Here is a 57,671-nt window from a genome sequence, read left to right as displayed (position 1 = left end):
TTGGCGCGCTTCTCCGTCACGCCGCGGTAGGGGTCTTGAAATAGGCCGAGCTTGTATTTGGCCTCCAACACGCGGCGGCAGGCCAGATCAATCTGCTCCTGCTTCACGGTGCCGTCTTTCAGGTTCTGCGCCAGATTTTTCAGGAAAATCTCGCCTACCATATCCTGATCAGTGCCCGCATTCAGCGCCAGCGCCGACACTTGCGCGTCGTTGCCCATGCCGTGCGCTGTCATCTCATTTATGGCGGTGTAGTCGGTGGCCACGAAGCCATTAAAGCCCCACTGCGTGCGCAGCAAGTCGGTCATAAGCCATTTGTTGCCAGTAGCAGGCACACCATTTATGTCGTTGAACGAGGTCATCACGGAGCCCACGCCGGCTTCGATGGCGGCCTTGTAGGGGGGCAAATATTCGTTGTACATGCGCACCAGGCTCATGTCGGTGGTATTGTAGTCGCGGCCAGCTTCGGCGGCGCCGTAGAGGGCGAAGTGCTTGAGGCAAGCCATCACGTTGGTGGGCTTGCTCATGTCATTGTCGGGGCCCTGGTAGCCGCGCACCATGGCGCGCGCAATCTGGGAGCCCAGGTATGGGTCTTCGCCGGCACCTTCGGCAATGCGGCCCCAGCGCGGGTCGCGGGCAATATCCACCATGGGCGAGTACACCCAGTTGATGCCATCAGCAGCCGCTTCCTCGGACGCAATGCGGGCGCTGCGTTCCATGGCCGTAAGGTCCCAACTGGCGGCCATGCCTAGCGGAATCGGGAAGATAGTGCGGTGACCGTGAATAACGTCGTAACCCAGAATCAGCGGAATCTTGAGGCGCGATTCCTTCACGGCCAACTCTTGCAGCTTGCGTGCCGCCACGGGCGTGTACGTATTGAGCACGGCACCCACATTGCCTTTCCGGATGTTGGCATCCACGTCTTTGCTGACCACGGGCCCAGTCACGTCGAAGCCCACCGACACGAGATTAAGCTGACCGATTTTTTCGTCCAGGGTCATCTTCTTCATCAGTGCTTCCACAAACTGATTCATCTTCTGCGTATTGACACTGGAAGGCGGAGCAGGAGCTTGCTGAGCTTGCAGCGTCGGGCTCAGCAAAAGCCCCAGAGACAGAAGCAAGGTAGTGCGGAACGTTCTTTTCATGTGGGAAAGGATAGGTTGGGATTGGAGCGCGAAAGGGAGGTGAAAAAGCCCCCCAGCAGTAATACGAGTGCTGAGCTTAGGCAGCCGGTTGTTCAAAAACGTTTGTCATGCAGAGCGGCAGCGAAGCATCTCGCGTGCTGACTCAAGATTAGTAATCCCGCTAAACACGCGAGATGCTTCGGCTCCGCCTCTGCATGACGTTCTATTGCTGATGGGTGACAGTGTTGTTCAACGAGGAGACACAAATATGTGTCTCTACTTCGCTGTTACGACGGGTATTCGGGTGGAAATGCCGTTTTCGTTGATGGCTTCAATGGTGAAATAATAGGGGAGGTCTTTGTCCATGCCTTTGAAGTAAAACTCAGGGGAGCCGTGCACCATGATGCAATTGTAGAGCTTATCAGGGCTGATGCCCACATGAATATTGTAGGCATAGGCATTGTCGACGGCCTTCCATTTCAGCCAGGCGCTGCGCTTGTCTTTTTCAGTCCGTAGCACAATGAAGTTCTGTACTGCCTCGGGCACTGAGCCGTTGCCTTTGCCAAATACCCGCAGGCCGCTGATGGCAAATTTGCCGGTGGGCATATGGATATTTTCGAGCTTGAGGTAACGCGTTTTCAGCGGCTCGGTCAGCTCGATGTAGTCGTGCGGGACATCGGTTTTGTTCTGGCTTTTATCCACCAGCATCTTCCATTTTTTGCCATCCAAGGAGTGCCAGAGCTTGTACTGATGATAGGTGCCCTGCTGCTTGCCCAGGAATTCCGCGTCCTGATCGGCGTAGTTTATCTGGATGGCGTGCACGGTGCTTAGATTGCCCAGATCCGTCTGGAGATACTCGCCCTTATTACCGGTGGCGGCGCTCCAATAGGTTTTGATGCTTTCATCAACGGCGAAGTTGGGCAAAAAGCCCCCCAGCGTGCTGGACACCTGCACCGGCTTCTGATAATTGAGCAGCATCCAGCCCGCGAAGCGACTTTTGAGGTGGTCGGCGGGGCCGGTGGGCAGGTAGTGTGGGTAGTCGCCAAACATGGTGTTGCTGTACAGCACGCCGTCTTTATCGAAGCCCGCGGGCCATAGCCCCAGGCGCCGCTCGAAGTTGTTTTTCACCGATACAACCATCGTGGAGAGGTGCCACCAGTTGCCGTAGGTGTCCTGAAAGGTGTTGCCGTGGCCGGCACCGCGGGCAAAGCCGCCGGGCTTGTAGGCAAACGGATTGTGCGGCTGCGGCGTGAAGGGGCCCAGGGGCTTGTCGCTTACCTGCACGCCGTCGGCGTAGCCGCTAAATTCGGTGCCGGGCGCGCCGTACTGGAGGTAGTATTTGCCGTTGTGCTTGTTCATCCAGGCACCTTCCATAAACGGGTCGAGGAAGGTGTTGTCGAGGTATTCGCCGAAACGTTGCCAGCCAAACCGCTCGTCATTCAGCCCAAACATCTCTTTTGGCTGCCCAATCGGCTGAAAGGTTTTGCGATTTATTTGCTGCCCATAAAGCGGAAATTCGTTGCTGCTACCCCAGTACAGGTAGAGCTTGCCATCATCGTCCAGAAAAAAAGCAGGGTCCCAGGCGCCAATCTGGAAGGGCTCCACGGCTTCCTTCCACTCGTTGGCCTTAGGATTAGTGCTCATCCAGATGGGGAAGTTCTTCTCGTGCGTCGAGCCAAATACAAACAACGTATCGCCCATTACCCACACAGCCGGCGCGCACAAGTCGTCATATACCTTATGATGAGGCTTGAGAAAGGAACGCGACACGAACTTCCAGCCGTACAAGTCTTTGCTGTGCCAATAGCCCCATTGGTTGGTGGAGAAAAGGTAATAATCGCCTTTAAACAAAGTGATAACCGGGTCAGCCGTAGCGCGGTGTCTGCCCGAAACTGAAAAATTAGGGATGGGCGTGTAGCCATAGTCCAAGTTCAGCGGATTGCAATATGTCCGCTGCCCCGGACTGGCAGTGGGCTGAGCCTGAGTAACTAAACTCAGCAACACAGCAAAGCAAAAGAGCAGAGTTCTGAGCATAATTAAACTATAAAACGTGTGTCATGCAGAGCGCAAGCGAAGCATCTCGCGTGCTGACGAGAGATTAATAATCTCACTAAACACCCGAGATGCTTCGCTCCGCTCTGCATGACGGTCTTTTAGTGTTGTTACTTCTTAATCTGTGGGCTTTCGAAGCCTAGCTTGGTGAGGCCGCGCTGCACGTCGGGGCTGCTCATAAATAGCTTCCAGAGCAGGCCGGTGCGGTGGTTTTCAATCATGACGATGATGGGGCCTTGATCAATGGCGAGGTGGGACTTGGCGTACCAATCATGGTGCTCACTGAAGCCATCCACAAAGCCGTATTCGCTCCATATTTTGTCCCCCAGGTCGTTGTAGAAGTGCTTCAGTGCCGCCATTGACTCCTTCGGTGCGTAAGGCATGGCTGACAAGGCGGCAGTGGGCGAAATTACGCCCAAATCCTCGGTGGGCGAGTGAGCCGCGTAGCCTTTGTGGCTATCCGAGGCGGTGAGGCCCCAGCTATTTGGGCCGTAGCCTTTGTATTTCTTCGGGTTATCGACGCAGTAAGCATAGTTGATTTGAGTGTGCGCCTGATTTTGCTGCATGTAGTCGGCGTACTGATCTTTGAGGCCGCGCGGGTCAATACCCATGAAAGAGTAGTGCGAGAAAAACAGCGGCCCGCCGTAGTCAAAGCCCAGCGGGAGCTTGGTTTTGTAGAACTCCTTGCCATTCTTGAAGTAGTCGCCGGTGGCCCAGCCTTGGTCATACACCTTCTTGTCGATGGCATACTTTGGTGAGGAGGCCGCCATGACATAGGTAATTAGGCACTCATTCCAGCCATGAATCTGGTGGTTCATGCTCCAGCCGTTGTTGGGGCTCCAATGCCAGTAGAGTACATTTTGCCCCCCCTGAGTGTGCCAGTTCCACTCCACGCCTTCCCACATCCACAGAATGCGGTTGCGCAGCTCCTGTTCGGTTTTGTTTTCTTGGGTGAAGTATTGGCGGGCGCAAATCAGACCCTGAAACAGGAAGGAAGTTTCTACTAAGTCGCCGCCGTCGTCCTTTTGGCTGAAGCGGATAACCTTGCCGGTTTCCCCATTCAGCCAGTGCGAATACACGCCGTGAAACGAATCAGACTTCTCCAGAAACTTCACAATTTTGAGAATGCGCGCCGCCGCTTCTTCCCGCGTTATCCACTTCCGCTCGGCCGCCACGATGATGGCCATAATGCCGAAGCCTGTGCCGCCAGTCGTTACTACCTCGCCGCCATACTCGTAGGCCACGTTGCTCCGCTCGCGGGCCATGCCTGATACCGGATGCCCAAAGTCCCAGAAGTACCGAAACGTTTGGCGCTGAACCAAGTCCAGCAACTGCTCATCCGTGAGGTTGCGCGGACGCTGGCGCGGGTCGAATTTGGTGGTCTGGGGGGCTTTTTTTGCCGCTGGCTTTTGTTGGGCAGTCAGGAAGCCCGGCAACAACAGACACAGGAAAAAGAGGAGTTTTACTTTCATAAGTCAGCCTATGCGACAGTTTAGCTAGAGTTAGTTTCCCTGCTCAGTTGAGGAGGGAAACTAACTCTAGCTCTGGTCTATTTTTGTTTACCAATGATTGGTTAGTAGCCAGGGTTCTGCGTGAGCTGGCCGCCGCTTAAGTCAATTTGGGCCTGCGGAATGGGGAAAAGCTCATGCTTGCCCTTCACGAAGGTCTTGCCCTGGGCGGCGAAAATGGGAACAATACGACCGGGCTGTACACTTTCCTGACGAACCAGATCGAAAAAACGGTCGTGTTCGAGAGCCAGCTCCACGCGGCGCTCCTGCCATATTTGCTCGAGGGTAGGAGCCGGAATAGCGGCTAGGCCTGCCCGACGACGCACCAGATTGAGGCTGGTAGCGGCGGCAGCGGTGTTGCCAATTTGCCGGGCTGCCTCAGCATTTATAAGCAGAATCTCGCCGTAGCGCAACACCCGGATATTCTTAGGCAGGTAGTCGTTGTTGCCGCAGTTGGCTTCCCGGGTGCGGCTGTGGTAGGCCTTATAGCTATAGCGGAAGTTTTCTACCGAATCTTTGCTCGGAATCCGGAAGCCATCCCAGAGTACGGTGCCGGTAGAGCGCTGGCCGGCGGGGGCTGTTGGCTGAATGAATATAATACTAGCCGCCCGGCGTACGTCGTTGGGCTCGTATGCATTTACTAAGGATGTGGTAGGGTTATTAAAACCAAATCCAAGGTCAGCCCAACCGCCACGGCCACCTGAGCGTGGCCCTTGTGAAACGGTGTACAGCTCTACTGCCGAGTTATTGCAGGCAGCATTAACGCCAGTCTGCACCTCAAAGATGGATTCGGGTCCATTGGCGCCTGCTGTACGCCAAATATCCGCGTAGTTATCCTGCAGGGCATACGTCCCCGAGCGGCCCTGTATAATCTCATTGGTCAGCTCATAGGCCTGCTGATAATTTTTGCGATATAGGTACACCTTAGCCAGCATACCTTGCGCGGCCGCCTTGGTGACGCGCCCCGTCTGGGTGGCACCTTTCAGCGGCAGATTATCGGCAGAAAACTGTAAGTCGCTGATGATGAATTCGTAGATCTGGTCAGCAGTAGCGCGCTGCTGAAACTCCGGGCTGTTAATCTCAGAGGTCTGAGGTACCCGATCAAGTAAGGGCACGCCACCGAATAGACGTACTAAATTGAAGTAGAAATAAGCCCGCAGAAAGCGAACCTCACTGATCTGGCGGTTCTTATCTGCCTCTGGCGCAGGACTTAATGGAATTTTATCAAGAGCTTGATTAGCCCGTGCTATGCCTTGGAAATAGCCATTCCAGACGTTATTGGGGGTGCCATTGCTCGAGGTTAGAGTGAAGTTGTCGATGGTAAGGGCATCACCATAATCGGTTGGAGTGCTGCCTTTATCGGCGTCGTCGGAGGCAATATCCGTCATGATAACGTATTGCAAGCCATGTACATCGGCGCCAAAGCCCCCCAGATACATCACGTTATACACTCCATCCACTAGCTTTTGGGCGGCGGCAGGGTCGTTCCGAATGGCATCTTCACTAAGCTGGCCTTGCGGAGCCACATCAAGAAAATCTTTGCAGCCGCTGACAAGCACGAGAGTCAGGGCCAGGGCAGCCGTGCCGGCGCGGCGCGGGAAGGAAGAAGGAATAGAGAAATACATCGGCGTAGCTTATTTGAAGTTGACGTTCAGCCCCAGCGTGATTGTGCGGCTAATAGGGTAGCTATTAAGTTCGATGCCTGAGTCGAGGGGACCACCGGCCAGCTCTGGCGTGAAGCCACTGTAGTTGGTCACCGTAAACACGTTCTGGGCGGCTGCAAATACGCGGAATGAAGTCATGCGAAAACGCTCCAGCGCAGCCACCGGCACCGTATAACCCACTACCACGTTGGTGAGGCGCATGAACGACCCCGACTCCAGAAAATAAGTTGAGTTGGGCATGCTGCTTATCAGGGCCCGAGGGTCGGAGTTGGTAGGGTTGGTAGCCGTCCACCGGTCATCAGCAAAGCTGGCTTCAACGTTATCGGTGCTGGCGTTGCGGGCCTGCTTTTTGGCGTTATACACCTTATTGTTCAGGTTGCCCGAAAACACAAAGGAGAAGTCCACATTGCGGAAATTTAGCCCCCCATTAATACCGTAGTAAATAGGTGGCTGATACGAGCCAAAGTAAGAGCGGTCTAGTAAGTCAACTACGCCGTCCCCGTTTTTGTCGGCATACTTCAGGTCGCCTACCTTGGGGTCAAATGTGGAGCGGGGTCCGCTGACGATTTCATCGGCCGATTGGTACACGCCGATAGCATCGAGCAAGTAGAAGCTGCCCGCAGCCACGCCGTTGTCGGAGCGGGTTACAGTGCCGTTAACGCCACCGGCAAACAAGGCCTGCCCACCGTTTAGCTCGGCAATGCGGTTTTTATTGAAGGTGGCATTCACCCCGATATTGTAACTCCAGTCGGGGCTTTCGCCTATGTTCGTGCGCCAGTTCAGGGCCGCCTCTACACCTTGGTTGGTGATGTCGGCGGCGTTAGTGATGAACTGGTTGTTTGGGTCACCCAGGATACCGGGAATATTGATCGGAATCAGAGCGTCGGAGGTGGTCTTGTCGTAGTAGGTTACTTCGCCGGTCAGGCGGTTGTCGAGCAAGCCAAACTCTACCGCGAAGTCGTACTCCGTGGTGGTTTCCCAGCGCACGTCCTGGTCCTTGATGTCCGTGATGGTGGCGCCCAGCACCGGCTGGCCGTTGAACACGTACGGAATGTTGGCGTTGGCCGTCACGATATAGGAGTTGGCCGGGATCTGGTCATTACCAAGCTGCCCGTAGCTGGCGCGCAGCTTCAGGAAGTTCAGTATGGTGTTGCCTTTCAAAAAGGCTTCATCTGAAATCACCCAGCCTAAGCCCACCGAAGGAAAGAAGCCGTTGCGCCGGTCGCGGTTAAACCGAGAAGTAGCATCATGGCGCAGGTTGGTCGTGAAGAGGTAGCGGTCCAGGAAAGCGTAATTGATGCGCCCCAGGTACGATAGCCGACTGTCCTTCGACGCCTCAGATGCATTCACCGATGAGTTTGGGTCGCCAGCGTTCAGGTACCACTGATTGGGGTCGACGGGTACATCGCGGCGCGCTGCCGAAAACTGATTATCAAAACCTTGCTCTACCACGGTGCCTACCAATACCGTCAGGTCATGCTTGTCGAGAAAGCGCTGCTGAAACGTAGCTGTGTTTTCCCACAGGTAGCGGAAATTATTGTTCTGCGTTACGTTCAGGTTGCTGCGATCTACGCGCTGGTTGCCGCCGGAAGTCAGGAACGTGACTTCGTCGTTGCGGTACTGGTAGTCATACACGCGGCGGTTGTTGTAATTCAAGTCGAGGTTGATGGCCGAGCGGAGCGTAAGCGCGGTAACAGGCTTTACATCAACTGCAAAGGTGCTCTGCAAGCGGTTTTCCAACGACTTGTTGTTGTTTTTTTCAATGTCCAGCAGCGGGTTACCCACGTTGCCGAAAGCGGAGGTATTACCATATCGGTCGCCCATTTTAGCCGCAATAATAGGCGACGCTCGGTAAGCGTTGCCATAGGCCGCTCCTATGTTCACATCGCGGGTGTTGGCGTGGCTGAAGGATGCCTGGGAGCTGATGGTTACCTTATCCGAAAGGTCGAATGCGGTGTTGGAACGCACGGTCAGACGCTTAAACCGGTTGTTGATGACGATACCATCATCCTGAAGCAAGTTGCCTGAGAAGTAATAGCGCACGTTCTCGCTCGCCCCCGATACAGCCAGATTGTGGTTCTGGAAGGTGCTGCGGCGCAAAATCTCATCGTACCAGTTCGTAGTGCCCGAAAAGTCAGGAATGTTGGTGGTCGGCGAAACATCGCCCAGATAATTTACATACTGGTCGGCGCTGGCCATGTCTACCAAACGAGCCGCCTGCTTAAAGCCCCCCGTTGCGCTGTAGCTCAGTACGGGCTTGCCCTCTTTGCCCTGCTTGGTGGTGATAATAATGACGCCATTTGCCCCCCGCACGCCATAAATAGCCGCTGCCGAGGCATCTTTCAGTACGTCGATGGTCGCAATGTCGGCGTTGCTGAGGTTACGGATATCGGTGGTCTGTACTCCGTCTACTACATACAGTGGGTTGGCCCCAGCCAGCAGCGTACCCGTGCCCCGAATCCGTACGACGGGCTGGGAGTTGGGCGCGCCATTATTCGTGATCTGCACCCCGGCAATTTTGCCCTGCAAAGCCTGCGTAGCAGTCTGTACGGGCTGGTTTACAATCTCGGTGCCTTCCACGCGGGCTACAGCGCCAGTGAGGTCGCGCTTGCTTTGCGTACCATAGCCCGTTACGACTACCTCACCGAGAGCCTGCGTATTGGGGGCCAGATTAATGTCGATGGTGGTGCGGCCCCCGATGGCTACCTCCTGCGGGTTGTAGCCCACAAAGGAGAAAACCAGCGTGCCGTTGTCGGGGGCGGTGATGGTGTAGCGGCCTTCGGGGTCGGTGCTGGTGCCGTTGCTGGTACCTTTTACCACTACGTTTACACCGGGCAGGCCCCCGCCCGTTTCGTCAATCACGCGGCCGGTTACGGTGATGTCGGCCGGCGTTTGGGCCAGAGCGGCAATAGCTGCAGACTCAGCGGTAGCGTAGGCCGGGGCGCTGCCGGCGCACAAAACGGCCCCCAGCCCCGCCAGGGCCGTAAGCTGTTTAACACACCTAGGAAGCCCAGGGAAATGTAGAAGAGAGACCATATAAACGAAGGGTTTTAGGTGGGAGATAAGAATCAGGGGAATGCCTCAGATGCAGGGAGGTGCCCGGAAGCGGGTCAGCCGTGCATTACTTGTCAGTTGTGTAACTGCAGTCAGATCAGGAAGAAAGCGCAATCGTTTGCGGGTCTTTTCCAAAGTCGGATTTAACCAGGTAACACGTAGTACTAAAAACGACGAAATCAATTATTGGCCTGCGCATGATGATGCAGCAGCAATTTTGAGCGGGCCTCCTTCACACGGAGGTTACTAGTGAATCGAGAAAACACGCGACCATTACTCAACAGCTAAAAGGGTCGCGTCAGGCCGGACAGGGGGCTTTTCGAATAGCCTGGCTCTCTGTCGTCTTTCCTTATCCAGCAGATCGGTACTAGCAAGCGGCTATGTTTGTTTACGACAAAATCGGCAAATAAACGCAGTCGTAAAAGCTGTACTGTTCTATAATGGCTAAGGTTGTGTTCGGATAATATAAAATGGCAGCTGACAGGGCACAAAAAAGGTTGGCGAGTTCATCGCCAACCTGTGTTCTTTCTGACTTACCAGCTTTGCGCACTGATAATCAGGATTTAAGGCTAAAAAAGCCCCCTAGCTTGGCTGAGGCTACCGTTCCAGCTTAAAATCTTTGTCTAAAGCAGGGCGCTCCTTTTGGTTGGCTACTGCCCAGCCAGTTAAGTAAATCCAGCGCGTGACACCGGCCAGCTTCGCAATGTTGATGCGCTCGGGCTCGTCTTCGGGCGTGTGATAATCCTTGTGCAGCAGCGTGGTGTAGCAGATGGCCGGAATATTAAGGCGGGCGTAGGAGAGGTGGTCGGAGCGGAAATACCAGCCTTCCGGGTGTGTGGGCTTGTCCCAGAGCGTGTCCAGCTTAAACTGAGCGCTGGCCTGGTTGGCCGCCAAAGCAGTGTTTACCAAACTCAGGGAGTTGCGATGGGGCAGCTGCGAGCCCAGCAGCGCCGCGCTATCTGGGGCGTTGCGGCCCAGCATTTCGGCATTGAGCACCGCTACGATAGACTCACGGGGCACCGTAGGATTGGCAGCGTAGTAGCGCGAGCCCAGCAAGCCGCGCTCCTCAGCCCCGTGAAACACAAACAGCGCAGTGCGCTTAGCTGGCTTTTGCTTGAAAGCACGCATGGTAGCCAGTAAAGCGGCGCAGCCGGTCGCGTTGTCGTCGGCGCCGTTCCAGATAGAGTCGCCGGCCACGATTTTGCGCACACCGTCGTGGTCCTGGTGGGTGCTGAAGAGCACGTTTTCCTTCCTTAGCTGCGCATCGGTGCCGGGCACGGTTGCCACAATATTTACCGATGGATACGCGAAGCTTTCGACCTTGAGGGTAGCCGTCAGCTGCTGGCCGGACTGGCGCACCCAGGTAAGCGCTTCGGCTGGCAGCCAGATAGTTGGGGCCTGTCCCACTACTTTGGTCGTAGCTTCGCCGGGCAGGCTGTAGCGGCCGCGCTCGTAGCTGGTAGTCCAGTTTTCGTACAGATTTTGAGCCCGCGCATCCGACACGAACACCACGGCCACGGCACCCGCCTTCACCAGCTCCGCTGACTTGTCGCGCATGGTTTGCCCCACAAACCGGCGGTAGCTCAGATCGGCCGATGGCGCTCCCGAAAACAGAATAGCCACTGCTTTGCCTTTCACATCGATGTTGGCCATTTCGGCGGCGGTTCCAGTGCCCACAAATAGCAGGGGGGCATTTATGGTGGCCACGCCGGGGGCCAGAATCATGGCGTCCTTGCCATGGGTGAGCTGGTGAGTGCCGATGCGCAGCTGGCTGTCCTTGGTAAGGCGAGTGCGCTGAATATGAAAGAATTGAAAGTAGGTGCCATCGTCGCCGGCGGGCTGGAGGCCGATGGCGCGGGCCTGCTCAGCTATCCAGACGGAGGCTTTCAGCTCGTCCAAGGTTCCGCCCTCACGGCCCCGAAAATGGTCGCCACCAATGGCGAACAAGTCGCGCTTTAAGTCTTCTTCCTTGATGGCAGAGCGCTTATCGCCGGCAAACGGGCTGCGCTGGGCATTTGCGCCGTTGCTGGTGAGTAGCAAAGCCAGCAGACTGCCGGGAAGAAGGAAGCGAGAAAGTATAGCGTGTTTCATAGAAGGGAGAGGAAGATTTTTTAACCAGGTTTTCACGAAAGAACGTCATGCAGAGCGGTAGCGAAGCATCTCGCTCGCTTCGTTGGAGTTACCGTTGCAACGAAGCGAGCGAGATGCTTCGCTACCGCTCTGCATGACGTTCTATTGATTGATAAAAATGTAGTTTCTAAGCCACGACCTCATAGGTCATGATGGGTTTCGACTTGTTTTTGAGGCTTACTTCACCTACCTGCTGGCACTGAAACGATTCTTTTATCTTGTTGTAGGTCGCTTCGGTCACGATAATCTGGCCGGGCTGGGCCGCGCCCTGAAGGCGCTGGCTTACGTTCACGGTGTCGCCTATCACGGTGTAATCCAGGCGCTTAAGGGAGGCGGAACCGATGTTGCCGGATACCATTTCACCGGTGTTGATGCCGATGGAAACCTGGGGCTGGTAGGCCGAGCCATCGGGGAGAGTGCCGGGGCTGGCGGCTATCAAGCTGCGCACCGAGAGGGCCGCATCGATGGCGCGGTCGAGGTGGTACTCGCCCCGGAATACGGCCATTACGGCGTCGCCCATAAACTTGTCGATGTAGCCGCTGTGGGCGATAATCTCGCGCACCATCTGGTCGAAGTAGGTATTGAGCATGTTCACCACGTCGCCGGGGGGCAAAACTTCCGACAGCGAGGTGAAGCCGCAGATATCAATGAAAACCACCGTAGCCTCAATGCTTTCACTGGCCAGCAGCTTGTTCTCAAAGTCGGGGCGGGCCATGAAGTTGAGCACCGTCTCGTCCACGTACATCTTCAGGATATTGTTTTCCTGAATTGCCTGAAGGGTTTCGCGCAGCTGCTTTACCTGCGCAATGGTCTTCTCGATAGTCAGCTCCAAATCGTTGAAATCGACGGGCTTGCACACAAAGTCGAAGGCGCCCCGGTTCATGGCCGTGCGGATGTTCTGCATGTCGCCGTAGGCCGACACCATCACCGTTTTGATAGCCGTATGCGCCTCGTGCAGCTTGGTGAGCATGGTGAGCCCATCCATCACCGGCATATTGATATCAGACAGAATGATGTCCGTATCGGGGTTTTCGGCCACGCGGGTGAGGGCCTCCTGTCCATTGCTGGCAAATAGAAACTCGTATTGGTTTTCCCGAATTTTGCGCCTGAATTTCTGCTTGATCAGCAGCTCCAGATCGGCTTCGTCGTCAACAACTAAAATCTTTGTTTTCATGCCTTTTCCATGGAAATCAACCTTTCCTTTAGGGCGGTGAAGTCTACTGGTTTGGTAAGGAAATCGTTGGCTCCCAGCTGCATAGCTTGGCGATGACTTTCCTGGTCCGCGTAGGCCGTAATCATCATAACCGTGGGCGGGGGCGGCGTGGGGTGCTCCTGCTTGATGCGCCTAAGCAGCTCCAAGCCGCTCATGCCGGGCATATTGATATCAGAGAGAATGAGAACAACCTCCGAAAAATGCTCATTCAGGTACTTTAGGGCCTCTTCGCCGGAGTAGGCAAAATCGAAGGAGAAAGTGCCATTGCGGATTTCTCGCCGAAAACGCTGCTCAAATAGCTGGCGCACGTCTGGCTCATCATCAACTACTAATATTTTCATCATGGCGAAGGTAGTACTACTGGAAGATGATTTTGTCTTTAAAGCGGCAAATAACCTAGCCATCAAAAGTAAGCTTCTGACATTAGTAAATAAGCTGTCTTTTGGCTAAGCCGCTACAACTGATTTGAACGGTATAAATGCGGAATGAGATTAAGTAAAATCAATACGAAACAGAGTGAAGCACAGACGGTGCTAATGGTTGCAGGAATGATAGGATAAACGGTTGTATAATAATAAATAAGAACGTCATGTAAATAAGACCGTCATGCAGAGCGCAGCGAAGCATCTCGCTCGCGGTAGGGGGATTACTAATCTGACTAAACATGCGAGATGCTTCGCTGCGCTCTGCATGACCGCCATTTGGTGGCATTAAAGGATTGCACTTAAGGAGAGCTTCGCAACAAAAAATTAACTAACCGCAGGTGCCGGATTCTGGTCGGGGAGCGGCGTGAAAGGTGGCGCATCCAGAGAGGAAGTAAGGGCGGGGGCGGAGTGGTTTTGGCGGTATTGCTCCAGGGCTTTGCGACCCAGCAACCGGAACACAACCGGCGTGACGATAATATCGAGCAGGGTGGAGGATAAAAGCCCCCCAAGTATGACCACGGCAACCGGATACAGGATTTCCTTGCCGGGCGCATCTTTAGCCAATGTCAGCGGCACCAGTGCCAGAGCTGCTACCAAAGCTGTCATCAATACAGGCACCAAGCGCTCTAGGGAGCCACGCATAATCATCTTGTCAGAGAACGATTCGCCTTCTTTTTCCACTAGATGGATGTAATGGGAAATCATCATAATGCCGTTGCGCGAGGCAATGCCGGTGAGCGTGATAAAGCCGACCAGCGAGGCAATGCTGAGCGTGCCGCCCGTGAGCAGCACCGCCGCTACCGAGCCGATGAGCGCCAGCGGAATGTTGAGCATAATCTGGGCGACGAGCAGCCAAGATTTGAAGTGGGCATACAGCACCAGAAAAATACCCCCCAACGAGAACAAGCTCAGCCACAGGATCTTACTGCTGGCTGCCTGCTGGCTTTCAAATTGCCCCCCATACGTGAGGTAGTAACCCGTAGGCAGCTTTACCTGCTCGCGGATGCGCTGTTGCATTTCCTGCACCGCGCTGCCTAGGTCGCGGCCGGCTACGTTGGCGGAGATGGTGATGCGGCGCTGGGTGTTTTCGTGGTTGATGGTATTAGGGCCGGGCTCGTAGCTGACGTCGGCCACGGCGCTGACCGGCACGAAGCCGCCGCTGGGCGTTTCGAGGCGGGTGGCGGCAATCTGGTTGAGGTCGGCGCGCAGGGAGTCGGGCAGCTTCACGATAAGCTCGAAGCTTTGCTGGCCCTGCAAAATGCGCGACACCACGGCGCCCTGAAACAGGGTTTCCAGATCCTGCACTACCTCGCCGCGCGGCAAACCCAGGGCTCGGATAGCATCTTCGCGGGGCCGGATAAGCAGTTGCGGCACCTGCACTTGCTTCTCGACCTGCAAATCGACTACCCCCGGCACCGTGGCGGCCACGTCGCGGACTTCATTAGCGAAGCGCCTCAATTCCAGCAAGTCATTGCCAAAAACCTTGATGGCGACCTGTGCCCGCACGCCCGACAGCAGGTGGTCGAGGCGGTGGGAGATGGGCTGGCCCACGTTCACGCTGACGCCTTGCAGCAGGCTCAGGCGCTGGCGCAGATCGGTTAGAATAACGTCTTTTTCGCGGCGCTCCAAGCCTTGTTTCTCCAACTCTTCGTCGGTTTTGAAGGCTACCTCAATCTCCGAGTTGTTCACCGATTCGGCGTGCTCGTCCAGCTCGGCGCGGCCGGTACGGCGGGCGGTGTAAGCTACTTCCGGCACTTGCAGCATCTGCTTTTCGGCAATGGTGCCGAGGCGGTTCGACTCGGCCAGGGACGTGCCAGCGGGGGCCGAAAAGTTGACGGTAAGCGAGCCTTCGTTGAAGGGTGGCAAAAACTCGGTTCCGAAGAAAGGCACCGTGGCTGCCGCCAGCACAAATAATAGTCCTGTTGTGCCCAGAATCAGCTTGGGATGCCGAAAGCCGAAGCTGAGCAGCCGCGTATCCTTCGCCTTCAGCCAGCGCACCAGACGGCTGTCCTGCTCGGCGTGCATCTTCATTTTGGGCAATAGATAGTAGCACAGCACCGGCGTCACGGTGAGCGAAACGAACAGCGACGCGATGATGCTGGTAATGTAAGCCACGCCCAGGGGGGCAAAAATCCGCCCTTCCATGCCGGATAGCGCAAACAGCGGCAGGAACACGAGCACCACGATAATGGTGGCGTACACGATGGAGTTGCGCACCTCCGAGGAAGCCTCATAAATCACCTGCAAAGCCGGCCGTGGCTGGGGTAGTAGCCGGTTCTCGCGCAGGCGCCGGAACACGTTTTCCACGTCTACAATGGCGTCATCGACCAGCTCGCCGATGGCAATGGCCAGGCCGCCCAGCGTGAGCGTGTTGATAGAAATGCCCCCCAGCTTAAAAACTAGGGCCGTAACGAGCAGAGATAACGGGATGGCCGTGAGCGAGATAAGCGTAGTGCGCACGTTCAGCAAAAACGCGAACAGCACAATCACCACTAGAATAGCACCGTCGCGCAGGGCTTCTTCCACGTTGGTGAGCGAGGCGTTGATGAACTCAGCCTGCTGAAACAAACGGGTATTAAACCGCACATCGGCGGGCAGGGAAGGCTGCAAGTCGGCGAGGGCAGCTTCGATCTGGCGGGTGAGCTCGGGGGTGCTGGCGCCGGGCTGTTTTTCGATGCTGAGAATAACGGCCGGCTGGCCGTTTACGCTGCCGTCGCCGCGCTTAAAACGCCCCCCAAACTGCACCGTGGCCACCTGCTTCACCGTGACCGGCGAGCCGTTGCGGTAGCTCACGATAATGTTCTCGATATCCTCCACCGAGCGCAGCCGACCCAGGTTGCGAATGAGAACTTCGGAGCCGTTGCGGTCGAAGAAATTGCCCGTAGTGTTCAGGTTCGACTGGCGCAGGGCTTCTTCCAGCTGATTAATAGTCAGGCCGGTAGCATTAAGGCGGGGCAAATCAACCAGCACTTGATACTGGCGCTGCTCGCCCCCAATTGGGATGACCTGAGCTACGCCGGCGATGCTGAGCAGGCGCTGGCGCACGGTATAATCGGCGAGGGTGCGCAAGTCGGCGGCGGAAGTGCGTTGTTGGGGCGTTGATGGGTTCTGGGGGGCAATTGTGTCCTTTTTGGTGGGCTGCTCGTAGCCGCTGGTGAGGCCGACGAGCATAATCTGGCCCATCACGGAAGAAATAGGACCCAGCACTGGCGAAATTCCCTCGGGTAATTGCTCCTGCACGGTTTGTAGCTTCTCGCTCACAATCTGGCGGGCCGTGAAAATGTCGGTGCCGTAGTTGAATTCGATGAACACCATGCCCAGGCCCACGGCCGAGTTGGAGCGCACCGCCTCCACGCCGGTGGCGCCGTTCAGGGCCGTTTCGACGGGCCGCGTCACGAGAGCTTCTACCTCTTCCGGTGCCATGCCGGGCGCCTCCAAGAATACCGTCACACGGGGACGATCCAGGTCGGGTAGCACGTCCACGGGCAGGCCGCGCAGGGTAGCAAAGCCCCCCACAAGCAGCGCCAGCGCGAAGGCCAGGGTGAGCAGGCGGTTTTCGAGAGAAAAACGAATGATGCGGTCGAGCATAGTAGGAGGACGAGTTATTCTGGCGGGGCCTCACCCTCGGCCCCTCTCTTAGGGGAGAGGGGAGCCACGACGGTTTGGGGTTTAGAGGGAGTTTGTATTCAAACAGGTGGTCATGCAACGCGAAGCATCTCGCTCGCGGTCGTTGGAGTTACCGCTGCAACATCAGCAAGCGAGATGCTTCGCGTTGCTCTGCATGACCACTTGTTTGGAGTGTAAATATTCTTACTGGTTCAAGTACACGGACTTGAGCTGGTAGGTATTCTGGGTGACTACCCGCTCGTTTTCGGTCAGGCCTTCAGCAATGGTGGTTTGCTGATCATCGGCGGCGCTGGGGCGGATGTAGCGGAGCTTGAAGACCTCGGGGGCCGTGTGCACGAATACCGCCGGGCGGCCCCCAACGTCGGTGACGGCGCTGGTGGGCACGGTAAGCTGGGCTTCGGCGCCGCGGGTTTGCACGCGCACATTCACGCTCTGGCCGGGTCGGAGCGCGGAGCTGCCTTGCACAGACAGCACCAGTTCGCGGGCCTGATTCACGGGGTTGACCACATTGCTAAACGACACTAAGCGAGCCGGAGCTGAGACTCCATCTTGCAGACCTTCAATGACAAAGCGGCCGGCTTCATTGACCTGCTTCATGTCGGCGGCGAATACCTGCGCCTGCACATACAGCTGGCTGGGGTTGATGACGCGCAGCAGCTCATCGCCCTGGTTTACCTGCTGCCCCACAGCCAGCCCGAATACATCGACGGTGCCAGTAATGGGCGCCCGCAGCTCGACGCGGCGCTGGCTGCTTTGGTTGTTCAGAATGCCAGCATTCTGGCGGGCCTGGCGCAGGCGCAGCTCGGCGGATACTACGTCTTTGCGGGCCGCTATGTCCTCGATGCTTTTGAGGCGGGCGTAATCCTGTTGGGCTCCGCGCAATTCGGCCTGGGCGTTGGCGCGGTCGGTGGCCAGCCCGATTTGCTCGGTGGCTGCCAGCGTCTGATCGAGTATCGCCAGCACTTGGCCGGCCTTCACGTTCTGGCCCACGCGCACATTCAGGGTTACTAAGCGCCCAGTTTGGGGCGCTACCACGCGGCCTTCGCCACCGGGCGCCGCCGTGACCTGGCCGAGCAAAGTACGGCGCGTGAGCAACGTATCAGAAGCAACCAGCTGGGTGCGAATCTCAAACAAAAACTGGCTTTCCTTGGGCATAATCACCTCATCGGGAGCGCCCGAGCTAACACCGGACGCACCGGCGGCGGTTTCGCCGTGGTCTTCGCCGCCGTGGGCCGCCAGCGGGCGCGGCGGGGGCAGAAAAATTGCGAATAGGCCGCAAAGCAGCGTTGTCAGCAGCAGGCTGGCCGCTTTCCAGTGGCGGAAGGATGATTTGGGGGGCGTTTTCATGAGTGTACCAAGGGCGGTTGAGCGGTGGTGACGCGAGTGCGGCGGCGCAGGAGCAGGGCCGTGAGGGCGACGCCCGCCAAAAAGCCCCCCAGTAGCAGCAAACCCATTTTACATGTCAAGAAAGGTTCGGCAGTGAGCACTGCTGCAACGGGCAGTTCCTTACCTACTTCGATGCCTTTAAGGAGCATCAGATCGGCTCGCTTATCGGCTACTATATTCACCGTGAGGCCGTAAGCCTTGTTGGCAGGAAACTGACCTTCCACCAGATACTCGCCGGGGCCTTGGGGAGTGGCCGCGAATTGGAGCTTGTCGTTTTCGGGAACCGTGAAGGTGAGACGGGCGCCGGAAATGGGCGCGTTGGTGGCAAAGTCCGACACGAATAGGCGCAGGTGAGCCGGCTCGCCGGCCTTTATCGGCTCGTAGCGCAGCAGCAACTCAAACTGCGCCGACTGGCTCGTAACCGAGAAATACTGTGCGCCTGCCGCCGTGGCCGTGGCGGTTTCGCCATGGTCTTCGCCACCGTGGGCAGTGGCTGCGGGCGCCCCGAAACCGAGAAGGCCAAGCAGCAGAAAGACAAACAGATACGTTTTCATTGGCCGCGTAAAAAGTTGAGTTGAATAAGCGCTTCCTGGTAGCCGCGCACTGCGTCGAGGTAGTCGGTGCGGATTTGGAAGGCCTGATTAACGCTCTGCACAAACAGGTAGTAGCTCACTTCCCCGGCCCGAAACAAGCGCTGGGCCGTGCTGACGATCGTTCTGGACTGGGGCAAGCCAGTTTGCTGAAAATAGCGCACACTGGCCTCGAACTTAGCTACGTCGGCCAGAGCCTGCTGGTACTCCCGGCTGACTTCCAGCGTGGTAGCGGCGCGCTGGGCGAGCGAAGCCTGCAAGCGGGCATCGGCGGCCTGCACCTGCGAGCGGTAGGTCCAGAAGTACAGCGGCAGCGACAAGCCCGCCTGAAAACGGTTCCGGACCGGCGAATCCCGCTCGCCCTGATTCTGGTAGCCAAGCACCACACCCGGCAGCGCCCGTGCCCGCGCCAGCCGCAGGTTCAGCCGACTCACCTCAATGTTTTGTAAAGCAAACGCCAGCTGCGGATTGGCTTGCAGCTGCGCGCTATCGGGGGGCGCTACAGCGTTGGTGGGGGGCAAAACTACGGTGCCTAGGGCCATCAGGTCGGGACCGGTGGCCAGCTCGGCGGTGGGCTGGCCCAGCAATAAGCCCAGCCGGGCCTGGGCGGCGCGGCGGTCGGCGGTGGCTTGCTGGAGGCGGTTGGCGGCCTGCCGCGACTCAGCCTCGGTGCTCACGCGCTGCAAATAATCGACTTCGCCGGCGTTGTAGAGGCGCTCCGAGGCGGCGGCGAGCGTACGCAGCAGGCTATCCTGACTGGCAAGTTGGCGCTGCTGGGCTTCAGCTATTTGCAGGGCCAGATAGCTCAGGCGCACCTCGCGCTGCACGGTATTGCGGCTGATCTGCTGGTTGCGCTGGGCCAGCGTCACTTGCGCCCGCCCCACCTGGGCCTGGCGCGTGTAGACGGTTGGAAACTCGAAGGTTTGCTGAGCGCCCAACGTGTAAAATGCGCCCGTGGGACTTTCCACGATAACCCCCGGATTAATCAGCGAAAAAGCCCCCCGACGCAAGGCCTCCTGCTCGCGCTGCTCCGCCCCCGACTGCCGCAGCGCCGGGCTCACCCGCAACGCGCCCGCCAGGGCGCTATCAAGGCTGAGCACTTGCTGAGCGTGCGCCGGTAGCGTAAGCGCTACAACTCCAAGCGCTAAGAGCACCTTTAGTTGCAGGAATTTTGATGGATATGTTAGGAGATCTTTCACTGAGAAATGAGCCTACTGTTACTTCTTATCCCTGTCTTTGATTCCCACCCGTTCGTCATGCAGAGCGGTAGCGAAGCATCTCGCGTGCGGTCGTCTGAATTAGTAAATCATCCAAATAGAACGTCATGCTGAGCGGAGTCGAAGCATCTCTACTAGTTACTAATCTCAACGAAGCGGCAGAGATGCTTCGACTCCGCTCAGCATGACAATACCGTTGCAACCAAACACGCGAGATGCTTCGCTCCGCTCTGCATGACGTTCTAGCGGCTTAGCTTTTCTTCACTAAGTCCATGTTGCAGACGGGGCACTTGCCGGGCTGGGTGCTGGCGCTGCCTTCGCACTTCATGGGGCATTCGTAGGTAGCGGCCGCTGTGGCGCCAGCGGCTGGGGCTACGTTCACGGTGAAGTCGGAGGTATGGATTTGCCCCCCATGATTAAACTGGAGGAACACGCGGTACACGCCAGCTTGCTCGAAGCCCGTTTGAAAGCCCACGCTGGGGCCGCGGCTAGTGCCGGCGTCGCCGGGATGCACGTGCAGGTACTTTTCCGTGTCCTCGCTGATAATGACCATGTGGCCTAGGGCGCCAAGGTAGTTGTCGAGGTTGGTGACGGGCTGGCCGTTGCGGCTAATGTTTACTTGCAGAGCCAGGGGCTGACCAACCTTCACAGACTTGTCGAAGGATAAAACGGCCTCATAACCATCTTTCTGCCAGCGCATTTGGTCTTTCGTAAACTTCACAGGCGCTTTCTTCGTGCCGGCTACAGTTAATTGCTGGCGACCCAGTTGATGGGCGCCGCCCTCGGGCTGATAGTCTTGGTAGAGCACGTAGTCGCCGCCGGTTTTGAAGGTGAAGGGCACGTTGTACTTGCCATCCGCCGTGAACTCGGGGTGTTCGTGGAAGAACTCCGACAGGTCTTTGCTCACGATAATGAGGTGCATTTTCTTCTCGTGCACTACAGCCAGCGGCACGGGGGCTTTTTCCTGCCCTTCAATCTGAGGCAGAAAGGACAGCGTGACGGGCTGCCCGGCGGTGGGTTGCGCGGGCTGAGAGGAAAATACCATGCGGTAGGTTTTGCCGTCGTTGTTGGCGCCGTCGGTGTGCTCCAGGTTCATGCCGCACTTGGGGCATTTGCCGGGCTCGTTGCTCACTACTTCCGGGTGCATGGGGCAGGTGTATTGGTGCTCGCCGGAGTGGGCGGCACCGGCTTCAGCCGCATGGTCATGATCGTGGCCATCGGCGGCGGTTTGGGAGCCGGTGGAAGGCTTGTCGGAGCAGCTGGTGGTAGAGAATGTTAGGCCGGCCAGGAGCAGGCCTAAGGGGAACAGGGTTTTCATAAAGAGAGGTTTGGGTAAGCGAAACAGATTGCCCTGGGGGGCTTTTTTGAAGCAGTAATAGACGGGATGGGGGCGTTAAGATGGCGAAGCCGAAGGCCGGAAAGGCACGCAAAAAGGTCCGCGCCAACCCACGGCTAAGCCGGGGCAGCGCGGACCTTTGCAGACGCGAAACCTTAAATTGTGAGCGAACCGATAAATACTCGGATATCCGGAATCTTGGGCTTGAGGTGGGCAGGCGGCACCAGCAAAACCGGCATCGTGCGGTCCCAAGCCTCGAAATGAGCCAACGCGAAGCTGCTGGCCGGCGGCAGCGCCAAATACAGCGGCGACATAGCCTTGTCGAGGCTAAGCTTGGGCGGGTGTGTTAGCGACGCGAAAAACGTCGAGGTTTTGTCGCGGCAGCACTCGTCTTTCTGTCCTTGCTCGTCGCCTGAAGCTTGGTCCTGATCGTGATGATGAGCTGTGGCTTTATGCTCGTGCGTGTTGTGGCTATGAGCTGACGTACCAGCCGCGTGGCTGTGCTGCTCCGCGGCGACCGCCAGATGCTGGGGCAGACTACGGGCCTGCACGCCGAAGCACAAGCACAGAAACTGCACCGCGAACACGCTCAGAAAGACCCCCAGCAAGCTGGCGGCCACTCGGCGACGAACGGGGGCAGTGAGTTTGTACATAGCGAATACCTAACGACAAACTTACGTCAGTTGTTCATTGACAAGCAAATCAATCTCCTTAGCTGGCCTCGACGGGAATGTGAGGCTGTAAGTCAGCTTTTTCGCGCAATTAGCTGCTTACAACGGAATTCAGACGTTGCCCGCGGCTCAGGAACCTCTGACTCCTGTGCCGCGGGCCATAGTTCTATAATCTCAGAGCCTAATTATGAACCTGCGAAAAGCTGTTAGTCACTGGAGTTTAAACTCAAGACGGTCATGCAGAGCATTCTGCGCCTCCAGCAGCGACGAAGTATCTCGCGTGCTGATGTAAGAGTGGTAACTCAACTAAACACGCGAGATGCTTCGCGCTGCTCTGCATGACGTTTTACTTGTTGGGATTAGTACTCTAGCGTCAGCACGCGAGATGCTTCGTCGCTGCTGGAGGCGCAGAATGCTCTGCATGACCGTCTTTATTAAAGCAACAACCGCAAGCCAGATGCTCCGCGTTGCTTTGCAGGACGGACGGAATACGTAGCTAGAGTACAACCCACGCCGCGAGAACATAACTCTGTACCTCCTAATGCGAATTGCGCACCGCTATCTGGACCTGACTAACGTTAATTTGAATATCGGTTTGGACGTTTTTAGTCCCGGCTTTTGTTATCAATAAAATTACCTATTCTATGAATACTCCGTCAGCACCACTGCCGCATGTGCCGACTCCCGGTGAGCCGGTAAATTTGCCCCTCAGCGCCGGTACGGAAACCGCGACGCTCAATATTGAGGGCATGACCTGCGCTTCCTGTTCCAATTTCGTGGAGCGGGCGTTGAGCCGCACGCCCGGTGTGCAGCGTGCCACCGTGAATCTGGCCAGTGAAAAAGCGACCATCGACTACCTGCCCGCTCAGATAGATCGGGCCGGGCTGCGCGCGGCTGTGGAGCAGGCGGGCTACGCCGTGCACGAGCCCGTGGCGCCAGTGGCAGCCGGTGTGCTAGGCTCCGACGAAGAGCTAGCTCAGCGCAAAGCCGCCGCTTACCGCAAGCTGCTGCGCCGTTTTTGGGTGGCAGTTGCCTTGGCTGCCGTTATCATGCCGCTGTCCATGATTATGCTGTGGCCGGCGCTGATGCAGCGCGTGTCGATGCCGGTGCTCAACTATGTGCAATTGCTGCTCACGCTACCCGTACTCTTGTATAGCGGGCGCGAGTTTTACGTGTCGGCCTGGAACGGGCTGCGCCACCGCACCGCCAGCATGGATACGCTGATTGCCGTGGGTACGGGCGCGGCCTTTTTGTACAGCCTCGCCGCTACGTTGGTGCCGGACTGGTTTATGCGCCAGGGCCTGATGCCGGAGGTGTATTACGATACCACGGCCACCATTATTGCTCTTATTCTGCTGGGTAAAGTGCTGGAAAGCCGGGCCAAGCAGCGCACCTCGGCGGCCATTCGGGCGCTGATGGATTTGCAAGCCAAAACCGCCCGCGTAGTGCGCCATGGCCAGGAAGTAGATATTCCGGTAGAGGAAGTGCGGCTGAACGACATCGTAATCGTGCGGCCCGGCGAGAAAGTGGCCACTGATGGCGTCATTACCGAAGGACGCTCAGCGCTGGACGAGGCCATGCTAACGGGCGAAAGTCTGCCCGTAGAAAAGAAGGTCGGCGACCCTGTATTTGGCGCTACGCTAAATAAAACTGGCTCCTTCCGCTTTCAGGTTACCAAAGTAGGCAAGGAGACGATGCTGGCTCAGATTGTGAAGCTGGTGGAGGAGGCCCAGGGCAGCCGCGCGCCCATACAGCGCCTCGCCGACAAAGTAAGCGCGGTGTTCGTGCCCATCGTGGTCATGATTGCCATTGCGACCTTTGTGGTTTGGTTTCTGGCGGCGCCGGAAGCTACTCGCTTGCCGCTGGCGCTGGTCAATTTTGTGGCCGTGCTTATCATTGCCTGCCCCTGCGCGCTGGGGCTAGCCACGCCCACGGCCATCATGGTAGGTACGGGCAAAGGCGCGGAACACGGCGTGCTTATCCGCAACGCCGAAGCGCTGGAAAAAGCCTATCAGGTAAATACCGTCCTGCTCGACAAAACCGGCACCATCACCCGCGGCGAGCCCGCCGTGACCGACTTTATTCCCCTGAATTTGCCCCCCAGCGCTGATCAGACTTCCGTGCTGGCTATGCTAGCGGCGCTTGAGCGGCAGTCGGAGCATCCATTGGCCGAAGCCGTGGTGCGCTACACTGATGCGCAGGGCGTGGCGTCATTGCCAGCCACAGATTTTCAGGCTCATGAAGGCCGCGGCGCCGGTGCCACGGTAGAAGGTCAGCAAGTGCTTATCGGTAACCGGCGGCTACTGGAGGAACAAGGTGTCTCCGTTTCGGGCGCTACCACACAAGCCGCCGACCAGTTGTTGGAAGAGGCCAAAACAGTGCTTTATGCGGCCGTTGGGGGGCAAATTGTAGCCTTGTTTGGCGTGGCCGATACGGTACGCGAGACGTCGGCGGCCGCTATTCGGGAGCTGCAACGACAGGGTTTGGAAGTGGTTATGATGACCGGCGACAACCAGCAAACCGCCGCCAAAGTAGCGCAACAAGTAGGTATTACGCGCTTCTTCGCTGAAGTATTGCCTCAGGATAAAGCCAGCAAGGTAAAGGCCCTGCAAAACGAGGGACGCACCGTGGCGATGGTCGGCGACGGCATCAACGATGCGCCCGCTCTGGCCCAGGCGGATTTGGGCCTAGCCATGGGCGGCGGCACCGACGTGGCGATGGAAGCAGCCGGCATCACCCTCATGCGTTCTGACCTCAACGGCGTTGTCACGGCCCTTCGCTTGTCGCGCCTCACCATGCGCGCCATTCGCCAAAACCTGTTTTTCGCATTTATCTATAATACTCTTGGAATTCCAATTGCTGCTGGCCTGCTGTATCCCTTCACCGGCTGGCTACTTTCGCCCATGATTGCGGCGGCGGCTATGGCCCTCAGCTCAGTGTCTGTGCTTACCAACTCGCTGCGCTTGCGCGCCGCTAAGGTGTAGCTGGCGAGCTTTTTCAATCAGGATGTCATGCAGAGCGGAGTGAAGCATCTCGCGTGTTTAGCAGGATTAGTAACCCTGCGTCAGCACGCGAGATGCTTCGCTCCGCTCTGCATGACATCCTGAAGTATTCATCACAACTTGAAAATCATGGACACAACTGAAATCATCGTTTTACTTGGTGGCGTGGCCTCTCTTGGCTTTGTGGGGTGGTTTTTCTTTATGGCCCCGCACCAGGTAGCCACGGCCGTATCGTCGAGCAGCGGCGTGCAGCAGGTCGATATTGTGGTGAAAGGCGGCTATTCGCCCGATGTGATTGAGGTAGAAAAGGATAAGCCCGTGCAGCTCAACTTCTACCGCGACGAAGACAACAGCTGCTCCGAGGAACTGCTGCTGCCCGACTTTCAGATCCGCCGAGAGTTGGCACCCTTCCAGACGACGGCTGTGGAACTGCTGCCCCGGCAGGCGGGTACTTTTGAGTTTACCTGCGGCATGCATATGCTGCGTGGCCAACTCGTTGTTAAATAAACGCTTACAGGTTTAGGCTGTTCGGCTGCGGCCGGCGGTATTTTATATTCGACCTTATTTGCGAAGCTGGGGGGCTTTTTTTCGACCTTGGGGGGCATAATTAAGTAACTACGCCGGAGCTATCCATCGTATGCTACTGTTACAAAGCCATGACCGAAACCGACCCCTTCCGCCGCCCCGATCTGCTGCGCCTGCCCTACGATGATTACCGCGCCCTGCCCGCCATTGCTAATTCCGACCTCTCACGGCTGCGCGATGCCCTGAACGGCCGCTACCAGAAGCCGGCTTCCATGTCGGGCGCTTTGGGCTTGGGAACGGCATTTCACACGGCCCTGCTGGAGCCAACGCTGTACGAGCCCGGCCTGCCCGGCATCAACGATACGCTGGTGTGGTGGATGGTGGAAGGCGTGCAGCTCAACCCTGAGATAAAGCAACTGCTGGCCACCGGCGTACCCGAGCCCAGCTGCATTTTCACCGAGCCCACCACCACCACCGTCTGTAAGCTCCGCGCCGACCTGGTAGTGCCCGAAACCGACCGTGGCTACACCATCATCGACTTCAAAACCACCAACGCCCGCGACTACGACCACTTCCTGTGGCAGTGCTCCGGCTACGACTACGACCGCCAGGCCGCCTTTTACCTCGATGCTCTCCACGCCGATCGGTTTTTGCTGGTAGGCGTGCAAAAAGTGGAGCCTTTCAAACTCTTCACGGTAGAAGTGTCGCGGACAATGCTGGGGGAAGGCCGGGCCAAATATCTGCGCCTGCTGCACCTGCTGCAACCCAAAGCTGAAGTACCCGCTCATTTGTCGGAAGCAGTGCGTGATATTACCGAAGGCTTGAACGGGGTGTAGGGTACTAGAAATACTGCTACGTCAGATAGGACAATTTTTATAAGGCTGTCATGCAGAGCGGCGCGAAGCATCTCGCGTGCTGACGCAGGGTTACTAATCCTGATGAACACGCGAGATGCTTCGCGCCGCTCTGCATGACAGGATGAATGCTATGAGCGCATATCGTATTGCGCTTAATGACGAACATCAGGTTTTACTGCGGCTGAAAACGTGCTTCAGCTTCTGAAGCCACTGCGGCTCTTGCATTTCGTCTTCCAGCAGAAACGCGTAGGGGTGCAGGGCGGGCACATGAGAGCAGATAATGCGAATGATGGCAAAAAGCGGCTCGAACAGAATCATGCCGGGCACGCCCCAAATCAGCTCGCCCAACACGATGGCAACAATGGTGAAGATGGGACTCAGATTCAAATTGGCCCCCATCACCAGCGGCTCGATAATATTATTGTCGATGACCTGAGCGGCCACCATAATCCCGACCGTCGGCAGCACCTGGCCCGATGAGCCACCTATCAAGGCCATAATCAGTGGAAAAAGCCCCCCAACGAAGGCGCCCACATACGGAACGATAGTAGGGAAGGCGGCAATAAGACCCAGCAGTACAGCATTTTGAAGGCCGATGATGGAAAAGCCGATGCCGTAAAACACAGCCAGAAAAACAATGGAAATCAGGCGACCCACTAGGTACTGACCCGATACCTGCCTGATCTGGTGCAGCATTCGGGCGTACTCGGAGCGATTTTCGGCCGGAGCCAGCCGCAGCAAAAACTCCCGAAACTTGCCGCGCTGCCACAACAGAAAAAACAGATACAACAGTACCAGCACAAAGCCCCCTAACAACCCGAAAATGCCTTTCAGGGAAGTAGTGAGGTAGCGGTTGGCCGACTGCGCAATCTTGCTGATCTGCTCCTGCACAAACTCGATCTGGACTTTCGGCGTCACGCCAAACTCCCGCTGAATCAGCTGTTGGCCTTGGTTGAGAAGCTGCTGGAGCTTGGCCTGAATCTGGGGAAGCTGCTCGGATATGTTGGCGGCCTGCTCACCAATGGCCCAGCCCATGGCAGCCAGCACCAGCAACAACAGCACAAGGCACAGGAAAGAAGCAAATCCGCGCCCCAGCCCCCAGCTTTCCAGCCACCGACTGACGGGCGACAGCAGCATGGCCAGCACAATGGAAAACGCCACCGGAATCAGAAACAGCCGGCCGTAATAAAGCAGGGCCAAAGCCAGCAGGGCGAGCAGCAGCAAACCATTGACACGGGCCAGAGAAATGCTTCGCATGTACTATAAGTTAGTGGCAGGTAGAGCGCACCCGCTGGGAAAGACTCGCCTTCAATACGTTGCCCGGCTGGCAGCGTTTATCGGTGTCAGCTGGTTGATTTTGCCCCCAAGAGCGTCTGTACCTACTAGCCCGTTTGAACCGTGATATTCTGCACCGAAAAACCCGCCTCCAGCAAGGCTTCGCGGATATCATCCTGCCCGGGCGAATCGGGGTGGGTGACGGCTACTTCTACTTCGCCGGGCTCTATCCGGTCTACGAGGAGCTTTAGCTCGGTGAGCAGCTGGCGCACCTGCCCGATGCTGTCAGTATCCTGCATTGCATCAATTTGGACGACGTAACGGACCAGCTGGTTCGGGTTGACGTTGGGGGGAGGAATAGCCATGAGACTGGACAGAATAGGGAAGACAAACCAGTACGCTTACTGCATCAGCCGGGGATGTGTTATGTTGAGCTTGGCATGAAGCTGACGCTCAGACATCGTACGTAATAGCGGCTATTTCAACTACTTCTTCTTTCGGCCCGAGGTGCAGCGCCACGTGCTGGCCCAGCTTTGCTCCCTGCACAGCCCGCGCAATGGGTGCTACAAAGGCGATTTTGCCTTCCGCAATGGAGGCTTCATCAACGCCCACCAGCATAAACTTTCGCTTCATTCCAGGCTTGCCGCCACTCACGGTGCGCAGCGTGACGGTTGCGCCAAAACGCACCTCATCGGCGGGCTGCTGGCGTGGGTCTATCACTTTGGCGCTGGCAATGCGTGCGCTGAGGTCGCTGAGGCGGCCGTTGAACAGGCTAAGCAAGCGGGTGCGGTCGGCGTCGTTGTCGCGGTTAGATTCGGCTTGGGCGCGTTCCGCTTCCAGGGCCGTCAGCTCGGCGCGGAGCAGCTCCAGGCCGTGGGGCGTCACGTAGTTGGGCGTGTCGGGTGGCAGGGCCGCCCGGGGCGGAATAATTGGCGGCTGCTGGGCGTCGTCTTCCTTGGTAAATGCTCGGCTCATGTTGCTTGATAACGCAGGGCCAGGAAGGGGGTTGCAACGCGTATTCTGGGGGGCAAATACTGGGGTTCGCAGCTCGGCTCGGTGTTGGCTGGGTTGGCGGAAAGTTGCTCAAGCAGCTGGGCCAGCAGACGCCCACAGGTTAAAGTGAGTCTGCCTTTTTCGCGGGCGGCACAGAATGGTATTCTGTAGGAAAACCCGATTGAAAAAAGCCCCCCAGTCGATGAAACTGGTGAAGGGGCATTTATTTACTGAAGATCGGTCGGAGCGATGCACAGGCTCATACAAAGAAGCTCAGCCGCATCCTGCAATCATTCTGACTGTAAATCACGATCATATAATTATTTTAATGTGGAGCCGTGGTACTTGGTGAATTTGCTAGCAACTTTGATCCTGTATTTTTTATATAAAACATTTCATGTATTTAGTTAAACGAGCTACTATTTGGTTAGTAGGGTTTTTAGCGCCCGGTATGGCAGTGGCGCAAACTTCAGTTTTTCAACCCGGGTACGTAATTCGTGCAGAAGCCCCCGCTGATACCATCCGCGGCTATGTTGATACGTTCTTTGCCGTTGAAAAGAAGGGTGTGATCATGTTCCGCACCACGCAGGACGCGGCTACAGCGCAAACGTTCACAGCCGCCCAGTTGACAGCTGCCGGTACTGGCACTCAGGAAGTGTACGTGACGCGACAAATTCCCATTGGCGACAGTCTGCAACCTCGGTTTTTGCGGGTAGTAGTGCGCGGAGAAGCCTCTTTATTTATAACTGAATCGGGTGAGCAACGAGCACGCTTTTTTATAGAGCGTCAAGGTGGACAAGCTATGCCCTTACGCCGGGGCCAACAACTTCAGGTGCTAAACAGTGTGTTAGCAGGATGTCTCGCTTTAGATTTTGCTGATACCCCGGCCAATAATAGGGCTTACAGATACCAACTTGACGATTTTAAGCAGGCAGTACAAAAGTATAATGCATGTAAACCTGCCCAGCAGCGTGAACAACTATTTAGTGGTCCGCCTAAGCCTGGCAACCAAGTAGGCATGCGACTGGGAGTACAAAATAGCCAGCTTTATTATCCCGATGAGCCGATTTTTTACAATCAAAAACCTACTTCCGGATTATCTCCAGCACTTGGGGTTTTTGTAAAATTTAACTTGGGGCATCGTGTAGCAATAGTGCCTGAACTACTATACGGTAGGAGCAATAACTCTTTTAGTGTGGTAAAACGGGTTGGAGCTACCAGTTTTTATTACACCAATACAATGGAAACACAGGCTTCATATGTGCGGTTGCCACTCACGCTGCGCTATACCTTTAGCCGCCCAGGTCGTCTGCTACGGCCTTACATAGAAGTCGGTGGCGCAGGCGGCCTAGTATTTGGTGCTCAGTCTCTGTTTATACTAGTTAATTCTGAACTGGCAGGTGGTACCTTAGGACGAACGCAGAAATATTCTGTTGGCCGAAATTTATTAGGCTATCACGGAGGTGCTGGTGTGGATTTTTACTCTCCCATAGGTATTTGGGGGATGTCAGTCCGTATGGAGAAACTATTTCTTAAGCACTCCTACAAAACGGAAGATTTCAGTGTTGACAATCGTTTCAATATCGACAATCAGCTCCTAACATTTACTTATTCATGGTTTTAAGTATCTGCCACCATACTTTTTTATAATAATCTTTGAATGCTAGTTACGTTGCCAGGCATAAAAGCCAACCGCCACGCCTGCTGCAAGCGCCGCGCCCAGCCATGCTCTACTACCTGTTGAATTCGAGTAGCCACGGTGGCCGCCCGTAATTTCGGTGCCGTGGGGGGCGGGCTGGGGGGCAAATATGCTGCCTTCGCTTACCGGCGCCGGGTCGGCATTGCGCTGGGCAAGCTTAAAAAAGCGCAACATAGACCACTGCGTCACATTCGGCGCCACCGCCCGCAACACCCGCATTACCCTACCCGACCAGCCCACCATCACGCTGGGGCGGGGCCGCTGAGCCAGGGCCACCAACGTATCAGCGACCTGCTGGGGGGCAAATATGGGCGGCGCGGGCTTTACCACCTTGCCTGAGTAATTGGCGCCGTGCTGAAAGCCGGGCGCATCCACAAAAGCCGGATATACGCTGCAAACGTGGATATCGGGCGAGTCGAGCAGCTCGGTGCGGAGCGCTTCGGCCATGCCGCGCAGCCCAAACTTACTGGTGCTGTAGGCCACCGAGTACGGCATCGGCACCCAGCCGCCCAGGGAGTTCATAAAGATCAGAATGCCATGCTGCTGACGCTTAAAGTACGGCAGCACGGCATATGCCCCGTACAGGTTTCCCAGGATGTTAACCCGCAACACCTGCTCGTGCGCTGCCAGCGGGGTTTTGTCGAATTCGCCGACCGCACCCGTGCCCACGTTATTTATCCAGACGTCAATTTGCCCCCCAAAAGCGGCTGCGGCTTCCGCGAGCTGCGCTACGGCCTGGGCATCGGTTACGTCGGTGGGTACGGGGAGGGCGGCGGCTCCTAGGCGTTGGCACTCGGCGGCTACTTCCGTGAGCACCTCAGCGCGCCGTGCCGCCAGCACGAGGCGGGCGCCGTGCCGGGCAAACGTGAGGGCCGCAGCCCGGCCAATACCGCTGGAGGCGCCCGTGATAACCACCGTGGCGCCGCGTAGACTACGCTTTTTCATAGCTGGAAGGAATAGGAGGGAAGCAGCCTGAAGTTTAACGGTCCTCAGTAGCCGGAGTTATAGCTCAGCTGGGTGCAAAAAAGATTACTTGCGCTTGCCTAAAGCATACTGAATGCCCCCCAGAACATGCCGCAGAAACAACGGCTCCTGGTAGCTCTCATTGGTGTGGCCGCCCGCCGTATAAAAAGCCCGGCCGCCGTCGAATTCATGGTACCAGGCAATGGGATGCGTGGTGCCGTTGGTGCCGCCGGTATAGCTGCTTTCATCCAGCGTAGCCAGCACCGTAATGGTCGGCTGAATATCCTTGAAGTTGTACCACTCATCGGTGCGCGGCCAGGCATCAGGCAGGAAGGAAGTGGAGCTATGGGCCTTGTTTGTCACCCGAATGACGGCCGGCTGAATGGCCGGATGACTGCTAAAATAAGCCCCCACCAGCCGGTTGTACCACGGCCAGTCATACTCGGTGTCGGTGGCGGCGTGAATGCCTACAAAGCCTTTTCCGGAGCGGATATATTGCTCAAAAGCTGCTTGTTGCGCGTCGTTGAGCACGTCCTGGGTAGTGCTCAGAAACACCACGGCATCGTACTGCTTTAAATTATCAGCGGTGAAGGCGCCGGCATTTGCTGTGGTATCGACTTTTATTCCGTTCTCCTGCCCCAACTTCTGAATGGCAGCCCGGCCAACAGGAATAGATTCGTGCTTAAAGCCGGCTGTTTTATAAAAAACCAGAATGGTGGGTGCAGCCTCTACGGGTGGCGTTGGGTTGCTGGTCGAGGAACAGCCAAACGCGCCCGCCAGCGCGAGAATCGGCAAAAGCAGTAGTCGGATCATGGATATGAGATTGGGTACTTTGCTGTCTAGCTAGGAAGAACTTGTAAGGCTGAACGCGCCCGCTTGCTAAAAAGATACAACGCACAACCGCCTAAGCGTTTAGGCTCTTCGCTGCACTGTCCGACGCGGCTTGTGCGCTGTGTTTTTGGGGCCGGGTGCGCAGAGCGTGCGTCTGGGTGCAACCAAATCGCGTCAGTAGCTTTCTCGTTACCTTCGCTTCTTCTGTTTGTTTTCTTATTCCACCCCTCGCATGCCTTCATTCTTTCGTGCCGCCGCCCTGGCAACCTTGCTGGCCGCAGCTCCGGCCGCCCTTCAGGCTCAATCCGTCAAGGAACTCACCTATACCGTCACGATGGACCCGGCGGCCAACAGCAACGAGTTTCAGGTGAAACTTCAATTGCCCAAGCTCAAGAGGTCGCAGGATATCTACCAGTTTGCGGCCACCGCGCCCGGCACGTATCAGGTCATGGATATGGGCCGCTTCGTAAGCAAGTTCGAAGCGTTTGATGCCAAGGGCAAACCATTGGGGGCCAAAAAGTTGTCTGTCAATCAGTGGCAGCTCGATAACCCCAAGAAAACCCGCGAAATCCGCTACACCATTGCCGAAACCTGGGATACGAAGGTGGAAGAACACCCGATTTACCTCATGTGCGGCTCGTCGCTGGAAACTGACCACGCCCTGCTCAATGGGCAGACCATTCTGGGCTACCCCGAGGATATGCAAGGCAAGCCCCTGCGCCTCAAGCTGGAGCACCCCAAGGAGTGGAAAGTAGGAACAGTGCTCGTGCCTGATGCCCAAGGCTACTACCGCCTCGATGACTACGACCACGCCGTCGATTCGCCTATTTTGCTGGGTCGCCTCACCGAAGCCAGCACCAAGCTCGGCGACGCCGACGTGGCTCTGTACTGCTACTCCGCCACCGACCAGGTGCAGGCCGAGCCGCTGCTGGGCTACATGCAGAAAATGCTGAATGCCGCTCAAAGCTTTCTGGGGGGCAATTTGCCTGTGAAGCGCTACGCTTTCCTGTATCATTTCGCCGATAAGTCGGCTGGGGCCTGGGAGCATTCTTACAGCTCAGAATATGTACTGCGCGAAACGCCGCTCACGCCCGAAACCGCCCAGGGCGTAGTCGATATTGCTGCTCACGAGTTCTTCCATATCGTGACGCCGCTGAATATTCACTCCGAAATCATCGAGCAGTTCAACTTCGTAAACCCCACCGGCTCGGAGCATTTGTGGCTGTATGAGGGCGTAACGGAGTGGGCCTCCCATACCATGCAGCTGCGCGGCGGCCTTGTTTCGCTCGATGATTACTTGGAAACCCTGCACGACAAAGTCGTTTACAACCAAACCCGCGCCGACACCACCTATAGCCTCAGCAAATTGGGTTTGAACTCGTTCGGTGATGAAGGGCAGAAGCAGTACGGCAACATTTACCAGCGCGGCGCCCTCACCGCCACCTTGCTCGACTTGCGCCTCTTGGAGCTGAGCGGCGGCAAGCGTGGCCTGCGCGAAGTGCTGCTGGAGTTGGCCAAAAAATACGGCCCCAACAAGCCCATCAGCGAGAAGAGCTTCTTCCAGGATTTCACCCAGCTTACCTATCCCGAAATCGGCGACTTCTTCGCCCGCTACATCCAGAAAGCCGAGCCCTTGCCCTTGCAGGAGTACTTCGCCAAAGTGGGCATTCGCTACGACCGTGCCCTACGTACCGGTCGTCAGATCGCTACCATCGGCCAGGCCTCTTACCAGGTGCGCGGCGATGAAGTGTACGTAACCGAACCGAGCGAGCCACAAAAAGCCGCCGGCATTCGAGCAGGCGACCAGATAGCAGGTGTTGACGGCACCTTCGTAGATCGGCGCAACTTCGCTTCCGTGTTTGGTAAGCTGCGGGAGCGCACGCCCAATACCGAATTGCCCCTTACCATCCGTCGGGATGGCAAAGAGCAGGTCGTACGCGTGCGCCTTGCCACCACAGATGAAGTGAAGAGCTACGCTTTCGTGCCTAATCCTGCCGCAACGCCGGCGCAACTGGCTTTGCGTGAGGCCTGGATGAAGAATTTATAGGGGTCAACGAGTGGCCTCACCCCCCGGCCCCCTCTCCCAAAAAGAGGGGGAGCCAGCCGCTTGGCCTACACCACACCTTCCGCTCCCGCTCCAGGTACGGCTACCTGTTTTAGTAGGTTAAGTTCAGTATAAAAAAGGCCCCCAGATACACGTCTGGGGGGCTTTTTTACATTTTAGAAACGATAAATCGGTTGCAGTTGCGAAGGTGCCAGCCGACGTAGCCGCGTAGAACGAGTCGGCTGGCTCTCCCTCTCCCAAAAAGAGGGGGAGCCAGCCGACTCGTTGAACCCTTACTTCTTCGGTTTCCGACCGAACTTGATAGCTATGTTATTTCGTTAGGGAGCATTCATCAAAAGTCAAAGCAGTACAGCTTTCAAGCTGAGTACCGGCCGTAAGCCGTGGCTCAACAGGAACCTAAGCGCCCGGTGTGCGTTGCCATAAATGATAATTCCTTCCACCGTCCTATAATCATGTCTATATCCACCCAATCATTAGAGCAGGCACCATTCCAAAACTCTTTTGTAGAAGAGTTGAAAGGGGAGGCTTCTCGCAATAAAAACCCGCGCCAGGTGCCGGGCTATCATTATTCACGCATTGAGCCGACGCCCGTACGCGACCCGCACCTGCTAGCCTGGTCCGATGACCTGGGGGGCTTTTTGGGCCTTGCCCGGCCTGAGGAGCGCGGTCCTGCCGTTAATGCCCTGGCCGGTAACCTCGTCACTGAAAGCATGAAGCCATTTGCGGCCCGTTATGGTGGGCACCAGTTTGGCCATTGGGCGGGGCAGCTTGGCGATGGGCGTGCCATTTCATTGGGCGAACTAACGGCTGTCGACGGTTCTACCTGGGAAATTCAGCTGAAAGGCGCTGGCCCCACGCCGTACTCCCGCCGGGCTGATGGCCGCGCGGTGCTGCGCTCCTCACTGCGGGAGTTCTTGTGCAGCGAAGCCATGTATTACCTCGGCGTACCAACTACGCGGGCGCTAAGCCTGGTAGGAACCGGCGACAAGGTGGTGCGGGATATGTTTTATAACGGCAACGCGCAGGAAGAGCCGGGCGCCGTGGTGGCGCGGGTCGCACCTACGTTTATCCGCTTCGGTAACTTTCAGATGATGGCCGTAGCCGGCGAGAAGGACAACCTGCGCGCTTTGGCCGACTACGTGATTAAGCACCACTACCCCGAGCTGGGCGAACCGTCGCCGGAGGTGTACATGCGCTGGTTTGAGGAAGTGTGTCGGCGCACGGCCGTGATGATAGCGCACTGGATGTCAGTGGGCTTTGTGCACGGCGTGATGAACACCGATAACATGTCCATCCTCGGCCTCACCATCGATTACGGCCCCTACGGCTGGCTGGAGCCTTACGAGCTGGATTGGACGCCCAACACCACTGACTTCAGCAGCCGGCGCTACGCCTTCGGGCAGCAGCCCCAGGTGGCACTCTGGAATCTGTATCAATTGGCCAGAGCCATTGCGCCGCTGGTTCATGAGCCAGAAGCCCTACGCGGAAGCCTCGATCAGTACACGAAGACGTTGGCCGAAACCCAGCATGCCATGATGCTACGCAAGCTCGGTCTCACTGAATTAAATCAGGAGGAAGACCGCGCCTTAATTGAAGGTCTGCATGAAGCAATGGCCGAGTCGCAAGTGGACATGACCATATTCTTCCGCCGCCTTTCGCATGCTGCTCCCGCTTTGATAGCAAGCTCGGAAAACCAAAATGCTCTGTTCCAGGAGATAGTGCAAGCTGCTTCGTACGGCACGTCGCCCGAAGGAGAGCAGATGTTGCACCAGTGGCTGCAGCGCTACACCGACCGGCTACATCAGGAATCTGCTGACCCAGAGGCTATTCGCGAAAGCATGCTCAGCGCCAACCCCAAGTACGTGCTGCGCAACTACCTCGCTCAGCAGGCCATCGAAGCTGCCGAAACTGGTGATTTGTCGGTGCTGAATCGACTGATGGAAGTTCTCAAAACTCCTTTTGCCGAGCAGCCCGAGCACGACGAGCTAGCCACCAAGCGCCCCGACTGGGCGCGGACCAAAGCCGGCTGCGCTACGTTATCGTGCAGTTCCTAAAGAGTTGCTTATCCGTATTGTTAGAACGCGGTAGAGACGCAACATTTTGCGTCTCCTCGTTGAACCTTAACTGGCTGTAACCCTCGCATCTGTTATCCTGACGCAGGAAGGACGTTATCACCTCAGCACAGGTTGTTATGATAGTCGTTCAACTGCTATAAGGTCCTTTCTTCGTCAGGATGACAGATGATTAATGTTCAACGACGAGACGCAGAATGTTGCGTCTGTACCGCGTTCTATTCAAGCAATACTCAACATGCCGAAGGCTACCTTTGGACGACTGGCCAGTACTTATTGAGAGGCTTATTGCATATTGAGACTAGACGAACCTTATCTGCTTTCGGCGGCCGGGCCGCACCCGCACAAGTATGTACTCCCGGCCATAACGGTGGCCAAGCTGACAAGTACAATTGTCGGGCTGCATTGCGTGGGGCTGCCGCCCGCTGACAGCCGCACGCTGGCTGCTATTCAGCCCGAAACCCTGGCGCTGGATAACGGCACATTTACCAGCTTATCGCACGCGGCCAGCGAGTTGCGATTTCCAACGGTAGTTGTGCAGCAAAACGGCCCGGACTTAGTGGCATCCTGTGCTTGTGCCATTCCAAAAACCAGTCTATGCGAGCATCAGGCACTGGTGCTGCTGAGCATTTTGCAGCGCAAGGAACTACGCCTATTCTTCGACAAGCCCGCCCGTCACGCCTACATGCGCACCCTGGCTCGCGACTATGGTCTAGAACAGGCGGAAGACCTCGATGAGCATTTTGAGCTAACCTATACCCGCCCTTCATTGGTAAGCGCCGTGCCGCGCCGCCCTGACTTATACGCGGTTACGGCCACTACCAAGCAGGAGCTGATAACGCAGTTGCTGCCCACTAAACGAAGGCCGGCCGCTGATTTGCCCCCCAGCCAACAGTTGCTGGTGTTGAGCAGGCACCGCTACTATGGGCACCTGACTATCTACCTAGCGGAAGCGGCTATGACGGCTACGGGCAAGGTCAAAAATCCGGTGAATATCATCAACCCGCTGGATGGCATCTGGCAGCTCCAGCAGCCCGATGAAGTCAAGTTTTACACGGCCATTTCCCACTTTCAGCGCAACTACGAAGATACCCGCACGAGTGCTGCCATAAGTGCCTTGCGGGCCGTGGTGCAGAACCCCACTGGCCTGCCGGTGTACGCGCACAACACCAGTGTTTCCGACAATATAACGGCCCAATCTGTTACGTCAGTAAAGCTCCGGCACACCAAGCTAGACCTGCGGATACTGGTGGAGCAGCAGGGCGACTATTACCAGGTAAGCGGCAAGCTCTGGCTTCACGATCAGCCTTTTGACTTGAAAGGCTTAACCATTCAGTACGAGTATTTTGTGGCCGTGCACGGTGCGCTGTACTTGCTCGACGACCTCGATGTGTGGCGGGTGGTTGAGTTTTTTCAAAAGCGCAACAACACCCTGCTCATTCACCAATCGAAGTTCAGCGAGTTTCAGCGCGATGTGCTGGCCAACCTGGAAAACCGTCTGCACATCACCTACGGCTATATGCGGCCCGCTACGCCTAAGCAGTTGGTAGAGAGTGGCTTTAATGAAGCACCGGAGTTGCTGCTTTACCTGTCAGACGCTGGCGGGCACGTGGAGCTGCTGCCGGTGATGCGCTACGGTCCTACGGAGGTGTCTATTTTGTCGCGGCGGCAGCTGTATGCTACCGATGAGCTGGGGCGGGCCTTCTTGCTGGCGCGGGATGCGGCAGCTGAAAACAATTTTCTGGCGGCTCTGCTGCGCCATTATCCCGATTTTCAGGAGCAGGTCAATCAAGAGAGTTTGTACGTGCCGAAAAGCCAGTTTTTGCAGGAAGAATGGTTTCTGGACGCTTTCGAGGACTGGCGCAACTTAGGCATCACTATTCTGGGCTTTAATCAGCTCAAAGGCAATACATACAACCCCAATAAAGCCCACGTGACCGTGCGCGTAACGGGCGAGAATAACTGGTTTGATACCGTGCTACGGGTGCGCTTTGGCAAGCAGGAGGCATCTATGCGAAATCTGCACAGGGCCATTCGCAACAAGAGCCGCTACGTGCAGCTCGACGATGGCACCCGCGGTATTTTGCCCCAGGAATGGGTCGAGAAGTTTGCCGCCTATTTTGCAGCAGGCGAGGTGGTTGAGGACAAGATTCGGACGCCCAGCATCAGCTTCGCTACTCTCGAAGAACTGTATGAGCCGGAAGCGCTGCTGCCCAACGCTCAAAACCAATTATCGCGCTACAAAGCCGCTGTGGCCGATTTTGCTGGTATCAAGCCCGTAAATTTGCCCCCCGACTTGCGCGCTACCCTGCGCGACTACCAGCACCAGGGCCTTAACTGGCTGAACTTCCTCGATACCTTCAACTTCGGCGGCTGCCTGGCCGATGATATGGGTTTGGGCAAAACCCTGCAAGTGTTGGCTTTTATCCTGCTTCAGCGGGAAAAAAGCCCCCCAGGCGCTAACCTGGTCGTGGTGCCGACTTCGCTCGTGTTCAACTGGCTGGCGGAGGTAGAAAAGTTTGCCCCTACGCTGCGCGTACACGTTCTGCACGGCGCCGACCGTGGCCTGCACACCCGTGCTTTCGACAAGTCCGACGTCGTGCTGACCACCTACAATACCGTGGTGTCGGATATTCGGTGGCTGAAGGAGTATCGCTTCAACTACGTGTTTCTGGATGAAGCGCAGGCCATCAAAAACCCTGATTCTCAGCGCTACCGGGCTGCTTGTTTGCTCCAGGCCCGCAACCGTGTGGTGCTCACCGGTACGCCCGTTGAGAACAACACCTACGACCTTTACGGGCAGCTTTCCTTCGCTTGCCCCGGTTTGCTGGGTAGTCGGCAGCACTTTCAGGACTTGTATGCCGCGCCCATCGACAAGTTCAAGGACGCGAAACGGGCGCGGGCGCTCCAGCGCAAAATCAACCCCTTCGTGCTGCGCCGCACCAAGGCCCAGGTAGCCGCCGAGCTGCCCGATAAAACCGAAATGGTGCTCTACTGCGAGATGGGCGCCGAGCAGCGCCGCGTGTATGAGGCCTGCAAGCAGGAGTATCGGGCGAAGCTGATGGGGCTGCACGAAGAAACACCCGGCAAAAGCAGCCTCCATATTCTGCAGGGCCTCACCAAGCTGCGCCAGATCTGTAATGCGCCCGCGCTGCTGCGCGAACAGGAATATTACGGCTCGGCGTCGGCCAAGCTGGAAGCGTTGCTGGAGGAAATCAGCACAAAAGCCCCCCAGCACAAAATCCTGATCTTCTCGCAGTTTGTGGGTATGCTCAACCTGATCCGGCGAGAGCTTGACCAGAGTGATATCAGCTACCAATACCTCACCGGCCAAACCCGCAACCGCGAAGCAGCTGTCACTGCCTTTCAGGAAGACGAAACCGTGCGCGTGTTTCTTATCAGCCTGAAAGCCGGCGGCACGGGCCTCAACCTCACCGAAGCCGACTACGTTTACCTCGTGGACCCGTGGTGGAACCCCGCCGTAGAAAACCAAGCCATAGACCGCAGTCACCGCATCGGCCAAACCAAAAAAGTGGTAGCCGTCCGCCTCATCTGCCCCGATACGATTGAGGAGAAAATCATGAAGCTCCAGGAAGCCAAGCGCGAGCTGGCCTACGAGCTTATCAAAACCGACACGGCGCTGGTGAAGGCTCTGACAAAGCAGGAGCTGCTGGCGCTGTTTAGCTGAGGTTATTCGCTAACTTCCAGACCGTCATGCAGAGCGGCAGCGAAGCATCTCACGTGCTGATGTTGCAATGGTAATCCAAAGACTGCACGCGAGATGCTTCGCTGCCGCTCTGCATGACGGTCTAGGAGAGTAGACCCCTTGCTCTCATGCTTCTTGTGAATAGTTTTACTTCCCCTTCACATAAAACGGAATATTGGCCGTCGCCACATTATCGTGCCCGTCGTAGGCATACACGAATAGGCGGTAGGCGCCTTCCTTAACAGGAGCGGTGAGCTTGGTTTGGGCTTTCGCGCCAGCCGGAATCAGGTTGGGAATGGCAACGGGGCGGCTTTCCCGGTCGCCGCCGGATTTGAGGTCGGTGCTTTCTGGGAGCAGCTCGTAGCGGAAGGTGAGGGGGTCTTTGTTGGGGTCGGTGACGGTGGCCACGACGGGGTAGCTCTGGCCGGCTTGCAGGTAGATGTTGTCGGTTGACTTCTTGCCATCCAGCAAAAAGCCCCCCAGGTGCGGCGCCCGGTTCTGGGGCCACTTGCCGCTCCACAGATACTGCATCACATCCACCACTTCCGACTCCTTGCCGTCCTCCGTGAAGATGCCGTACCAGGTGGGCGTGCGCTCCTGCTTTTGGCCCCACAAAAACACGTAGGTGCCCAGGCACTGCGTTTTGTCTTTGGCAATAGAGGCTTGGTAGCGACTTTGGTACACGGCAGCTTTCTGGCTGCTGGTTTCTTCCACCGAGGCTTTCCAGGGCGTGACGGGGCTTTCCCAATGGCCGGTGGGGCCCCACTCGGCTACCACGTAGGGGCCGGTCCAGCCGGTGGTGCGCACCTGCTGCGGAATGGCGGCCAGCCCGGCGTAGGTGTTGATGCTTAGAATATCCACGGCCGGGCACTTGGCCTTGATGTAGTCGACTTCCTTCTGATTGAGGCCGGCCAGCACGGTGCTGGTGGGGTGGTTGGGGTCAGCTTCATGAATCATCTGGGCAATCTGCTGCACGGCATCCCAGACTTTCGGGTTGGTGTACTCTAGGTTCAGCTCATTACCGATGCCCCAGAACAGCACGGCCGGGTTGTCCTTGTACTTCACCACCTCGGCGCGCAGCTTCTGCAGCTGCTCGGCCACGGCCTGAGGATTGTTGTAGTCGAAGCCGTGCCGCTCGCGGGCCACATCGAGCCCCAGCATCACGGTGAGGCCGTTTTTGTTGGCTTCGGCCAGCACCTTATCCGCGTCATTGGTGCTCCAGGTGCGAATAGAATTGCCGCCGTAGGCTTTGATGCGCTCCGGAAATTGCCCCCCACCAGCTCCATTTATGAAGTAAGGCTTCCCTCCCCGCAGCAGCTCGTAGCGCCCGTTGGCTTGTTTTACCTCAACCTTTACGGGGCCGGTTTGAGCGAAGGTCGTGGTGAAGGTGAGGAGAAAAAGGCAGGAGAGAAGCTTCATAGGGTCTGGGGGGCTTTTTGGTGGATTAAAGCTAGCTAGATCTGGGCGCTATACAGCCTGTGGCTCCTAGCTTCTACAGCGGCTCATCATTGCTGGTGTTGCTGGCGCCGGGGTCCGTGTCGCCGCCCAGGTCGGACTGCGTACCGGCCGCCGTGGGGTCGGTCGGTATGTCCGTCGCGGCTTCGCTTTCTGTGCTGGGCGTGGTGTCTTCTGCGTCAGCGGTTGCGGGTGGCGCGGCCGTGGGGGCGCTGTCGGGGCGGGGCTGGTTGGTAAGGGTAGGAGCGTCGGCGCTCTGGGTATCGGCGGTGCCTTTCGTGGGCAGATTATTATCCGCCGGATTGGGCTGCCTGGGGGGCGTTTTGGGGTCCATAACAGTTGGTTATATAAGTTGCAAAGGCCGCTAGTAAAGTAATGGCTACCAGGTAGCTATACGGTATAGCTGAACTGTTGGCTGCACTGGATATTTGTCAATGTGTGGCATAGCTGTGTATACATCGGGAGATTCTGCCGCAGTCACTCGGCGCAACCGAGCGACTGCAAGGTATCGCGCCAGTTGGACCAGTGGGGAAGAGCGCTTATTTCTGCACAGTGTACTGAACCTCCACAGCCACCGGATAATGGTCGGAGGGCGTTTTGCCGCCACCGTAGGTTTCCGTTAGAATGCCGTACCGGGTGGCCTTGAAAGCGGGACTCAGAAAAATATGGTCAATGCGGGCGTCGGTTTTGCTCTGCGAGTTGAAGTCGTTGAACGTGCCGCTGGGCGCGTACACCACTTGTGCCAGCTGATAGGCATCGCGCAGGTTGCTGGCCGTATTAAGAATAGTATAGCTCTCGTTGCGCTGGTCGATGTTGAAGTCGCCTGTCAGGATGGTTGGCGTCGGGCCGGCCAGCTCTTTCACTTTGCTTAAAATCAGCCTAGCGCTTTCTTTCCGGGCCTCAGTGCCTACATGGTCGAAGTGAGTGTTGAAGAAGTAGAACGTAAAGCCTGTTTTTTTCTCCCGCAGCTGACTCCAGCTGCAAACCCGCGGCAGTGCGGCATCCCAGCCCTTGCTCGGAACGGCGCCCGTGGGTGAAAGCCAGAACGTGCCTTGCTTGAGCAGCTGGTATTTGTCTTTCTTATAAAAGATAGCCGAAAATTCCCCGGCCTGCTTACCGTCGTCGCGGCCCGCGCCGGTGTAGGCGTAGCTCGGCATTTGGCGCGTCATATCCTGGAGCTGGTGATACAGCCCTTCCTGCGTACCAAAGACGTCAAAGTCCTGAAAGCGAATGAGATTGACTAAGTGCGGCATCCGTTGGCGCCAGCCATTTACTGTGTCCTGCGGATTATCGTAGCGGATATTGTAAGTCGCCACCTTCATCATTTGAGCAGCTAGCTCTACCCGGCTACCAAGCACCAGCAGCGCTACTACTAGAATTTTCTTGAACGCAGATAAATACATAGCGAGGAGAAAAAAAGAGTGAACGCCGACTATTGCTCTTGCCACCGACCACCTGCCTGGGGGGCTTTTTTGGTGTGAGGGCCAGCGCGAGTTTAGCGTAGCGTAACCCGTGCTGATTTTGTTGTGAGGCTGCGCCTCACCCGTCCGGACGACTGGCGTTTGCTTGGCTGGTCATGAGTTACGCTGTGCTAAACTTACGCCGCAACTTTTTGAATGCGGTTCCTGGTTTAGATCCTCTTAGCACTAACCTCACAGGTTCTGGCTACGTTATATAGCGTACACCATTTTCCTTGTCAATCATGAGCATATTTGGTTCTGACCGCTCAAGCGGTACACTAGGTGGCCTGCTTTCAGGCCTGTTTGGCGGTGGTAGAAGGGCCGTAAACCCTGCTACTGGTACATATGGTAATGCCGGCCGGTCTGGGGGCGTTGGGCGCAAGCTGGCTACCGGGGCGTTGTTGGCTGCCGGTGCTGCTTACCTCTACAACCGCAATAAGAATAAGGGCACTGGTACGTCCAATACCAACGTGTCCAACTTCAACCCAAATCTGTAGGCGCTCCGCCGGATGTTATGTAAAAGCCCCACTCCTGGCCGGTACTGGCTCAGGGGTGGGGCTTTTTGTTAAGTTTAAGAATTAAAAAAATGAGGTGACAACTAAGTAGAGGCATGCTCAGCTTGGCGAAGCATGACACGAATGCGAAATCCTAATCCTGCGCTAAACAACTGCGCTGTACCAGCTTGCCGCTTGGCGACAGTGGAGGTACAACCTCCACATTATGGTCGGTCACGAGTTTAGCTGCGCTAAACTCGCGCCAGCTTGGGCTTACTATAGTTTTTTATAATAAGTACTTCCGCCTTTATTACTAATTCCTTCTTCAATCCTGATCTTGTTCAACTTAAACTCTTCAACTGGTAGAGATACAGTCATTAATACATTATCATAGGTAGCAGCGGTGAATTGTCCCTCTTCATTTAAAAGAAAATCCTTGAATGTAATCCTGCTTTCATTAAACTTCCATACACCCTTATTTAGATAGATTAGTCTATTAGTATCTCGATTATATATTCGTTTCTCATACGTTCCTCCCTTAAAAATCTTAAGTGTATCATTTGTGTAGCTATTATGATCAAACACATAAGTTCCAGCTATTGAATCCTCACTTATAGATACACAACTCGCGCAACCTGAGATAGTCGATAATGCGCATCCTATCTGTAGGATAATACGCTGTATAGCAAGAGTCATTAAAGTTGACGGAGAAGACAAAGTTTCTTTATAAAATGTGTACTAAAGTACATCTACAGTATGCACTTAAGGCCGCGCCGCCATCAAAAACACTAACTCCCCACCCTTTACAATATTCTGATGCGCCAGAAACGGCCGCTTCAATTTTTGCCCGTTTAGCCGCGCTTCTTTCACATACTTCTTACCGCTTTGGCTTTTGATGCTGATGGTGAAAGTGTTTTCTTTTGCAGTCGGGTGGCTGCAAGGCTATGGGGGGCTTTTTTCTGGAAATACAGCTTAGCAGCGGAGCCTTTCGGCATGTATTTATTGATGGTCGTAGCTGACGACGCGTGTTACTTTCCACTGGCCGTCTTTTAGTCGCCAGACCATCATATTCTTGAAGGTGCCGCAGTCGTCTTTGCCGTTCTCCACGTGGCAGAAGCGGTGCAGGTGAGCATCCACGGCGCCATAGCCCGGAATGGGATACACTTCTAAGCTGCCGGGCACCAACTGCCGATTCAGGCCGGTCGTTTTGTTTTGCTCAAACAGGCTCCGAAAGCCGGCCATCGTTTTTTGAAAATCGGCCAGGCCACCTTTATCGTGGTAAAACTCGAGGTCTTCGGCAAAAAACGTTTGAAGCTGCTCCGCGTCGTGGCGGTTGAAGGCCGCAAACATGGCGCTGTCGAGGCGGGCAATGGTAGCGTACAGCTCCTTCGATTCAGGCAACTGCACGGCGGCGGTGGGTGGTGGTGCTGCTGGTTTGCTGGTAGAGCAGGCCGTGGCCGCAAGGAGCAGCACTGAGCTGAGTATTGCTGCTGCGTTGGTCGGGCGGCACGTTGCAGAGTAAAACCGGCAGAAGCCAGATAGGGAGAAACGAACCTCCATAGGGTAACGGGGGGCTTTTTTACGCCTTTAAATGTTGAAAACCAACTGTTAAACAGGACTTCTTGTGCGGGGTATATCTGCCTCGATTTCAGCCAATCTTCAGAGGCGGGCCCACTACTTTCATCTCGTTGGCAGCGAATATTCTGGCAATCTCCTGAGGCGTGGGTTCCGCTTTCAAAGTCGCCAGTGTCACAAAAAATTCTTCCATTTTTCCAGCGGGTTGAAAGGCCACCAGCATGCGGCCGGTTTGGCTGACTTGAGTCCAGGCATGAGGCACTTGGCGGGGCAGAAAGATGCTTTCACCCGTTTTAAGAGCGTATTTCTCTTCTCCGACGTGGAAATAATATTCCCCGTCCAGCACGTAAAATACCTCATCCTGTTTGAAATGCACATGCAGGGGCGTTCCCCGGCCGGGGGACAGGCTGATCTGTTCAAAAATGGCTAAGCCGCCATTGGTGTCTTTGCCCGAAACTTTAAGGTCCAGAATATTCGCGTTGACGCCCAGCAGCTTCAGGTGGCCGTGGCGGCGACCTTCACCGGCGCGTATCTTAAATCCTTTTCCGGTGGTGACAGCGGGGGCCTGCATTTGCCCCCCAGCCACGAAAGGCAGGCCGGCAAGCGATGTCTGAATAAAGTGTCGGCGTTCCATAGCTGGTGATGTTAATGGCGTTGCGGTTTAGTATGCTTCCACATTGCCTTCAGCGCAACTAACTCGGTGAAGTGGTCATGTGGCTAAATCAGCCTGGTTTCTAGTCTAATATAGTGTATTTATAATTTAATGGGCTCATCCTTTCCTGGCTTCTTCCAGCACCTGCGCACAACTATGCAGCTCTGCAATCGGTACAGCGTAGGCAGAAGCAGCCTTTCAGAAACGTGTGGAGTCGGGGAGGTGTGACACATAAATCTGGCGCTGCGGCTGCTTGCCTGAAACCATACGCTGCCCCATCTATCTACTGCTTGTTAAGGAAGCAATGCCGTCAATCTATTCCTTCGCTCTGAAACTGGCTGCTCTGTTGCTGCTCATCGGGTCAGTTGTTCCGGCCAGGAGCCAGTCGGCTGAGCGGATAATAGACCGCAACACCATCGGCTGGTTTACCTACAATGGCGACCACCAAATTGCCCCCCAGTGGGCCGTGCATACTGAAGTGCAGCTGCGCCGCACGCGCCTGGGCCTGGGCCGCCAGCAGCTGCTGTCGCGCCTGGGCATCGTGTATTCGTTGGCCGAGCGCGTGACGCTTTCAGGAGGTTATACGCAGCTGACCACCTATCCCTACGGCGACTACCCCACGGCCAATTTAGGCGAAGCGACACCCGAAAACCGCGTGTATGAGGACATCACGCTGGCCAGCACCTACGGCCGGCTTCAGCTCACGCATCGGTTTCGGCTGGAGCAGCGCTGGCTGGGGCAATTAGCTGAAAGCAACCCCAGGCGGGTGGAGGGCTGGGAATACCAGAACCGCGCCCGCTACCAGGTGGCCGGCGAGCTACCACTGCAAGGCTCCAGCATCGACGACGGCGAGCTGTACATCACCTTTTTCGACGAGATATTTATCGGCTTCGGGGAGAATGTGGGCCGCAATGTATTCAACCAAAACCGTATTTCTGGGGGCCTGGGCTACCAGATCCGCGACAACTGGAAGCTGGAGCTGAGCTACCTGAACCAGTGGACCCAGCACGCCGAGCCCGCTCCCAATACGCAGCAGTCGGTGTTTGAAAACAACAATGGGTTTCGGCTGAACGTGGTTTACAACCTGGACTTTACGTCGTCTGCATCAGCAGACTAACGCCTCACGCTAATGCGCCTAAGAGTGCACGCCAGCGGAGCGCGCAAACTCAACCGGGTCGCGGTCAAGGGCTTGAATCTTTGCTTTATAAGCCGGCGGCAGCAGCGCAGTTTTCACCCACTGACTCAGGGATAAATGCTGCGTGCGCCGATACACCGGCACCACCGGCCGCAGCCACGACCTGTTGCCCAAACGCAGCAAGTCGCGCACGGTAGCCGGCACCACGAGGCGCTGCGCGTGCAGCAACAGCCAGTACCGCACCGGCCCCAGGTGCTTACGATACTGATGATACAGATCTTGGGTGAAGCGGCTATGCTCCAGGTCGGATGCCAGGTGCTGCTGCCTTACTACCAGCCATTGCGCGTAGGTGGGGGGCAAATCGGGGATGCCCATGCGCTGCCCTACGCGCGCGAATACGGTGAATACCTCTTCTTTTTCGGCAGTGCTCATGGGGCGCTCCAGCAGCTCGAACGAGCGGATAGAATAGTCGATAAGCAGAAACAGCACGTCGCGGTAGGCCCAGTCGGGAATGGCTGCGCCGCGCTTTGCCTCCACGGCCGCATGAATGGCGGCAATGGTGTCGATAGCCCGTTCGGCGGCGGGCTGAGGGGCAAATACGATTTGCCGGGCATACTCTACGGTAGAGAATAAGCGCGCCATCGGGTCGGCGGGCAGACGGCCGGTGAAGTAAAGCCAGTCAACGGCTTTATTCAGGGCAAACTCTGCCGCCGCGCCGGCAAAAATAAAAAGCACCGTGTCGGCCTTGCCCCAGATGGCCCGCACCACGGAATGCTTCGGCACAAAAAAATCCATAGATCAAGAACTGGAAAAGGCAGCAAAAGGCTCCCAGGGTCTTTGGTAACAGCTGCTGCGTAGCTACGAAAGTATCAAAGTAGCAGAACGTTGGCCGGCGGCAAACCCATATCACGTCAGAAATAAAAAACTCACTCATCCGGGTACTGCGGCGGCTCTTCGTCGGAGGCGTGCGGGGAAACAGGGCTGGGGCCGCACCCGGCCAGAATGGCGCATTCCAAGGGCTGGCCGTGGTGAAAGCGTAAAAAACCAACCGTGGCGAGCCACATGGCCAGGCAAGGCGCTAACCAATAGATCCAGAGTCCATGATAGCGGCCGGCTGCCACGGCGGTGCCCAGCGTACGGGCCGGGTTCAGGCTCATCCCCGAATAAGGTGTTTCAACAAGGACATAAACCGCAAGCAGCGCGCCCAGCAGCCACCCGGCCCACGCTTTCAACCGACTCGAATGCAGGGCAAGCAGCGTCACCAGCATCATCACAAAACAGATAATGAACTCGGCTACGAAGGCAGTCAGCTCACCCTGAACAAAAACCGGATTGGGTTGCGTAACGGTGTATTTTACGGCCGGATGAGCGTAGAACTTGGGCAGGCCAAGCTTCAGCAGTTGGGCCGCCCCAATGGCGCCGCACAGCTGCGCCAGCACGTACCACACCGCATCGGGGAGGCGTATTTTGCCTAATTGCCAGAAGGCCAGCGTAACTGCCGGATTAATATGCGCGCCCGACTTTTTACCCCAGGGATTATAAATAATAATGACCAGCACCAGCCCCAGACCCAGGCCCATAACGCCTCTGCGAAGCAGGTGGCTTTCCGCCAGGCTCTGCCGCACAGGCGAAGCCGGATGCTCCAGCAGGATGGTCAGCAAACCCGCACTTCCCACAAAAAAGGCCAGGCCCAATGCTTCCGCAACGTAGTGTGGCCAGTGCCGACGTAGCGCGGACAGCAAACGGTGAGCTAATGGCATAAGTGAAGTAAAGCGCGGAACCAGCTATCTACAACGCATCCTTCCTTTATCGGTTGTGCTGTGCCCGGTTCGCATCTGGGGGGCTTTTTTCTGTTGGTACAGCCTGCCGGACTTATTCTTTTAAGCGTCATAGCACAATTTACCTTGCTCAAACCCGGCAAAAGACTAGCTTTGATGTTCATCAAAACATGGCTCAGCGCTGCGTATCATGAGAAAACTCACTGCTTTGGCGCTCGGCGCTACCTTATTGTTTTTCTCTACTTCGTCGAAGGCCCCGCGCGATGGCTGGGAGCCGTTGCTGGATAAAAAACTGAGCAAGTGGGAAACCTTCTTAAGCTACCGCCACGAGCTAGGCTACAAAGGGAAAGTGCCCACCGATGCTCAGGGAAAGGAAATTGCGCCCATCGGCTACGGCAAAAATGAGGCAAATGTATTCTCGGTCCGGATGGAGAAGGGCGAACCAGTACTGCGCATCAGCGGGGAGATATACGGCTGCGTATTCACCAAGCAGGATTTTACCAACTACGCCCTTAAGCTAAAGGTAAAGTGGGGCGAGAAGAAGTGGGTGCCGCGCCTCAACGAGCCCCGCGACAGTGGTATCCTTTATAATAGCCAGGGTGAGTGCGGGGTAGACTACTGGCATAGCTGGATGCTGAGTCAGGAATTTCAGGTGTCCGAGTTCGAGAAGGGCAACGCGATGGGCGACTTCTGGTGCATCGCCAACTCCACGGCCGACATTACGGCAACCCAAAACGAAACGAAGGACGGGATGAAATACAACCCAGATGCGGCCCCCGTCACTTTTGGCAGGGGCGGCCCTGGGTTCTGCCAGGCTTCAGCTAACTACGGCGTTCCGGCGGGGCAATGGGATGAGCTGGAGCTGATTCACGTGAATGGCCAGAGCATTCACATCGTGAACGGCAAGGTGGTGCTGGCCGTCAACAACTCAGGCTACGTGGAAAATGGCCAGCGCCTGCCGCTCACGCACGGCAAGATTCAGCTACAGAGCGAAGCCGCCGAAGTGTACTATAAAGGCATTATGATCAAGCCCCTGGATGCCATGCCAGCGGAGTACGCCAAGTATTTTAATAACAAGCCAACCAGATAACTCCCAAATTTGCCCCCAGCCGGCCTACAGCTCCCGAACCCAGATATTGCGGAAGCTCAGCGGCTCACTCGGGTCGCCGTGCGACTGGAGCTTGATGGGCGAGGGACCGTGCTTCTGGTAGCTGGGCTTCCCGATGTACACCGTCGGCCCCGCCAGCGTCACGTTGTTCTGCACCACTACGCCATTAAACAGCACCGTCACGCGGGCCGGCGACTGCACCGAGCCGTCGGCCTTGAAGGTGGGCGCCGTCCACAGCACGTCGTACGACTGCCACTCGCCGGGCTTGCGGGTGGGGTTGGCCAACGGAATCAGCTGCTTGTAGATGCTGCCAGCCATGCCGTTCACGTAGGTTTTGTTCTCGTAGGAGTCCAGAATCTGCAATTCGTAGCCCAGGTCGCCTTTGCCTAAGGAAGCCAGGAACAGGCCGCTGTTGCCGCGCACTTGCCCGGTGCCCGCAATAGTGGCCGGCACGCGCCACTCCAGGTGCAGCTGGTAGTTGGTAAAAGCGCGCTTGGTTTCGATGTTGCCGGTCTTCTTGTCCACGGTAAAAATGCCCCCCGCAACCTTCCACTTCGCCGGCGCATTCCGGTCGTCGGCGGATACCCACTGCGTCAGGTCCTTGCCATCAAACAGCACAATAGCATCGGAGGGCGGGGGGGTGAACTGCGGACTGGCAGTCACAACTTTGGGCACTGGCTCCCACACCTCCGTGTCTTCTGGTTTTCCCTTCTGCTGTGCCTGAGCCATCAAAGAAGTGCTGAATAGTAAAACGGAAGCAAGGACAGGAAGACGCATAGAGTGCTTGGTAAAGTGGTGGGAGACAAGGCGATTAGACGTCGCAGAGCTGCACGGCCTGCCGGAGTGAGGCGAGCTTATCGGCTTTTTGCGGGATGAATTCCTGCGCTACATAGCCTTTAAAGCCGGTGGCCAGAATGGCGCGCATAATGGCCGGGTAATTTAGCTCCTGGGTCTCGTCGAGCTCGTGGCGGCCCGGTACGCCGGCCGTGTGGTAGTGGGCAATATAGGGGTGATACTCCGTGAGCGTACGAATCACGTCGCCCTCATCGATCTGCATGTGGTAGATGTCGTAGAGCAGCTTGAAGTTTTCGGAGCCCAGCCGCTTGGCTAGCTCCACGCCCCAGGCGGTGCGGTCGCACTGGTAGTCTTTGTGGTCGATTTTGCTGTTGAGCAGCTCCATTACCAGCACTACTTTGTGCTGCGCGGCCAGCTTCACCAGCGGCTGCAGCCCGCGCACGGAGTTGGTCCAGCCCGCTTCATCGGTCATTCCCCTGCGGCTGCCGCTAAAGCAGATCAGGTTGGTGTAGCCCGCCTTGGCTACCAGAGGAATCATGTCGGCGTACTGCTTCTGCAGGCGCGCATGAAACTGCGGGTCGTTGAAGCCGTCGGTGAGGTTGATCTCGGCCCCGTTGCACATGGGCGAGTCCAGACCATACTTTTTGAGCGTAGGCCAGTCTTTCGGGCCTACCAGGTCGATGCCCTTGATGCCCATTTCCTTGGCCGCCGCGCACAGCTGGTCGAGCGGCATATCCTGGAAGCACCACCGGCACACCGACTGCTTAATGTTGTTTTTCAATGGCGTATTCTGGCTGGGGGGCTTTTTGTCGGTGGTGCAGGCGCTCGCAATGCCCAGCGTCCCGACGGCGGCTGTGCTGGTGAGTAGGCCCTTCAAAGCAGTTCTTCGGTTCCAGATTGCCATACAGTCAGTTATTTAGCCTGAGCTAGCTCGGGTGCTGCATCGAAGGAAGTGGATTCCGACCCCTGGTCCTGCGGCCGGTCCTTGAACAAGAGCAGGAACAGCAGAACCACCGCCCCGGCAATACCAGCCGGAATCAGCCAGATCATGCGCCAGTCGTGCACGCCTTCGGAGAGCTGATAGTTGTCGAAAATGCGCCCCGAGAGCAAGGTGCCAATCAGCATGCCCACGCCATACGTGGCCAGCGTAATAAAGCCCTGCGCCGAGCTTTTAAACCGCTCCCCGGCGAGGTTATCAGTGTAAATCTGGCCCGTTACGAAAAAGAAGTCGTAGCAGATACCGTGCAGTACAATGCCCGCAATGAGCATCCAGTAATTGCTTTGCCCGTCGCCGTAAGCGAAGAATACGTAGCGCACCACCCAGGCCAGCATCCCGATTGCCAGCATCTTTTTCACGCCCAAACGGGTGAAGAAAAACGGAATCAAAAGCATAAACAGCAGCTCCGAAACCTGCCCCAAGCTTTGCACCCCGGCCGCGGCTTTCATACCAACCTCATTCAGAAACGGGTTGGTGAAGCCGTAGTAAAACGCCAGCGGAATGCAGATGGCGATAGAAGCCAGAAAGAAAATGAGGTAGGAGCGGTTCTTCAGCAACCCAATGGCGTCGAGGCCCAGCATGTCGCCCAGGGAAGAGGATTGGCCGCGCTTTACAGGCGGCGTGGCGGGCAGCATGAAACTGAACACCCCCAGCAAAGCCGAGGCGCCAGCGGCCATGAGAAAAGTAGCTCGTAGGCTCCCACTTTGCTCCCAGTTCAGCCAACCGATGGTTAGGCCGGCCACAATCCAGCCCAGCGTGCCCAGCACCCGAATGGTGGCAAACTCCTTCTGCGGATTCTGCATCTGCCGGAACGCAATCGAGTTGACTAACGCCAGCGTAGGCATATACAAGACCATGTAGGTCAGAATGTTGGGGTAAAAAGAGCCAAAGTCCGGCGACGACGATGCACGCCAGAGCAGCAGCGCTCCGGCAAGGTGCAGCACGCCCAGAATCTTCTGGGCCGAGAAAAACCGGTCGGCAATCAGGCCAATGATAAACGGCGCCACGATTGCCCCAATCGATTGCGTCAGAAACGCCACTCCCACCTGCGTGCCCGTCGCGCTGAGGTTGCGTAGCAGGTAGGTGCCCAACGTCACAAACCACGCCCCCCAGATGAAAAACTCCAGGAACATCATGATAGACAGCTTAATCCGAATGGAGGAAGTCATGGTGGGGTAAGTTGGTGTCGGTAAGGAAGAGAGTTTAATTTAGCAACTTAACTGCTTAATCTAGAACGCCATGCAGAGCGCCAGCGAAGCATCTCGCGTGCTGACGCAGGATTAGTAATCTAACGGCGCGAGCGAGATGCTTCGTTGGCGCTCTGCATGACACGAGTTTTACTCTTACTTCAGCGTGAGAATGTAGCGGGCCATTTCCTCGGCGTCGGCAACGGATATGCCGGGGTGGGGCGTCATGGCGATATCGCCCCAGTTGCCCTTGCCGCCGGTAATAATTTTGCCACCCAGCATCTTGATGTTGGCTTCCGTGGCGGGGTATTTCTGCGCAACTGCCTGATACGCTGGGCCGAGAAGCTTCTCGTTTACGCGGTGGCAGGTGGCGCAGTCGCTGCTTTCCATGAGCTTGGCGCCTTTGGCCAGTGCCCCGCCCGTTGGGGTAGTGCCAATTTTGGTAACATTGGTATCCACCTGGGGCTGGCGGGCCACGGCACTCATGTTGGCGCCCGTGGTGCTGTCAGCGTTCATGGTTTCTTCGGGTTCAGCCAGCGTGTATTTCTCTTGGGGGGCTTTATTAGAATCGGAGCTACAAGCGGCTAAAAAAGCGAAAGAGCTGAGGAGCAGAAAGACTTTTTTCATGGGGTCTGAGGGAAGGTTAAAGTCCTAACAGGCTTTTATTGTGGGCTTCATCGGTGCCGGCGGCCGCGAAATCATCGAAGGCTTTGTCGGTGACGTGGATGATGTGGTCGCGAATGAAGGTGGCGCCTTCGCGGGCGCCGTCTTCGGGGTGTTTCAGGGCGCATTCCCACTCCAGCACGGCCCAACCGGGGAAATCGTATTGGGCCATTTTGCTGAAAATAGCCTTGAAATCAACCTGCCCGTCGCCCAAGGAGCGGAAGCGGCCGGCCCGATCTACCCAGTTCTGGTAGCCGCCATACACGCCCTGCCGCCCGTTGGGGTTAAACTCCGCATCCTTCACATGAAAGGCCCGAATCCGCTCGTGGTAAATGTCGATATACTCCAGATAGTTAAGGCATTGCAGTACGAAGTGGGAGGGATCGTAAAGCAGGCAGGCGCGGGGATGATGCTGCACTTTGTCGAGGAACAGCTCGTAGCTGACGCCGTCGTGGAGGTCTTCGCCGGCGTGAATTTCGTAGCACACATCTACTCCGCACTCATCGAAGGTTTGCAGAATGGGCAGCCAGCGGCGGGCCAGCTCGTCGAAGCCCGTTTCTACCAGTCCTGCAGGGCGCTGAGGCCAGGGATACACCATGGGCCAGAGCAGCGCGCCGCTGAAGGTGGCGTGGGCCGTCAGCCCCAGGTTCTGTGAGGCTTTGGCCGCGTACTTAAGCTGCTGCACCGCCCAAGCCTGCCGGGCTTTAGGGTTGCCGCGAACTGCTTCGGGGGCAAAGCCATCAAACAGCGTATCGTACACCGGATTCACGGCTACCAGCTGGCCCTGCAAGTGCGTGGATAACTCCGTGATTTCCAGACCTGCGGCCTGCACCGTGCCTGTTACCTCGTCGGCGTAGGTTTGGCTTTCGGCGGCTTTTTGCAGATCGATAAAGCGGCTGTCCAATGTCGGGATTTGTACGCCTTTGTAGCCTAGGCCGCTGGCCCACTCGCAGATGGAAGCCAGGCTGTTGAAAGGCGGCTGATCGGAGATGAATTGCGCCAGAAAAATCGCGGGTCCTTTGATGGTTTTCATGCGCAGCTATACGGTGAATTCGGTCCACTTCTGATCGGAGCGGCCCGAGGCAATAACATTTTCAATAAAAGCCATGCCCCGCACCCCTTCCTCCATACCCGGATAATCTAAGGCTTCGGGCGGCGCAGATTTGCCCCCCAGATCGGCCTGCAAACTCAGGGCGAAGTTGCGGTACAGGTTAGCAAACGCTTCGAGGTAGCCTTCCGGGTGTCCGGAAGGCGTGCGCGTGTTGTGGCGGGCGTAGGAGCTGACGTAGCCAGTGCCGGTCCGCCGAATTTCGGTGGGCCTATCCAACCATTTCACTTGGAGCGTGTTGGCGTCTACTTGCTGCCATTCCAGGCCGCCTTTGTCGCCGTACACCCGCAGGCGCACGTTGTTTTCCTCGCCCGCCGCGACCTGCGTAGCCACCATCACGCCGCTGGCCCCACCCGAGAGGCGAAGCAATACCGCGCCATCATCGTCGAGCTTGCGGCCCGGCACCACGGTATTAATATCGGCGCAAAGCTGCGTTACCGACAAGCCTGTGACGTATTCGAGCAGGTTAAAGGCGTGGGTGCCGATGTCGCCCATGGCGCCGGCCACGCCGCTGCGGGCCGGGTCGGTGCGCCAGGCGGCCTGCTTGTTGTCGGAACCTTCCTCGAAGTTGCTCAGCCAGCCCTGCGGGTACTCCACGTAGGCTTTGCGCACGGCGCCCAGCTCGCCGGAGGCTACCAGCTGCCGGGCTTCCTTCACCATAGGGTAGCCGGTGTAAGTATGCGTAAGGCAGAAGCGCGCATTGCTGGCCGCTGCCACGGTTTGCAGCTCTTTGGCTTCAGCCAAGGAAAAGGTCATGGGCTTGTCCAGAATGACGTGAAAGCCATTTTCCAAAGCCAGCTTGGCGGGAGCAAAATGTAAGTGGTTGGGCGTCACGATAGACAACACCTGCACGCGCTCAGCTTCCGGCAGGGCTTTTTCCCGCTCAATCAATTCCTGGTAGGAGCCATATACGCGGTCGGCAGACAGGCCCAGGATTTGGCCGCTGGCTTTGGAGGTTTCGGGGTTGCTGCTGAAAGCACCGGCTACCAGCTCATAGAGGCCATCCAAAGCGGCGGCGTGCCGATGCACGGCGCCAATAAAAGCCCCCTGGCCGCCGCCAATCATGCCCAGTCGTAGTTTCATACGGTCCAAGGTCGCAGATTAAGTGGTAGCCCAGGCTTTGTCGCCCTTTTTGTAAGGCACGCAGCCGTCGTACTTGCCCGGTACGGGGGAGTAGCGCAGAGCTTTGGTGCTGCCCACTTCCGAGGTGAAGTAGCCGAGCAAGGTCAGCTCCTTGATCATGCGGAAGTAGTGGTTGGGGTCCTCCTTCGTTTTGGTCTTGGCGTAGTTTTTCTGCTCCGCATCGAGGGCCGTGAGCAGGGCCGTACGCTGGGCGGTATCCGATTCCAGAAAGCCTTTGCCGTTCTTCGACTTCGACGCTTCTTCTAGCTGTGTCAGTCCTTTCAGAAATATCTGCTGATCGGCTGGCTTATAGCAGTCTCGCACCATTACGGCCATAAAACCGCCCACGTCGGCGGCTTTGGCACCTGGAGATGAAGTAGTTGGCAGAATAGTGTCGCCTACTTCATTCAGGTAAGCGACCTGCTCCTGATTGAGAACGGGCTTTAGTTCTTTGGCCGCTGGGGGGCTTTTTTTTGCGGTTTTTTCTTCCTTTTCCTGGCTCGGGGAGGAGCAGCCGGTGAGGAAATAATCGGCGCCGATGATAGTGCCGCCCATGATGAGGGCTACCCGGCCTAATGCGTCTCTTCTATTCATAATGCTGCCGATTAAGAATTAGATATTCTGCTTTTTCAACTCACCTACTGCATGATCTACGGCCCGAGCGGTCAGGGCCATGTAGGTCAGCGACGGGTTCTGGCAGGCCGCGGAAGTCATGGCCGCGCCATCGGTCACGTACACGTTGGGCGCATCCCACACCTGGTTGTGCTGGTTGAGCACAGAGGTTTTGGGGTCGCGGCCCATGCGGGCGGTGCCCATCTCGTGGATGCCGCCGCCCAGGTTGTAGCCACCGTTGTAGGTATTTACGTTTTTTAGGCCCGCTTTTTCCAGCATCTCCTTGGCGTCCTGCATCATGTCGATGCGCATTTTCTGCTCATTCTCGCGAATGGTAGCGTCGATGGCCAGCACCGGCAAGCCCCACTTGTCTTTCTTTGTTTTGTCGAGGTAGGCGCGGTTGTCGTGATAGGGGAGGGTTTCGCCGAAACCGGTCAGGCCCATCGTCCACTTGCCCGGCTCAGTGAGCGCATCCTTGAATTCGCCCCCAATGTTCATTTCCGCGATTTCGCGGCCCCAGCCTTCCCGGCCGGCGCCGCCCTGGTAGCCAAAGCCGCGGATGTAGTCGCGCTTGTCGCCAAACAGGTTGCGGTAGCGCGGAATATAAATACCATTGGCCCGGCGCCCGTACACGTACTTATCATCGTAGCCCTCAGCCTCGCCGCTGGCACCCGCCCGGAAGTGATGGTCCATCAGGTTGTGGCCTAGCTCCCCGCTGCTGCTGCCTAGGCCCTCGGGCCACACGTCGGTAGCCGAGTTCATCAACACCCAGGCCGAGTTCAGGGCCGAGGCGTTCAGGAAGATGATTTTGGCGAAATACTCGTAGGTCTGATTGGTTTCCGCGTCGAGCACTTCCACGCCCTTGGCCCGCTTGGTGTCCTTGTCGTAGAGAATCTTGGTGACGATGGAAAACGGGCGCAGCGTGAGGTTGCCGGTAGCTACGGCCGCGGGCAAGCTCGCCGACTGCGTGCTGAAATACGCCCCGAACGGGCAGCCCAGCCAGCACTTGTTGCGGTATTGGCAGGCCACGCGGTTGTTATGCCCCACCGTAATGTTGGCCGTACGCCCAATGACCATGTGGCGGTCCTTGTAATTCTTCTTGATGCGGGCGGCCACGTCCTTCTCCACGCAGTTCATCTCCATGGGGGGCATAAATTCGCCGTCGGGGAGCTGGGGCAGGCCGTCGCGGTTGCCGCTGATGCCGGCAAATTTCTCCACGCGGCTGTACCATGGCGCCAGATCCTTATAGCGGATGGGCCAGTCTACGGCGATGCCATCCTTGGCATTGGCCTCGAAGTCGTAGTCGCTCAGGCGGTACGACTGCCGGCCCCACATCAGCGAGCGGCCACCCACCTGGTAGCCCCGAAACCAGTCGAAGGGCTTCACCTCCACGTAGGGGCTTTCCTTCTCCTTTACCCAGAAGTCCAGATTCTGCTCGTTCAGCGTGTAGTCGCGGCTGAGCACCGGATAGTCCTCGATCATCTGCTGGGTTTTGCCCCCCCGGTGCGGAAACTCCCAGGGGTTTTTGTTGGCATTCACGTAATCCTT

The 57,671-nt window shown here is 56.8% G+C and carries 45 protein-coding genes and 1 pseudogene (2 of these 46 cut by a window edge); 10 read left to right on the top strand and 36 right to left on the bottom strand.

From position 1 onward, the window contains the following. The 14 genes from bglX to IEW06_RS17810 form a co-directional block, all read right to left on the bottom strand. On the bottom strand, nt 1-1,142 hold the 5' end (the start) of the coding sequence (bglX, locus tag IEW06_RS17875) for a beta-glucosidase BglX (protein ID WP_188548684.1). Its footprint begins 1,174 nt before the window's first position; 1,142 of the gene's 2,316 nt are visible here — the first part of the coding sequence; it begins with the start codon at nt 1,140-1,142; its stop codon lies beyond the left edge, outside the window. A 255-nt stretch (nt 1,143-1,397) separates the two neighbouring features. Then, entirely contained in the window at nt 1,398-3,155 is a 1,758-nt protein-coding gene (locus tag IEW06_RS17870; protein ID WP_188548683.1) for a family 43 glycosylhydrolase, read from the bottom strand. Between the two features lie 128 nt (nt 3,156-3,283). Next, nucleotides 3,284-4,645 (bottom strand): glucoamylase family protein, encoded by a 1,362-nt coding sequence (locus tag IEW06_RS17865; protein WP_188548682.1) that lies wholly within the window; start codon nt 4,643-4,645, stop codon nt 3,284-3,286. Nucleotides 4,646-4,746: 101 nt separating this feature from the next. Beyond that, complete coding sequence (locus tag IEW06_RS17860) at nt 4,747-6,306, bottom strand: RagB/SusD family nutrient uptake outer membrane protein (RefSeq protein WP_188548681.1); 1,560 nt, start codon at nt 6,304-6,306, stop codon at nt 4,747-4,749. A 9-nt stretch (nt 6,307-6,315) separates the two neighbouring features. Beyond that, complete coding sequence (locus tag IEW06_RS17855; RefSeq protein WP_188548680.1) at nt 6,316-9,381, bottom strand: SusC/RagA family TonB-linked outer membrane protein; 3,066 nt, start codon at nt 9,379-9,381, stop codon at nt 6,316-6,318. A gap of 615 nt (nt 9,382-9,996) precedes the next feature. Then, nucleotides 9,997-11,490 carry a M28 family peptidase gene (locus IEW06_RS17850; RefSeq protein ID WP_187731506.1) on the bottom strand — a complete coding sequence of 498 codons (1,494 nt, stop codon included), beginning with the start codon at nt 11,488-11,490 and terminating at the stop codon, nt 9,997-9,999. Between the two features lie 166 nt (nt 11,491-11,656). Next, nucleotides 11,657-12,703, bottom strand: a complete 1,047-nt coding sequence (locus IEW06_RS17845) for an adenylate/guanylate cyclase domain-containing protein (RefSeq protein ID WP_187731507.1) — start codon at nt 12,701-12,703, stop codon at nt 11,657-11,659. Further along, a complete protein-coding gene (locus IEW06_RS17840; protein WP_187734280.1) occupies nt 12,700-13,083 on the bottom strand; it encodes a response regulator in 384 nt (127 codons plus the stop codon). The genes IEW06_RS17845 and IEW06_RS17840 overlap by 4 nt, the downstream gene beginning before the upstream one ends. Before the next feature lie 408 nt (nt 13,084-13,491). Next, a complete protein-coding gene (locus IEW06_RS17835; RefSeq protein ID WP_188548679.1) occupies nt 13,492-16,755 on the bottom strand; it encodes an efflux RND transporter permease subunit in 3,264 nt (1,087 codons plus the stop codon). Nucleotides 16,756-16,977: 222 nt separating this feature from the next. Then, a complete protein-coding gene (locus tag IEW06_RS17830; RefSeq protein ID WP_188548678.1) occupies nt 16,978-18,141 on the bottom strand; it encodes an efflux RND transporter periplasmic adaptor subunit in 1,164 nt (387 codons plus the stop codon). Next, a complete protein-coding gene (locus IEW06_RS17825; protein WP_187731509.1) occupies nt 18,138-18,734 on the bottom strand; it encodes a hypothetical protein in 597 nt (198 codons plus the stop codon). The genes IEW06_RS17830 and IEW06_RS17825 overlap by 4 nt, the downstream gene beginning before the upstream one ends. Continuing rightward, nucleotides 18,731-19,969 carry a TolC family protein gene (locus tag IEW06_RS17820; protein WP_188548677.1) on the bottom strand — a complete coding sequence of 413 codons (1,239 nt, stop codon included), beginning with the start codon at nt 19,967-19,969 and terminating at the stop codon, nt 18,731-18,733. Before IEW06_RS17820 ends, IEW06_RS17825 begins: the two co-directional genes overlap by 4 nt. A 268-nt stretch (nt 19,970-20,237) precedes the next feature. Further along, complete coding sequence (locus tag IEW06_RS17815; RefSeq protein WP_188548676.1) at nt 20,238-21,305, bottom strand: DUF8832 domain-containing protein; 1,068 nt, start codon at nt 21,303-21,305, stop codon at nt 20,238-20,240. Between the two features lie 173 nt (nt 21,306-21,478). After that, the gene (locus tag IEW06_RS17810; RefSeq protein ID WP_187731513.1) at nt 21,479-21,976 is read right to left on the bottom strand and encodes a hypothetical protein; all 498 of its coding nucleotides are present in this window, start codon (nt 21,974-21,976) and stop codon (nt 21,479-21,481) included. Nucleotides 21,977-22,638: 662 nt separating this feature from the next. On the opposite strand from IEW06_RS17810, the gene IEW06_RS17805 reads away from it, so the two are divergent. From IEW06_RS17805 to IEW06_RS17795, 3 genes are all read left to right on the top strand, one after another. Beyond that, nucleotides 22,639-24,978: a heavy metal translocating P-type ATPase gene (locus tag IEW06_RS17805; protein WP_187731514.1), complete on the top strand. Its 2,340-nt coding sequence runs from the start codon at nt 22,639-22,641 to the stop codon at nt 24,976-24,978. 147 nt (nt 24,979-25,125) lie between these two features. After that, nucleotides 25,126-25,503, top strand: a complete 378-nt coding sequence (locus tag IEW06_RS17800) for a cupredoxin domain-containing protein (RefSeq protein WP_187731515.1) — start codon at nt 25,126-25,128, stop codon at nt 25,501-25,503. Between the two features lie 149 nt (nt 25,504-25,652). After that, on the top strand, nt 25,653-26,357 hold the full coding sequence (locus IEW06_RS17795) for a PD-(D/E)XK nuclease-like domain-containing protein (protein ID WP_187731516.1): 705 nt from the start codon (nt 25,653-25,655) through the stop codon (nt 26,355-26,357). A 186-nt stretch (nt 26,358-26,543) separates the two neighbouring features. Here the strand turns inward: IEW06_RS17795 and IEW06_RS17790 are convergent, their stop codons facing one another. From IEW06_RS17790 to IEW06_RS17780, 3 genes are all read right to left on the bottom strand, one after another. After that, the gene (locus IEW06_RS17790) at nt 26,544-27,635 is read right to left on the bottom strand and encodes an AI-2E family transporter (RefSeq protein ID WP_187731517.1); all 1,092 of its coding nucleotides are present in this window, start codon (nt 27,633-27,635) and stop codon (nt 26,544-26,546) included. Between the two features lie 125 nt (nt 27,636-27,760). Then, the gene (locus IEW06_RS17785) at nt 27,761-28,018 is read right to left on the bottom strand and encodes a hypothetical protein (protein WP_187731518.1); all 258 of its coding nucleotides are present in this window, start codon (nt 28,016-28,018) and stop codon (nt 27,761-27,763) included. A gap of 88 nt (nt 28,019-28,106) precedes the next feature. After that, on the bottom strand, nt 28,107-28,628 hold the full coding sequence (locus IEW06_RS17780) for a GreA/GreB family elongation factor (RefSeq protein WP_187731519.1): 522 nt from the start codon (nt 28,626-28,628) through the stop codon (nt 28,107-28,109). Between the two features lie 415 nt (nt 28,629-29,043). On the opposite strand from IEW06_RS17780, the gene IEW06_RS17775 reads away from it, so the two are divergent. Then, nucleotides 29,044-30,270 (top strand): porin family protein, encoded by a 1,227-nt coding sequence (locus IEW06_RS17775; RefSeq protein WP_188548675.1) that lies wholly within the window; start codon nt 29,044-29,046, stop codon nt 30,268-30,270. Between the two features lie 39 nt (nt 30,271-30,309). Here IEW06_RS17775 and IEW06_RS17770 read toward each other — a convergent pair whose 3' ends face one another. Together IEW06_RS17770 and IEW06_RS17765 are read right to left on the bottom strand one after the other, a co-directional pair. Then, the gene (locus IEW06_RS17770) at nt 30,310-31,290 is read right to left on the bottom strand and encodes an SDR family oxidoreductase (protein ID WP_188548674.1); all 981 of its coding nucleotides are present in this window, start codon (nt 31,288-31,290) and stop codon (nt 30,310-30,312) included. Between the two features lie 84 nt (nt 31,291-31,374). Continuing rightward, a complete protein-coding gene (locus IEW06_RS17765; protein WP_187731522.1) occupies nt 31,375-32,121 on the bottom strand; it encodes a ThuA domain-containing protein in 747 nt (248 codons plus the stop codon). Nucleotides 32,122-32,371: 250 nt separating this feature from the next. Between IEW06_RS17765 and IEW06_RS17760 the strand changes: the two genes are divergently transcribed. From IEW06_RS17760 to IEW06_RS17750, 3 genes are all read left to right on the top strand, one after another. Beyond that, entirely contained in the window at nt 32,372-34,186 is a 1,815-nt protein-coding gene (locus tag IEW06_RS17760) for a M61 family metallopeptidase (RefSeq protein WP_187731523.1), read from the top strand. A gap of 470 nt (nt 34,187-34,656) precedes the next feature. Beyond that, nucleotides 34,657-36,258: a protein adenylyltransferase SelO gene (locus IEW06_RS17755; RefSeq protein WP_187731524.1), complete on the top strand. Its 1,602-nt coding sequence runs from the start codon at nt 34,657-34,659 to the stop codon at nt 36,256-36,258. A 313-nt stretch (nt 36,259-36,571) separates the two neighbouring features. Further along, nucleotides 36,572-39,964: a DEAD/DEAH box helicase gene (locus tag IEW06_RS17750; RefSeq protein ID WP_229743162.1), complete on the top strand. Its 3,393-nt coding sequence runs from the start codon at nt 36,572-36,574 to the stop codon at nt 39,962-39,964. 165 nt (nt 39,965-40,129) lie between these two features. Here the strand turns inward: IEW06_RS17750 and IEW06_RS17745 are convergent, their stop codons facing one another. From IEW06_RS17745 to IEW06_RS17735, 3 genes are all read right to left on the bottom strand, one after another. Next, nucleotides 40,130-41,401 (bottom strand): cellulase family glycosylhydrolase, encoded by a 1,272-nt coding sequence (locus IEW06_RS17745; RefSeq protein ID WP_187731527.1) that lies wholly within the window; start codon nt 41,399-41,401, stop codon nt 40,130-40,132. A gap of 73 nt (nt 41,402-41,474) precedes the next feature. Further along, nucleotides 41,475-41,771 (bottom strand): hypothetical protein, encoded by a 297-nt coding sequence (locus IEW06_RS17740; protein ID WP_187731528.1) that lies wholly within the window; start codon nt 41,769-41,771, stop codon nt 41,475-41,477. A gap of 205 nt (nt 41,772-41,976) precedes the next feature. After that, nucleotides 41,977-42,840: an endonuclease/exonuclease/phosphatase family protein gene (locus IEW06_RS17735; protein WP_187731529.1), complete on the bottom strand. Its 864-nt coding sequence runs from the start codon at nt 42,838-42,840 to the stop codon at nt 41,977-41,979. A gap of 299 nt (nt 42,841-43,139) precedes the next feature. On the opposite strand from IEW06_RS17735, the gene IEW06_RS17730 reads away from it, so the two are divergent. Next, nucleotides 43,140-43,394 (top strand): hypothetical protein, encoded by a 255-nt coding sequence (locus IEW06_RS17730; protein WP_187731530.1) that lies wholly within the window; start codon nt 43,140-43,142, stop codon nt 43,392-43,394. A 273-nt stretch (nt 43,395-43,667) separates the two neighbouring features. On the opposite strand, the gene IEW06_RS17725 is transcribed toward IEW06_RS17730, so the two are convergent. From IEW06_RS17725 to IEW06_RS17710, 4 genes and pseudogenes are all read right to left on the bottom strand, one after another. Further along, on the bottom strand, nt 43,668-43,976 hold the full coding sequence (locus IEW06_RS17725; RefSeq protein ID WP_187731531.1) for a hypothetical protein: 309 nt from the start codon (nt 43,974-43,976) through the stop codon (nt 43,668-43,670). Nucleotides 43,977-44,153: 177 nt separating this feature from the next. Continuing rightward, nucleotides 44,154-44,303 (bottom strand): annotated as a pseudogene (locus tag IEW06_RS21025) (glycoside hydrolase domain-containing protein); the annotation flags it as partial. Between the two features lie 87 nt (nt 44,304-44,390). After that, nucleotides 44,391-44,864 (bottom strand): nuclear transport factor 2 family protein, encoded by a 474-nt coding sequence (locus IEW06_RS17715; protein WP_223284449.1) that lies wholly within the window; start codon nt 44,862-44,864, stop codon nt 44,391-44,393. 175 nt (nt 44,865-45,039) lie between these two features. Further along, nucleotides 45,040-45,600 carry a cupin domain-containing protein gene (locus IEW06_RS17710; protein ID WP_188548672.1) on the bottom strand — a complete coding sequence of 187 codons (561 nt, stop codon included), beginning with the start codon at nt 45,598-45,600 and terminating at the stop codon, nt 45,040-45,042. Nucleotides 45,601-45,922: 322 nt separating this feature from the next. Between IEW06_RS17710 and IEW06_RS17705 the strand changes: the two genes are divergently transcribed. Next, entirely contained in the window at nt 45,923-46,735 is an 813-nt protein-coding gene (locus IEW06_RS17705) for a DUF2490 domain-containing protein (RefSeq protein ID WP_187731534.1), read from the top strand. An 18-nt stretch (nt 46,736-46,753) separates the two neighbouring features. Here IEW06_RS17705 and IEW06_RS17700 read toward each other — a convergent pair whose 3' ends face one another. Then, on the bottom strand, nt 46,754-47,548 hold the full coding sequence (locus IEW06_RS17700) for an oxygenase MpaB family protein (protein ID WP_187731535.1): 795 nt from the start codon (nt 47,546-47,548) through the stop codon (nt 46,754-46,756). Between the two features lie 131 nt (nt 47,549-47,679). Then, nucleotides 47,680-48,513, bottom strand: coding sequence for an MIP/aquaporin family protein (locus IEW06_RS17695; RefSeq protein ID WP_187731536.1), 834 nt, complete (start codon nt 48,511-48,513; stop codon nt 47,680-47,682). A gap of 208 nt (nt 48,514-48,721) precedes the next feature. Between IEW06_RS17695 and IEW06_RS17690 the strand changes: the two genes are divergently transcribed. Continuing rightward, entirely contained in the window at nt 48,722-49,621 is a 900-nt protein-coding gene (locus IEW06_RS17690; RefSeq protein WP_187731537.1) for a 3-keto-disaccharide hydrolase, read from the top strand. Nucleotides 49,622-49,645: 24 nt separating this feature from the next. On the opposite strand, the gene IEW06_RS17685 is transcribed toward IEW06_RS17690, so the two are convergent. From IEW06_RS17685 to IEW06_RS17650, 8 genes are all read right to left on the bottom strand, one after another. Further along, complete coding sequence (locus IEW06_RS17685) at nt 49,646-50,416, bottom strand: 3-keto-disaccharide hydrolase (protein WP_187731538.1); 771 nt, start codon at nt 50,414-50,416, stop codon at nt 49,646-49,648. A 34-nt stretch (nt 50,417-50,450) separates the two neighbouring features. After that, the gene (locus IEW06_RS17680) at nt 50,451-51,338 is read right to left on the bottom strand and encodes a hydroxypyruvate isomerase family protein (RefSeq protein WP_187731539.1); all 888 of its coding nucleotides are present in this window, start codon (nt 51,336-51,338) and stop codon (nt 50,451-50,453) included. Between the two features lie 8 nt (nt 51,339-51,346). Further along, complete coding sequence (locus IEW06_RS17675) at nt 51,347-52,600, bottom strand: nucleoside permease (RefSeq protein WP_187731540.1); 1,254 nt, start codon at nt 52,598-52,600, stop codon at nt 51,347-51,349. 174 nt (nt 52,601-52,774) lie between these two features. After that, the gene (locus IEW06_RS17670; RefSeq protein WP_223284450.1) at nt 52,775-53,245 is read right to left on the bottom strand and encodes a c-type cytochrome; all 471 of its coding nucleotides are present in this window, start codon (nt 53,243-53,245) and stop codon (nt 52,775-52,777) included. Between the two features lie 16 nt (nt 53,246-53,261). Beyond that, on the bottom strand, nt 53,262-54,314 hold the full coding sequence (locus IEW06_RS17665) for a sugar phosphate isomerase/epimerase family protein (RefSeq protein WP_187731541.1): 1,053 nt from the start codon (nt 54,312-54,314) through the stop codon (nt 53,262-53,264). 6 nt (nt 54,315-54,320) lie between these two features. Then, nucleotides 54,321-55,472: a Gfo/Idh/MocA family protein gene (locus tag IEW06_RS17660; RefSeq protein WP_223284451.1), complete on the bottom strand. Its 1,152-nt coding sequence runs from the start codon at nt 55,470-55,472 to the stop codon at nt 54,321-54,323. An 18-nt stretch (nt 55,473-55,490) separates the two neighbouring features. After that, complete coding sequence (locus IEW06_RS17655; protein ID WP_187731542.1) at nt 55,491-56,105, bottom strand: gluconate 2-dehydrogenase subunit 3 family protein; 615 nt, start codon at nt 56,103-56,105, stop codon at nt 55,491-55,493. A gap of 18 nt (nt 56,106-56,123) precedes the next feature. Beyond that, nucleotides 56,124-57,671, bottom strand: partial view of a GMC oxidoreductase gene (locus tag IEW06_RS17650; RefSeq protein WP_187731543.1) — the 3' portion only. The gene runs 129 nt beyond the window's last position; the window shows 1,548 of its 1,677 coding nt (coding positions 130-1,677); its start codon lies beyond the right edge, outside the window; its stop codon occupies nt 56,124-56,126.

Source organism: Hymenobacter qilianensis (assembly GCF_014638675.1).
In the GTDB taxonomy this organism is placed as follows: Bacteria; Bacteroidota; Bacteroidia; order Cytophagales; family Hymenobacteraceae; genus Hymenobacter; species Hymenobacter qilianensis.
The sequence above is the reverse complement of the archived record's forward strand: the minus strand, read 5'-3'. Positions and strand labels throughout refer to the sequence as shown.

What these genes read in the sequence shown, in the direction of transcription:
- IEW06_RS17870 (WP_188548683.1), bottom strand. Translation starts at nt 3,155, where the DNA reads ATGCTCAGAACTCTGCTCTTTTGCTTTGCTGTGTTGCTGAGTTTAGTT.
- IEW06_RS17745 (WP_187731527.1), bottom strand. Translation starts at nt 41,401, where the DNA reads ATGAAGCTTCTCTCCTGCCTTTTTCTCCTCACCTTCACCACGACCTTC.
- IEW06_RS17765 (WP_187731522.1), bottom strand. Translation starts at nt 32,121, where the DNA reads ATGATCCGACTACTGCTTTTGCCGATTCTCGCGCTGGCGGGCGCGTTT.
- IEW06_RS17865 (WP_188548682.1), bottom strand. Translation starts at nt 4,645, where the DNA reads ATGAAAGTAAAACTCCTCTTTTTCCTGTGTCTGTTGTTGCCGGGCTTC.
- IEW06_RS17740 (WP_187731528.1), bottom strand. Translation starts at nt 41,771, where the DNA reads ATGGACCCCAAAACGCCCCCCAGGCAGCCCAATCCGGCGGATAATAAT.
- IEW06_RS17825 (WP_187731509.1), bottom strand. Translation starts at nt 18,734, where the DNA reads ATGAAAACGTATCTGTTTGTCTTTCTGCTGCTTGGCCTTCTCGGTTTC.
- IEW06_RS17695 (WP_187731536.1), bottom strand. Translation starts at nt 48,513, where the DNA reads ATGCCATTAGCTCACCGTTTGCTGTCCGCGCTACGTCGGCACTGGCCA.
- IEW06_RS17700 (WP_187731535.1), bottom strand. Translation starts at nt 47,548, where the DNA reads ATGGATTTTTTTGTGCCGAAGCATTCCGTGGTGCGGGCCATCTGGGGC.
- IEW06_RS17790 (WP_187731517.1), bottom strand. Translation starts at nt 27,635, where the DNA reads ATGCGAAGCATTTCTCTGGCCCGTGTCAATGGTTTGCTGCTGCTCGCC.
- IEW06_RS17710 (WP_188548672.1), bottom strand. Translation starts at nt 45,600, where the DNA reads ATGGAACGCCGACACTTTATTCAGACATCGCTTGCCGGCCTGCCTTTC.
- IEW06_RS17705 (WP_187731534.1), top strand. Translation starts at nt 45,923, where the DNA reads ATGCCGTCAATCTATTCCTTCGCTCTGAAACTGGCTGCTCTGTTGCTG.
- IEW06_RS17860 (WP_188548681.1), bottom strand. Translation starts at nt 6,306, where the DNA reads ATGTATTTCTCTATTCCTTCTTCCTTCCCGCGCCGCGCCGGCACGGCT.
- IEW06_RS17835 (WP_188548679.1), bottom strand. Translation starts at nt 16,755, where the DNA reads ATGCTCGACCGCATCATTCGTTTTTCTCTCGAAAACCGCCTGCTCACC.
- IEW06_RS17690 (WP_187731537.1), top strand. Translation starts at nt 48,722, where the DNA reads ATGAGAAAACTCACTGCTTTGGCGCTCGGCGCTACCTTATTGTTTTTC.
- IEW06_RS17730 (WP_187731530.1), top strand. Translation starts at nt 43,140, where the DNA reads ATGAGCATATTTGGTTCTGACCGCTCAAGCGGTACACTAGGTGGCCTG.
- IEW06_RS17735 (WP_187731529.1), bottom strand. Translation starts at nt 42,840, where the DNA reads ATGTATTTATCTGCGTTCAAGAAAATTCTAGTAGTAGCGCTGCTGGTG.
- IEW06_RS17760 (WP_187731523.1), top strand. Translation starts at nt 32,372, where the DNA reads ATGCCTTCATTCTTTCGTGCCGCCGCCCTGGCAACCTTGCTGGCCGCA.
- IEW06_RS17785 (WP_187731518.1), bottom strand. Translation starts at nt 28,018, where the DNA reads ATGGCTATTCCTCCCCCCAACGTCAACCCGAACCAGCTGGTCCGTTAC.
- IEW06_RS17815 (WP_188548676.1), bottom strand. Translation starts at nt 21,305, where the DNA reads ATGAAAACCCTGTTCCCCTTAGGCCTGCTCCTGGCCGGCCTAACATTC.
- IEW06_RS17655 (WP_187731542.1), bottom strand. Translation starts at nt 56,105, where the DNA reads ATGAATAGAAGAGACGCATTAGGCCGGGTAGCCCTCATCATGGGCGGC.
- IEW06_RS17855 (WP_188548680.1), bottom strand. Translation starts at nt 9,381, where the DNA reads ATGGTCTCTCTTCTACATTTCCCTGGGCTTCCTAGGTGTGTTAAACAG.
- IEW06_RS17845 (WP_187731507.1), bottom strand. Translation starts at nt 12,703, where the DNA reads ATGAAAACAAAGATTTTAGTTGTTGACGACGAAGCCGATCTGGAGCTG.
- IEW06_RS17800 (WP_187731515.1), top strand. Translation starts at nt 25,126, where the DNA reads ATGGACACAACTGAAATCATCGTTTTACTTGGTGGCGTGGCCTCTCTT.
- IEW06_RS17830 (WP_188548678.1), bottom strand. Translation starts at nt 18,141, where the DNA reads ATGAAAACGCCCCCCAAATCATCCTTCCGCCACTGGAAAGCGGCCAGC.
- IEW06_RS17810 (WP_187731513.1), bottom strand. Translation starts at nt 21,976, where the DNA reads ATGTACAAACTCACTGCCCCCGTTCGTCGCCGAGTGGCCGCCAGCTTG.
- IEW06_RS17775 (WP_188548675.1), top strand. Translation starts at nt 29,044, where the DNA reads ATGTATTTAGTTAAACGAGCTACTATTTGGTTAGTAGGGTTTTTAGCG.
- IEW06_RS17850 (WP_187731506.1), bottom strand. Translation starts at nt 11,490, where the DNA reads ATGAAACACGCTATACTTTCTCGCTTCCTTCTTCCCGGCAGTCTGCTG.
- IEW06_RS17665 (WP_187731541.1), bottom strand. Translation starts at nt 54,314, where the DNA reads ATGAAAACCATCAAAGGACCCGCGATTTTTCTGGCGCAATTCATCTCC.
- IEW06_RS17840 (WP_187734280.1), bottom strand. Translation starts at nt 13,083, where the DNA reads ATGAAAATATTAGTAGTTGATGATGAGCCAGACGTGCGCCAGCTATTT.
- IEW06_RS17795 (WP_187731516.1), top strand. Translation starts at nt 25,653, where the DNA reads ATGACCGAAACCGACCCCTTCCGCCGCCCCGATCTGCTGCGCCTGCCC.
- IEW06_RS17675 (WP_187731540.1), bottom strand. Translation starts at nt 52,600, where the DNA reads ATGACTTCCTCCATTCGGATTAAGCTGTCTATCATGATGTTCCTGGAG.
- IEW06_RS17755 (WP_187731524.1), top strand. Translation starts at nt 34,657, where the DNA reads ATGTCTATATCCACCCAATCATTAGAGCAGGCACCATTCCAAAACTCT.
- IEW06_RS17805 (WP_187731514.1), top strand. Translation starts at nt 22,639, where the DNA reads ATGAATACTCCGTCAGCACCACTGCCGCATGTGCCGACTCCCGGTGAG.
- IEW06_RS17660 (WP_223284451.1), bottom strand. Translation starts at nt 55,472, where the DNA reads ATGAAACTACGACTGGGCATGATTGGCGGCGGCCAGGGGGCTTTTATT.
- IEW06_RS17685 (WP_187731538.1), bottom strand. Translation starts at nt 50,416, where the DNA reads ATGCGTCTTCCTGTCCTTGCTTCCGTTTTACTATTCAGCACTTCTTTG.
- IEW06_RS17780 (WP_187731519.1), bottom strand. Translation starts at nt 28,628, where the DNA reads ATGAGCCGAGCATTTACCAAGGAAGACGACGCCCAGCAGCCGCCAATT.
- IEW06_RS17670 (WP_223284450.1), bottom strand. Translation starts at nt 53,245, where the DNA reads ATGAAAAAAGTCTTTCTGCTCCTCAGCTCTTTCGCTTTTTTAGCCGCT.
- IEW06_RS17680 (WP_187731539.1), bottom strand. Translation starts at nt 51,338, where the DNA reads ATGGCAATCTGGAACCGAAGAACTGCTTTGAAGGGCCTACTCACCAGC.
- IEW06_RS17770 (WP_188548674.1), bottom strand. Translation starts at nt 31,290, where the DNA reads ATGAAAAAGCGTAGTCTACGCGGCGCCACGGTGGTTATCACGGGCGCC.